Source organism: Nocardia sp. NBC_01377, from assembly GCF_045040005.1.
Taxonomy (GTDB): Bacteria; Actinomycetota; Actinomycetes; order Mycobacteriales; family Mycobacteriaceae; genus Nocardia; species Nocardia noduli.
In genome coordinates this window covers 2,130,036-2,187,706 of sequence record NZ_CP109566.1, presented here as the reverse complement: position 1 = coordinate 2,187,706, position 57,671 = coordinate 2,130,036, and the positions used below count along the sequence as shown (strand labels likewise).

Here is a 57,671-nt window from a genome sequence, read left to right as displayed (position 1 = left end):
CATCGATCACTACCTGACCGGCGTGATCTATCCGGAGAGCGCGCTGGGACTGGTGCGCGTGCTGGTCGCCATCTGCGTCGTCACGTCCTGGGCGGGATATCTGCTGCTGCGCCGTCGGCGCGCGACCGAGGCATTGCACCGGGGTTGCCGGGCCTGACCGGCCGACTCGGGCTCCACGCTTCGGGTGGGGAACTACTACTGTCGTGGTGGTGAACGATCACGCACGGCTGGTCCACGACTACGAAGCCGGCATCGGTGTCCCCACTTCCGCCATCACCCCGGTCCCGGACCCTGGCGGTAATCTCGCTGCGACACTGCCGGTTTGGTCGTTGGCGGCCGGATCGATCGCGGCGTTGACCGCGGCGTCGAACCGCATCCGTGACGCGCACGGCCTCGCCCCCATGGCGCACCGGATCGATCCCGTGCGCATCGCCGCGGCCTTCTCCAGCGACCGACTAGTCCGCGCGAACGGCAGGCAGCCCGCCATGTTCGCCGACCTGTCCGGTTTCTTCCCCACCTTCGACGGCTGGGTGCGCACCCACGCCAACTATCCGCACCACAGAACTCGCTTACTTGCCGCGCTCGGTCTCGCGGAGAACGCGCCCATAGATCTGGCGGTAGCCCAGCTCGCCATGAGCCGGGCAACCGATGTGGAGGAGACCGCCGCCGCCTACGGCGCGATCGCGGTCCGGGTCCGTACCGAAGAGGAATGGGCGGGCACGCCCGAAGCGGAGGCGGCGGCCCACGGCCCGCTGGTCGCGATCGAAGCGCGCCACGACCGGGCGAGCAGTATCGCGCGTTCGGATGCCACCCCGTTCCAGCCCCTCCGTGGCATTCGCGTGCTCGACATGACCCGGGTCGTCGCGGGCCCGGTGGCGACGCGAACCCTGGCGCTGCTCGGCGCCGAGGTGCTGCGGGTGGATCCGCCGTTCCTGCCGGAGATTCCGTGGCAGTACGTGGATACCTGCCAGGGCAAACTCTCGACCAGGCTCGATCTGCGCGACCCGGCTTTCTACGATCTGCTGGTCTCGGCGGACGTCCTGGTGACCGGCTATCGCCCCGGCTGTCTCGAACGCGCGGGCCTGACCCCCGCGCAGCGACCGGGTCTGATCCACGGCCGGGTCTCCGCGTGGGGTGAAGGCGGTCCGTGGGGCGGACGGCGCGGATTCGACAGCATCGTGCAGGCCGCGACCGGTATCTCCATCACCGAGGGCGCGCCGTCGGTGCCGGGTACCCTGCCCGCGCAGGCACTCGACCACGCGTCCGGATATCTGCTGGCGGCGGGCATCATCGACGCGCTGGCCGCGCGCACCTACGACGGTGTCGGCCGGGATGTGCGGGTGTCGTTGGCGCGCACCGCGTCCTGGCTGCTGACCGCGCCGGGACGCACGCTCAACCATCCCCCGGCGACACCGCCCAACCCGGACGCCGTGGTCAGGCACGGCAGTTTCACCACCGCGGCGCCCGCCCTCGTCGAATATCCGGACTACGCGTGGCCCGCCCCCGACTACGGCAGGAACTACCCGTCCTGGCCGGTGCGCACGCGCTGATCGGCCGGTAGAAAACCCTTTGCGAACGGTCGCCTTCCGGCGGTGCAATGGTGACTCGCCCGTCACCGTTCCCGGAAGGAGACAGCCTCGTGGATTCCGTCTCGCCCGTGCTCACCCCGGACGGGACGCTGCCGCGTGCCGGACGCACCGAATGGGTCGGGCTCACCGTGCTCGCACTGGCCTGTCTGGTCTACGCCATGGATATGACGGTCCTGCACCTGGCCGTGCCGATGATCAGCGCCGAGCTGCATCCGAGCAGCGCGCAACTGCTCTGGGTCATCGATATCTATGGGTTCATGGTGGCGGGCCTGCTGATCACCATGGGCACCCTCGGCGACCGGATCGGCAGGCGACGGATTCTGCTGTTCGGCGCGGCGCTGTTCGCGGTGGTTTCGGTGGTCGCCGCGTTCGCGACCAGCACCGAGGTCCTCATCGCCTGTCGCGCGCTGCTGGGTATCGCCGGTGCGACGGTCGCGCCGTCCACGCTGTCGCTGATCTTCAACATGTTCCGCGACGCCAGGCAGCGGTCGATCGCGGTCGGCGTGTGGGTCGGCGCGTATTCGACCGGCGGCGCGGTGGGGCCGATCTTCGGCGGCGTACTCCTCGAACACTTCTGGTGGGGCTCGGTCTTCCTGCTCGCGGTGCCGGTGATGGTGTTGTTGCTCGTCCTCGGCCCCAGGGTGCTGCCGGAATTCCGTGATCCGGGGGCCGGGCGGCTCGATCCGCTGAGCGCGGCACTGTGCGTGGCGACGATGATCGCCGTGGTTTTCGGTATGAAGGCGATCGCGCAGGACGGTCTCGGCCTCGGCCCGGCGCTCGCGCTGGCGGGCGGCGCGCTGCTCGCGGTGGTGTTCACCCGCAGACAGCTGCGCAGTTCCGATCCCATGCTCGACCTACGGTTGTTCCGGCTCCCCACGTTCCGAATCGCACTGGTGATCAATATGATCGGGGTCTTCGTCGCGTTCGGGTATTTCCTGTTCGTCGCCCAGTACTTCCAACTCGTCCTCGGCATGAGCCCACTGGCGACCGGCCTGGTGATGGCGCCCTCGGGCCTGGGCTTCCTGATCGGTTCGCAACTGACCCCGCGCGTGATGCCGCTGGTGCGCCCCGCCTATCTCATCGGTGGCGGACTGGCGCTGACCGGCGTCGGTCTGCTGATGATGACGCGACTGAGCGCGGGCGACGGATACGGCCTCGCGCTGGCGGCGTCGGTGGTCTGTTCGCTCGGACTGGCACCGGTTTTCGGCATCACCACCGAGATGATCGTGGGGTCGGCGCCGCCCGAACAGGCGGGCGCGGCGTCGGGCGTCTCGGAGACCGGGGCCGAACTCGGTGGCGCACTGGGAATCTCGATCCTCGGCAGCGTCAGCATCGCGATCTACCGCGGTGACCTCGCCACGACGCTGCCCGCCGGACTGTCCGAGGACGACGTCCACTCGGTCCGTGACACGCTCGGCGCGGCCGCGCGGGTCGCGTCGGAACTGCCGGGTGACCTCGGTGACGCGGTCCTCGGCGCGGCGCGCACGGCCTACCTGCACGGCGTCCACATCACCGCGGCCATCGCTGGTATCGCCTCGCTCGTCATCGCGGTGGTGGCCCTGCGGCAACTGTGGAATGTGCCGGTCCTCGATACCGGCGAGCAGGCCGGGGACCGCGACGATTAGGGCGTCGCGGTCCCGGCGACGGCGTGGAACGCCTCGACCAGTCGCCCGCCGCCGGGGACCGCGCCGCCGGGGTCGATGATCCACAGCACCGAGAATCCCTGTGTGATCGCGAAATACAGTTCCGCGACGGCGTCGGCCTGCGTGGCGTCGAGTTCGGGATGGGTTTCGCGAAGGGCGGTGGCGATATCGGCGTACGCGCCCGCCAGGTTGTCGGACATGAACGACTGTGGCCGGTCCGACCGCGCGACGCGCAGCAGGTTCTCCATACTCGCCAACATGCCCTCGCGATGTTCGGCGAAGATCGCGGGCAGACCGTCGACCATCGCCGCGAACGTCTCGGTCATCGGCAGGTCGGCGGTGGTGCGGATCAACGCGTCCATGGCGTCGCCGATGCCGGTGCCCAGCGCCTCGGCCAGTGCCTCGGTGATGAGCCGTTCCTTGGAGCCGAAGTGGTAGCCGATGGCGGCGAGGCTGACGCCCGCCGCCGCGGCGATATCGCGCGCGGTGGTCTTGGCGACGCCGCGTTCCATGATCGCCTTGCGCGCTCCCGCCAGCAGGTCTTCCCGGTTGCCCATCCCCACAGCCTACAACACGTCTTAGACATATGTACCAGACGTATGTCCTAACACTGGCGACGCCACCGGGCCGGGTTGTCCGGACGGTCGCTAGTCTCGTGCTGTGCGAGCGCGGATCATCCTGGACGTCGACACCGGCATCGACGACTCACTGGCCCTGCTGTACCTGCTGGCCTCCCCCGATGCCGAGATCGCCGGAATCGCCGCCACCGCGGGCAACGTTCCCGCCGACCGGGTGGCCGCGAACAATCTGGCGTGGCTGGACGTGTGCGGAGCCCCCGACATCGAAGTGGCGCTCGGCGCGCCGGAACCGCTGGCGATTCCGCTGCGAACCACCGAGGACACCCACGGTCCGCAGGGCATCGGCTACGCCGAACTTCCCGAATCGACGCGATCGCTCTCGGACCGCTCCGCCGCGCGGATGTGGGTCGAGCTCGCCAGGGCGCATCCGGGCGAGCTCATCGGACTGTGCACCGGCCCGTTGACCAATCTCGCGCTGGCGCTGCGGATCGAACCCGAACTCCCGACCCTGCTGCGACGACTCGTCGTGATGGGCGGCGCGTTCAACCATCCGGGCAACACCACGCCGACCAACGAATGGAATGTGCACGTCGACCCCGAGGCCGCCAAGGAGGTGTTCGACGCCTTCTCCTCGGCTCCCGCCGATCGCAGGCCCATCATCTGCGCCCTCGACATCACCGAAACCATCGAGATGTTCCCCGAGCATCTGCGCAGGCTCGCGGAGCGGGCGGGATGCCCTCCTGACCGACCCGTCTCGGCGCACGATCCGGACGGACTGCGCTCCACCTCGCCGAATCCGGTGGTGCGCCACATCGATGACGCGGTGCGGTTCTATTTCGAATTCCACCGTCATCACGACCAGGGGTACCTCGCGCACATGCACGATCCGTTCGCGGCCGCGGTGGCCATCGATCCCGCACTCGCGGTGCTGCGGCCCGCGACGGTGGACGTCGAACTGACCGGAACACTCACCAGGGCGACCACGGTCGCCGACTGGGCGGGGATGTGGGGCAGGCAACCCAACGCCGACATCGTGATCGGCACCGATCCGGTGGTCTTCTTCGATCGGCTGATCACCCGGGTCGGCGATTTCGCGCGGGCGGTGCATCCGCCCGCACGCCAGGAGGTGTCATGACCGGCCACGACGACAACGCCTATCTCGCCGATTTCCGCTCCCGGCTCGAGCTGCCCGGCATCATCGACGTCCACACCCATTTCATGCCCGAACAGGTACTGCGCAAGGTGTGGGCGTATTTCGACGCGGTGGGTCCGATGACGGGCAAGGACTGGCCTATCACCTATCGCGACGACGAACAGGTGCGCCTGAAGACCCTGCGCGACTTCGGCGTTCGCGCCTTCACCGCGCTGGTGTACCCGCACAAATCCGCGATGGCGGCGTGGCTCAACGAGTGGACCGCCGAATTCGCGCGACGGACACCGGACTGCCTGCACACCGCGACCTTCTATCCCGAGCCGGGCGCACCGGAATACGTGCGGACCGCGATCGACCGGGGCGCGCGGGTTTTCAAGGTGCACATCCAGGTCGGCGACTTCGCCCCGAACGATCCCCTGCTCGACCCGGTGTGGGGTCTGCTGGAGGACAGCGGAATTCCCGCGCTCGTGCACTGCGGTTCCGGCCCCGCTCCCGGCACCTACACCGGACCCGGACCCATCGCCGCGCTGTTGCGGCGCTTCCCGCGCCTGCGATTGATCGTCGCCCACATGGGCACCCCCGAATATTCCGAATTCCTGGACCTGGCACAGGAATACGTGGGCGTCCACCTCGACACCACGATGGTCTGGACCGACTTCAGCGAAGCGGACGCCCCCTACCCGGTCACCGAACGGGGACGGTTGCACGACCTGGGCGAGCGCATCCTCTTCGGCAGCGACTTCCCGAATATTCCGTATCCGTACGGACATTCGGTGTACGCGCTGGAACGGCTGGAGCTGGGCGAGGACTGGCTGCGGCAGGTCTGCTACCGGAACGCGGCGCGATTGTTCGACGTGGGCTGAGCACGCTTCACCCGGTGCCCGCCGGTTCCTGGACACCGCGTCGCGACAGCCCGCTGGCGCGCAGCACCCGGCGAGCGATGGCGGCGCGAATGGATTCGTCGGTGCCGATGACGCGCACGTGGCGCCGCGCCCTGGTGATCGCCGTATAGAGCAGTTCCCTGGTCAGCAGGGTGGATTCCGGTTCGGGCAGGACCACCGAGACCGTGTCGTACTGGCTGCCCTGGCTGCGATGGATGGTCATCGCGAATACCGTGACCACGGAGGGGAACTGGGTGGGATGCACCAGGTAGGGGGTGCTGCCGCGTTGCAGTGCCGCCCGCAGCGATCCGTCGGGCAGCCGCACGATGACACCGGTGTCGCCGTTGTAGATACGGGCCTCGTGGTCGTTGGCGGTGACCAGCAGCGGCTGGCCGGGATACCAGGGCGCGAGCGCGGATTCGGGACCCGCACCGCCCGCGGCGGCCCATTCCGCCGCCATCCGGTCCCACCGTTCGACGCCGAACGGTCCCTGCCGGTGCGCGCACAGCAGCCGATGCGATTCCAGCGCGGTCAGCGCGCCCGCCGCGTCGCCCTCGAGCGCCGCCGAGGTCACCGCGGCGGCCGCGGCGACGACGTCGGCGCGGACGGCCCTGGTCTGATCGGGAGCGCACAGCGACAGTTCGGGTCCGCCCGCGCGCAGTAGTTCCAGGGCGGTGTCGGCGTCGCCAGCCCGGACCGCGACGGCGAGTTCGGCGATCCTGCCGCCGAATCGGCGACCGCGCGTCAACCGGACGATGCCACCGCGCAATCGGGTCCGCTCCAGCGTCGACAGCGCCTCCGCGTCGCGATCACCGTCGGTCGCCTGGCCGCCCAGGATGCGGTCCAGGATCGGATTGGGTTCGCCGACAACCGGTCCCGCGACGAGATCGGCCAGGACCGCGCCCGCGTCCACCGAGGCCAGCTGATCGGGATCACCGACAAGCACCACCCTCGTGTCGGGGCGCAGCGCGGCGAGCAGACTCGCCATCATGGTCAGCGAGACCATCGAGGTCTCGTCCACCACGATCACGTCGTAGGGCAGCCGATTGAACTCGTGGTAGCGGAACCGGGCGGTGCGGCCACGCTGCCAGCCGAGCAGGCGGTGCAGGGTGGCCGCGGTGAGTTCGGGCAGACCGAGTTCGCCCGCCTGTTCACGCACCGCCTCCTGCAATCGGGCCGCGGCCTTACCCGTGGGCGCGGCCAGGGCGATGCGCAGTGCGGGGGCCTTCGGATCGGCCTTGCGGTGCGCGTCGAGCAAGGCCAGGATGCGCGCGATGGTGTGAGTCTTCCCGGTGCCGGGACCGCCCGCGACCACCGTGGTCCAGTGCGTGGCCGCCAATGCGGCGGCCAGCCGCTGACGATCGGTCGCGATGCCGTGCGGACCGTCGAAGAGCCGATCCAGTTCCGCGCGCACGATATCGGGATCGACGACCGGATGGTGGGCGGCCCGTTCGGTGAGCACCAGGCGGATCGTCTGCTCCTGCTGGAAATACCTGTCCAGATACAGCAGCGGTCCCGCGTCGGAACCGGCCTCGGCCGCGACGACCCGCAGCGGGGTGAGCGGCCCGCCCGAGCCGCCGACGACCAGCGGACTCACCCGCAACGCCGCGACCACCGCCTCGATATCGGGCCACGGCAACGCGGTCGGATCGATACCGGCCGTCTCGCGGTCCTCGTCGGCGTCGACACCGATATCGCGCATGCGGTAGAGCTCGAGGCATACCGATCCCGAGCGCACCGCCCGCACCGCCAGCGCGGCCGCGAAGAGCACCTCCTCGGACGATTCGCGCCCGAGCCTGCCCAACCGCAGCGCGACGTGCACGTCCGCCGCCGACAGCACGCCCGCCTCGTTGAATATTCGCAGCAGACCGGTGCCGCGCTGGGCCACCTGGATCGATGTCACCGGCGCACCGGAACCTTCCGTATCGCGGTGGTTCCGCCGGACTCCGACACCCGGATCCGCCGCAGCCGCACCTCGGCCACCGCGCTCACGAGATCTCCCCCGCGAGCAGATCCGACAGCGCCAGGATCAACGCGGGCGGGGGATCCCAGTCGAAGACGCCGCATCCGGGCGGGGTCGCCGGGCCGATCATGCCGCGCACGAACAGGTAGGCGCAGCCGCCCAGATGCCGCTCGGGATCGTAGCCGGGCAACCGCCAGCGCAGATACCGGTGCAGGGCCACCGAATACAGCAGCGCCTGGAGCGGATAGTGCGAGCGCAGCATCTCCGCCGCCATGCGTTCGCGCGTGTAATGATCGACGGTCAGGTCGCCGGTGCCGAGCCGGTTGGTCTTGTAGTCGACGACGACGAAACGAGGTGCCGCGCCGTCGGTGACACGCAGGACCGCGTCGATACTGCCGGTGAGATAGCCGCGCAGCGGGGTGTCCTCCAGGGTTTCCACCTGGTCGGCGTAGGTGTGGAAGATGTCGTCGGCGCCGAGATGCGCGCGCAGCAGATCCGCGATCCGGCGCAGCGTGGAAGGGCGCGTCGCGAGCACGTCGCCACCGGCCAGCGGCAGTTCGAAATCGAGTTCGGCGAGTCGGTCGCGACCGGCGAAATCGGCGAGCGCGCCGCATCCGAGCGGCGTGCGCAGCACCGCGACCAGCGCGGCGCCCAGCAGTTCCGGATCGAAATCGGCCATCGACTCCTCGACAGCGTCACGGCACCGGGCATGTACTTCGGCGTCGAGATCTGCGGCGTCGGTGTCGACACGTTCGAGGACCGAATGCACCAGGGTGCCGAATTCCGCGCCGTAGGGCAGCGCGTTCATCAGCGACGACGCCCCGGCGACCGGCTCGTCCTCGAGGATCGGCGCGTCGGCGGGTTCGTCGCCGGGTCCGCGTTCGTCCTCGGGCTCGCTGTCGGTCACGAATTCGTGGGCGCCCGCGGTCAACGCCGAGTAGGAGGTGCGCCGCCAATGCTGATCCAGGACGCGGTCGAACCGCGCCGCCGCCAGTTCACCGGTCGCGGCCTCGGTGCGCACCCGCCGGATCTCGACGGAGTCGGTGGCCCGCACCGCGGTCACCGACACGGCGTCGGCGGCCGTGGCCGCCCAGGCCGACAGTGTCTGCGCGGCCACGGCGTCGGCGGGTACCGTCGCCCGGTTCGGCACCGTGTCGCCGCCGTCGGGCCTGCCGAAGATCATGCGGTGCAGCGGGGCCGCCGCGGTGGTGGCCGCGGGCGCCCACCAGGCGACGACCTGACATTCGGCCCTGGTCAGCGCCACATACAGCAGACGCAGTTCCTCGCCCGCCTCCTCGGCCTCGGCACGTTGCCTGCGCTCGGCGTATCCGGCGGCGTCCGGTCCGCCGACGTCGAGTACCCGCGCGCCGTCCTCGTCGTGGAACAGCAGCGTGGCCGGATACGGATTCTTCGCGCTGTCCCACGCGAAAGGCAGGTAGACGAGCGGGAATTCGAGTCCCTTGCTGGCGTGCACCGTCGCGATCTGGACCGCGGCGGCGTCACGGTCGAGGCGACGGCTGCGGTCGGCGACGCTGCCGGAGGCCGGATCGCGCACCCGGTCGCCGAGCCACCGGGTCAGCGCGGTGAGCCCGAAGCCCTCGGTGAGCGCGACCTGGTCGAGCAGTTGCGCGATATGGCGCAGGTCGGTCAGTTGCCGTTCACCGTTCTCGACGGTCAGCAATCGGGACGCGAGATTCGCTTCCGCGGACAGTTTCTCGAAGACCGCCGCGAATCCGGCCCGGGCGAAGAGCCGGGACGCGTCGCGCAACTGGGCGCTCACGCGGCCGACCAGATCGGCTCCGCCGCTGTCGATTTCGACGGCGCTCACCCCGAGGATCGGGGTGCAGGCGGCCAGTCGGACACGGTCGGATCGGTGCGGTTGTTCCAGCGCACGCAACAGCCACAGCCAGTCGGTGGCGCTGGGGGTGGCGAAGACGCTGGTGCCGCCCGCAAGGACCGAGGCGACTCCGACGCGGTCCAAAGCCGCGCGCACGACGTCGATCTGGGAGCGGGTGCGAACCAGGACAGCGATATCGCCGGGGCCGATCGGGCGGCTCGCCGTCGCGGCGGTGTCGGGCGGAGTCGCCGCGGAATCGGTTGCGACGCCCGCGTCGATGCGCGATCCCGATTCGAGCACTTGGACGATATCGGCGGCCAGATCGTCGGCGACCCGAGCGCGCTGCCGACCGACCACGGGGAAACCGGATTTGTTCAGCGGACCCGCGCCCGTGCGCGGCAGGCATCGCACCCGCAGCGGGGTGAGGAGTTCGGCGGGACCTGTCAATCGAGTCCACGGCCGGGTCGCGGCGACCGGATACACCGAGATGTCGTGATGGCCCAGTGCCGCACCGCCGTAGAGGTGGTCGAGCGCGGCGAGCAGTCCGGCGTCGCTGCGCCAGTTGGTGGTGAGGCCGAGGCGGCTGTCGGCGTGGGCGACGGCGTCGAGATAACTCAGCACCTCCGCACCCCGGAAGGCGTAGATGGCCTGTTTCGGATCCCCGACCAGGACCATGGTGGTGTGGCCGTGGAAGGACCGGCGCAGGATGTCCCATTGCAGTGGATCGGTGTCCTGGAACTCGTCCACCAGGGCCACCCGGTAGCGGTCCCTGATCCGGGCACACGCACGTTCGCCGTGCGCCGGGTCGGCGAGCACGTCGTGCAGCAGTACGAGCAGATCGTCGAAATCGCGCAGTCCGGCCAACCGTTTGCGCCGCTCGGTCTCGGCGCGCACCGCGGCCACGAACGCGGCCCGCTCGCCGATCCGGCCCTCGTCCCTGGGGATCAGCGCGGCGTGGCGGTCACCCACGGCGGCGAGCGCGAGGGTGTGCGCGTCGGAGAGCGGGAACGGCGGTTCGGTCCGGGCGTACCGGTGCAGGTAGAGGTCGTCGGCGACGGTGCGGACGAGTTCGTCGACGGTGTCGACCAGTCGCGCGCCGGGATCGTGCTCACCCGCCAGGCCGAGTTCGTCGAGCATGCGCTGACAGAAGCTGTGGGTGGTCACGATGGTGCCCGCGTCGAACTCGGACAGGGCGACCAGCAGCCGGGCCCGCCTGCGCCACACCTGCTCGGCGTCGACCTGCGCCAGATGCCGAACGAGTCCGTCGTCGCAGGTACGGGCGGTCTCGGGATCGGCCAGTGCCGCCGCGACCGCGACGAACCGATCCCTGGCGCGTTCCCGCAGTTCCTGGGTCGCCGCGCGACTGAAGGTGACGAGCAGCAACTGCGAGATATCGATGCCGATCTCGGCGACGTAGCGCACCGCGAGTCCGACGATCGCGTGGGTTTTACCGGTACCCGCGCTCGCCTCCAGCACGGTGGTTCCGGTGGGCAACGGCCCGAAGGGATCGAACGATTCCGCCGACTTCACGGCCCCCGGCACCGGCAACGCGAGATCCGCGTCCTGCACCGTCATTCCGGATCCCTGCTTCCACCGTCTACCGACCGCCCCCGAACACTCCCCCGCGCCGCGCACAGCCTACTGCGCATGGGCCGCCACCCACGGGAACCTGCCCGCGCGTCGCGGCGCTCGATACCGGCGCCCGGCGGGGCCGTACCGCCGCGCGTGTCCGTTCGGCCCTGCCGTGTCGTGCCGTCGGGCCCGGTCACGGGCTGCCCTGGATCTCGGCGGCCAGCAACGGGGCCCACAGGCGGCGGGCGAGCGCGCCGAAGCGGGTGCTCTCGGCGGTTTCGCCCGCGGGGGCGGGGACGGCGGTCAGGTCGTCCAGGTGCGGGGCCGCGCCCCAGATGTAGCGCAGGTGGCGGTCGGTATGATCGCCGAATTTACCCGGACCGTTGGCACCGCCGTTGAATTCGCGTTCGGCGGCGGCGAACGACTCTTCGGTGCTCGCACCGCGGAAGCGACGTTCGGCGTACGCGGCGGTGGCTGTGGGCGCGATCGGCAGCGGTTCGGTCAGCCCGGCGTCGCGCAGTCTGACGATTTCCCGCAGGATCTCCACCGCGGCGGGCGCGGTCGGCGCGGTGAGCGCGGAACGCCATGCGGGACGGCTGAACTGGCCTCGTCCGGTGGTGATCGCCTGCCAGGTGCGGTCCTCGGTCGCGGCGAGCGCGAGCACCGAAACCCACGCGGTGATCCGATGTTTGGGGGCGAGGCGCGAATAGGTGGTGCGCACCAGGGTTTCCCCGCGCACCTCGGGCACCGTTCCGGTCAGCCTGCGTCCCTTGCCCAGATCGATCGCGATATCCACCGCCCGCGCGGGAACCTGGTAGTCGGCGGCCGACGCACGCACCAATTTGTCGACCGTGCGCTCGATCTCGTCGAGTACGGCCGCGCCGAGCGCGAACGGCGGGATGACCCCGCGCCGCCATTCCGCGGCCCGAAGACCGGCGGGATCGGCGCCGGTCAGCCGGGCGTTCAGCATACGTTCGCCCAGTTCCCATTTCGCCAGGCCGTCCAATTCGATCGGAAGGCGATCGGCGATGTCCTCCTGGTGTTCGGGTACCCGCAGGCCGAGCCGTTGCCACAGGAACGCGCGGATCGGGTGTTCGACGAACGACACCAGATCGGCCAGCGCCACGTCACCGAGCTCGGGGGTCGGCAACGGGTCGGGGAGAAATGCCGGGCGCGGGTGGGCGGGGCGGTCGGCCGCCCGCGCGCCCGCCAGCGCGACCGCGTCGAAACTGAACGGGCGGTCGGCGCGGAAGTTGCGGCGGTCGAAACTCTGGAGCGGATGGCGGATCGCGACCTCGGACAGGTCGCCGCCGAGATAGCCGCGCAGCACGTCCAGCAGTTCGGCCACCGGAATCGCCGGCGGCCGTGGCGCGCCGCTGACCGGATCGGCGCCGGTGTGCAACAGCAGCAACTTCTCCCGCGCCGCCGTGATCGCGTCGAGCAGTAGTTGCCGGTCCTCGCTGCGGGCATCCCGTTCCCCCGGCAGCGGGTCGCGGGCGAGGACATCGTCGCCGTCCACCCCGCCCGCACGCGGGAACACGTCGTCGTCCAGGCCGAGCAGCACCACCACCCGGTGCGGCACCGACCGCATCGGGACCATGGTGCAGACGGTGAGTTCGCCGGTGCGGAAATTCGCGCGGGTCGGCCGGGCCGCGAGCCGCCCGGCCAGCAGCACGCCGACATCGGGCAGCCGCAGCGACACGTCGCCCGCGTGTTCGGTGGCTGCGGCGAGTTCGCGCCTGGCCTCGGCCCGGACCCACGCCTGACTCTCCGGCACGTCGGTGAGCAGGTCGAGCGCGCGGCCCAGCGCCGCGGCCCATTCGTGCGCGGGCCTGGGCCCGCGCAGATCACGCAGACAGACCGCGAGCCGGTCGATGAATTCCGCGAAGCGGCCCGCCAGATCGACGTCGTTGCTGTCGACATCACCCAGCGGCAGGGCCAGATCCAGCCAGTCGTCGGTGCTCTCGTCGGCGGTGACGCCGAGCAGGATCCGGTCCACCGCGCCGTTGAGGGTGTTCTGCCCGAAATCCGCGAGACCGAACGCCTGGCGCTGTCGCTGCCCGATCCCCCACCTGGCACCGGATTCGGCCGCCCACTCGCGCAGCCGCTCGATCCCGTCGTCATCGAATCCGCAACGCCTGCGCACGGTTTCCGACGACGCCAGATCCAGCACCTGGGTGACCGTCACCCGCCCGTCGGCGAGTTCGAGCAGGACCGCGATCACCGAGAGCAGTGGATTGGTGACACCGCGCCCGCGATCGGCGAGCCGCACCCGCAGCAGCTGCGCCGGATGCGCGGCGTCGGGATCCCCCGACCCCGCCGACCGGGCCCCGAAGGCCGCCCTGACCAGTGGCGCGTAGACCTCCACCTCGGGGCACATGATCAGCACATCGCGCGGTTCGAGCGTCGGATCGGCGGCGAACAGTCCGAGCAACGCTTCCCGCAGCACCTCCACCTGCCGCGTCGGGCCGTGGCAGGCGTGGATGCGCAGGCTGTCGTCCGCGCTGTCGCGGACACTCGGCGGCCACCGGTCGTCACGGATATCGTCCTGCACCGCGGCCAGCAGGGTCGGCGCGGGCCGGGAAGGCTCTGCGGGCACCGCACCGCCGAGGTATTCGTCGGAGCCGGTGACGCCGGACAGGCGCTGCTGCAATTCGCGTACATCGCGACCGAGGGCCGAGAGCAACGGGTGACGCACCGAGGTCGCGGAGGTGTCGGCGGCGCGTGTGGTGGCGACGGGCGACCCGTCGAGAGCCGACCACATGGCCCGGCTCGGGTGCGCGAGCCACACGTGCACGTCCCGCACGGCCGCGACGGCGTCGAGTACCGCGAGCTGGTCGGCGGGCAATCGGGTCACCCCGAACAGCGAGATCCGTTGCGGCAGTTCGACCAGACCGGGTTCCGCGCGCAGCCGGTCGCACGCGGGGGCGAGCCGTTCGGCCGGACTCGGCGCACCGGACTCGGCCCGCAACCGCCGCCACAGCTCGGGCTGCCACAGCAGATCCGACGGCACCGGCCTGCCCGCGCCGTCGGTGTCCGATCCCGCCGCCCATTCGGCGATCATGGCCGGACGCTGGGCGGCGTAACTCTCGAAGAGCCCGCACAGATGGGCGGCGGTGGAGTAGCGCCTGCCCGCGCGATGGTCGGCGCCCGCCGGGTCGGCGACACCGAGGTGACGCGACAGGACCGCGGCCCACGGCTCGGACACGGCCGCGTCGATCACCCGCAGCATCGCCCACACCAGGCGCTCGCGCGCCCACGGATCGTCCTCGGGACGGATACCGCCCGCGGCCGCGAGCGCCGAGGTCACCAGCGTCGACGGCGAGGGGAAAGCGATATTCGCGGCGACACCGTCGCGGGCGGCACCGCCCGGGGTGACCCCGAGCACCGCCGACAGACGTTGCGTCAGCCACCGTTCCACGCCTTTGGCGGGCACCGCGACCACCTCGGCGGCGAACGGATCCGCGAGCGGCGTCGCCAGCAGCGCGGCGAGCCCGTCCGCCAGGGCGTCGGCGCGCTCGGCCCGGTGGATGTGCAGCGGCATTGGTCGTTTATACGCCAGCGACCATCGCGCAACCGAGGCGCCCCGTCCGGCGCGAAGTGACATGAGCCACAGGTGAACGCGCCACTCGGCCGTGTCGCACGAAGCCCGTCGACCCGTATGCGACAGTGCTGCCCCGGGGAGGAACGGCAGAGCTGGATCGAAAGGCTGGTTTCGCGTTTCATGGAGACGAGGGTGATTCCCTTGGTGCCCCGAGGTGGTTTCACGGTGCGCCGGATCGGTGACCGGTGGGAACTGGTCAACTCGGGTTTCTACGGCCGCGGCGTCGTCGTGAACAGTTGGCCGCGCGAGCGCCACGCGGAGGCCTTCGCGCACTGCTACCGTCTCAACGGTCGCACCGTCGAGGAATTGCTCGCCGCGTTCCGGTGAACCCGCCGCCGCGAAACCGCGGCGGCGAAAACCACTGCGGTGCAATGCGCGACGATCTCCGGTAGCACAGCGGGCGAACTAGCTCAAGACGTGCGTCCGGAGCGCCGATGTGCCATTGTGAACCCTCGTGCGTTACCCCTCGACCGTCACCCGGACACCGTCCCGCGTGGCCGCATCCGCCTGTGTCCTCGCCACCGCCGCGATCCTGCTGTCGAGCGCGCCCGCGCTGATTCCCGCTTCGGGACTATCCAGAGCCCAGGCGGCGCCGCTCACCCCCGTGCGCGGCTGCCTGGCGGGATTCGACTGCGATATGAGTTCACGGATCGACGCGGCGGACAACTACCTGCGCACCCGGCCCGGTGTCACCGGATACGTGCTGCGCGATCGGGTCAGCGGCGGGGTGTACGCGAACGAGAGCGCCGAGAACGCCGTCTGGACCGCGTCGACGATCAAATTGGCCATCGCGGTCGATCTGCTCAATCGTGCCAGGGTCGGCGCGATCACACTGGGCCCCGACGATCGCGGCCTGATGGAATCCATGCTCGCGACCTCGAACGACCGGGCCACCGATGTGCTGTGGAACAAGTACGCCGGTCTGGACCGGATGGCGTTCAACAACGCGTTCCGCGCCAACGGCATGTCCTCGCTGGTCCCGCAACCGACCAATACCGCGCTGTTCCCGGACTGGTCGTTCCAGAAATGTACGGCGGCCGATCTGGACCGGCTGATGGACTACGTGCTCAACCGCATGCACCCCGACGACAAGAACTACCTGCTCGACCGCATGCGCGCGGTGGACTACAACCAGCACTGGGGTGTCTGGGGCGCGGGCGCGCGGATGCGTCCCGGCCTCAAGAACGGCTGGTCGGCCGAACAGGGCGGCTGGGTGGTCAACTCGGTCGGGTTCGCCGGACCCGGTGAGCGCTACACCCTCGCCATCATGAGTTCGCTCGGCGGCGACGGCGGCTACACCGAGGGCGCCGACACCGACACCAAGGTCGCGGAGTTGCTGCTCTCGGGCCGCTGACTCCTCCCGGAACCGGGGTTTCCGCCTGAATTCGGGCCGTGCGCGCGTCCTCGCCACGCGCGGCCCGATTCGTGAGGTCAGCCGGGCGCGCGGTTCACCGTGGACGCCCGCCGCCGGTGAGTTCGGCCCGAAACCGAAGATCACGAACCGGGTGCTCGTCGTGCCGGTCGGATTCGAGCCGACTACCGTTGGTCGGGTCAAGGAATACGTCCGCCGGGGAAGAGCCCCAGGTCTGTCTAGGAGCACGACGATGAGCACACAGGATGTCGAGACCCGACGTCACCGGGTGGTGGTGATCGGATCGGGATTCGGTGGCCTGTTCGGCACCAAACATCTCAAGCGCGCCGACGTCGACGTCACCCTGATTTCCAAGACTTCCACTCATCTGTTCCAGCCGTTGCTCTACCAGGTCGCCACCGGCATCCTGTCCGTCGGTGAGATCGCGCCCGCGACGCGGCTGGTGCTGCGCAAGCAGAAGAACTCGCGCGTGCTGCTCGGTGACGTGATCGATATCGATCTCGAATCCAGGACAGTCACGTCGCGGATGCTGAACCAGAACACCGTCACCCCCTTCGACAGCTTGATCGTCGCCACCGGCGCGCAGCAGTCGTATTTCGGCAACGACCGCTTCGCCACCTACGCCCCCGGCATGAAGACCATCGATGACGCGCTCGAACTGCGCGCGCGCATTCTCGGCGCGTTCGAGGGCGCCGAACTGGCCACCACGCAGGAGATGCGCGACCGCCTGCTCACCTTCGTGGTGATCGGCGCGGGCCCGACCGGCGTGGAATTGGCCGGGCAGATCGCCGAACTGTCCGACCGCACGCTGGAGGGCACTTTCCACAATATCGATCCGCGTGACGCGCGGGTCGTCCTCATCGAGGGCGCGGGCGCGGTACTCGGTCCGATGGGACCGAAACTCGGCGGCAAGGCGCAGCGGCGACTGGAGAAGATGGGCGTCGAGATCCAACTCAACGCCATGGTCACCGATATCGACGCGCACGGCGTCACGGTGAAGGACGCCGACGGCACGATCCGCCGCATCGAATCCTCGTGCAAGGTGTGGTCGGCGGGTGTGCAGGGCAGTCCGCTCGGCAAGATGCTCGCCGAGCGCTCCGACGGCACCGCGACCGATCGCGCCGGACGCGTCATCGTGGAGCCCGACCTCACCATCAAGGGCCATCCGAACGTCTTCGTGGTCGGTGACCTGATGTCGGTGCCGGATGTGCCGGGCCAGGCCCAGGGCGCGATCCAGGGCGCCACCTACGCGGCCAAGCAGATCAAGGCGGGCCTGAAAGGCCAAGCGCCGCAGGATCGTAAGCCGTTCAAGTACTTCAACAAGGGCAGTATGGCGACGGTGTCGCGTTTCAGCGCCGTCTGCCAGATCGGCAAGCTCGAATTCGGCGGGTTCATCGCGTGGCTGGCGTGGCTGGCGCTACACCTGTACTACCTGGTCGGATACCGCAGCCGCATCGTGACCGTCATCCAGTGGTTCGTGACGTTCCTCGGCCGCAGCAGGGGCCAGATGGCCGCCACCGAGCAGTGGGTTTTCGCCCGGCTCGCGGTCGAAGCGGTCCAGGCCGATCAGGAGGACGCCGACGAACTCGCGGCGGCACTGGGTGCGCCGCCCGCCGAGAACGGGCGTCTCGCGACCGAGAAGGCCGCCGACCGCCGAGCGGGCTGACGGTCACAGGTACCGAACAGGGTGGGCGTCGGCGAGTATGCCGGATCCCACCCTGTGCTCGTTCGGCGACGCACCCGCCGGTCGCGGCAGCGACCTGGGCGCGCGAACGGCGCCCGAACTGCCGCGCGGCCCCGCTCCGAGCCCCACGAGCGAACCGGTCACACCTCCAGTTCCTCCTCGATGCCCTTGAGACGGTGGCGCGCCAGCGCGAGGTTCGCCCGGCTGCGGTCGAGTGCGAGGTAGAGGAACAGACCCTTGGATTTGCGGCCGGTCATCGGCCGGATGATGTGGTACTGGGCGGACAGCGTGATCAGCATGTCCTCGATGTCCTCGTTGAGCCCGAGCTGTTCTATGGTGCGCATCTTCGCCCGCACCACCTCGGTGTTGCCCGCACTGGCGACCTGGAGGTCGAGGGCCTTGGAGCTGCCCAGCGTGCCGAGCGCCATACCGCTGTTGTAGTCGACGACCGCGGCGCCGAGCGCACCGTCGATCACCATCATGTTCTTCAATGACAGATCCATATTGGACATGCCGATTCCTTTCTCATACTTCGGTATTCGTTACCTGAACTTTTCGGGAATCGTTGGACGCGGCCGCCAGATGGTCCGCGATCGTGCGCGCGACGGGGCGCGACTCGAGGTGAAGCCTGCCGACATTGGCATCCGGTCCGGCGAGCACGGTCAGTGAGGTCCAACCGGCCGCGTAGACGACGACGTGGCCTTCGGTGCCGCGCACCACGACCTCGTGGAATCCACCGCCGTGCGCGGTGGTCGCCAGCCGGTAGGACAGGGCGAGCTGGGACGCGGACAGCGCGGCCATCCCATTGGGTTCGATATTCTCGGGCAGGTCGTGCGCGATCAACAGACCGTCGCTCGACGCGACCAGCGCGCCGGTCAATTGCGGTACCCGCTCGCGCAATGCCTTCAGTTCTCCCAGCACCACCGAATTCGGATCGGGTTCGGGCACCGCCACCTTGGTCAACCTTCCCATCAGATCGCCGAGCAGTCTTCTCCGCGCGGTCACGCAAGCTCCTCCAACGCCGCGAGAATGCGGGTCAGCACGTCGCGGTCGACCGGTTCCCACCGGTCGCGAACGGATTCCGGCACCGCGGAGCGCACACGGCGCCGCGGCAGCGGAGTGGTCATGACACCCCCCGGGGCGACCGCCACCTGGCCCGCGATCACCCGCTCGGTGTTCCAGCGCGTCTCGTCGGTCGGCGCGGCGTCGGTGAGCGCGGTATCGGGCGGCGCAGCGTCTGTCAGCGCCTCTTCGATCGGCGCAGCGTCGGGGAGCACGGCGCCGGGACGCACGTCGGCGGCTCGTAAGCCGTCTGCGAACTCGACCGCCCGATGCGGCACCGGCGCTTCGATCAGGCCCGCCGCGGTCAGATCCCGTACCGCTACCAGACATCCGTAGGTGGTGCGGCCGAGCGCACGGGCGATACCGGCGACACTGCGACGGGAATCCGCGGCGGCGAGTACCTCGGCCTGACCGCACGGGAGGGCCCGACGACGTCGACGGCCCGCGCGGACCGGCACCACCGGTGCTCGATCCACCAGATCCGCGGGCCACGGCCCGGATTCCTGATCGCCGCGGCGCGCGCATTCGCGAACGAGTTCCCGCGGCGGAATCCGGCAGACCGGGGCCAACCAGTGCGCGGGCGCGGGCCGGAATTCGGGCACCGAGGGCGAGGCGAGCAGGAAGTACGCGGCGTCGTACACCGACAGCATCGCCAGTGCCTCCAGCCGTGGCCGACCGACGAGTTTGCCCGCGTCACCCGCGCCCGCGCGGTGCCAATCCTCGGCCGAGACCACCCCCGAGTCGACGACCAGGCGATCCAAACCCGTTGTGCGCCTGCAATCGACGAACGCGATCGCTCCGCCCGCGAGGTGGAACGTGCCGTCGCCCGCGCGCAGCGTTCCGGTCCGCTCCTCTCGTTCCAACCGGCGCAACTCGCCCGCGAGTTCAACGCCCATGACCGACCTCGGCGAAATCGGCGAGGATGCCGCGCAGCTGGAAACGCGCCATGGCCAGGTTCCCGGTATCGCCGTCGAAGACGACGTGGACGAAGAGCCGCCCGTCGAAATCCCCCGGCACCGGATTCAATAGGTGGTAGCCGAGTGTGCCGCAGACGATCAGTTCGGTGATGTCGTCACCTTCGCGAGCCGTCGTCAACGCCGGACATCCGACCACCGCTCGAATCACGTCCGTGGTCGCCGCCGCGTCCTCGTGTTGGTCAACCAATTCGTGCCTACCCGCCGCCGCGATCGCGAGACCGCTCGCACCGTCCACCAGCGTCACGCTGCTCGCCCCCGGGATCTCCATGATGCGTTGCAGGCAGCCGTCTATTCCGATCACCGCGCTCCGGCCCTGTCCTGTAAAGGGTTTCAGGGTTCGAGACGCTACACAATGCGCGCGACGCATGTAAAGGAATCGGCAAAGAATTCTCGGTACCCAAAGCATTTTCCCAGCAACCGCCGTAAGAAAACCCTCCGGTATCAACATTTTTCGACGCCGTAGAACGGCGCGATTCCGAATACCGAACGGTATGAATACCTTTCGGTCTCGGATGTGCGCGACACAATGCGACGGAGCCGCCCTCGGGCGACGAGACGGCCGACGGGAGGCGCCGCCGACCCGCCGCAGCCGCTCCGCTATCCTCCGCCCCGACGCGCCGGTCGGGATTTCCGTCCACATCGACGCGACCGGGCAAACGTCGACCCGCCGTCCCGCGACGGGCAACGGGCGCAACGACTTCGGCTACGGCGGCGCACACGCCGCCCATAGCCCGCAACAGAACTCGACGGAATCCGGGGTCGTGGCCTCGCGGTTCACACATCACGACCGACCCGCGCCGACCACCGTCGGCAAAGAACGCACAATTGCGATCGCCCGATCGGCACCTCGTCCGGCACCGCGTATCAGTTACCGACGGCCCGAACTCCACGTACCCGAATCAACCGAGGCCGCGGCCCGCTCCCGATCGCATCGACACCGCGCTGGCCAGCGCGTATCGGCCATATCGCCGATCTTGGTCCGAATCCTCGAAACCACATGCCCATTTATCGGAACGAAATAGGAATCGGGGCCGTGAAACCTATTGTTACGCTCTCGTCGTCGAGATTCCGCAAATAACTTCGTACAAATAAATTGCGCGGCGCGAGCGGATTACGAAAACCCGTGACGAACCATATTCGGCCACATGTTTCGACTGTGGACCGTGCACGATTCCGAACACGCGCACCGCGCGTCGACCCCGTCGTCGACCTCGTCGGTGTGGACTGCGAACCGCGGGCGAACCGAGCGTCAGCACGGCACGACGGCGGCGGGACGCGGTTCGCCGAGAGGACCTGTCGGCCCCCGCCCTGACCGATTCTCGGTGAGAACCCGGCCAACCCTGGTGAACAGCGTGCCGCCCGCGGCCAACGGCAGCCGGGAGGTGACCAGACCGTCGGTGAACGCGGGGCGGTCGTCAGGGTAGACGAGTTCGCTGTCGAGCGCGCGCGGTGCGGCGATCCCGTCCTCGCACGCGCTGTCGGCGCCCAGTTCGAGACGATGACGCAGCAGCGGCACGGCGCCGACATCGGCGATCACATCGCCGATCCAGCCCCCCGATTCCTCGCCCGAGCGCCCGATCTGGACGCGCTCGCGCACCCGGATCCCGGCGTCGGGCGCGATCAGTACCGTGGTGCGGGCGTGGTGCCGGGCACCACCAGCGACGATCATCGGTTCGGGATCGATATCGAGGCTGCCACCCTCGGCGACCTCGTAGCGCCAGTGCGAACGGGAGAACGTCGTCGCGGGTGACGGCAGGGCAATCGTCGCCGCCACCGAGCGCACCACGAGACTCGCACCCGGACCGACCACGATCGTGATGTCGAGTTCGTCGCCACCGAGCGGCGTGGCCGCGGTGCCGATCAGATGGACCGTGTCGCGCCCGGTCCTGCGGGCGGCGAGGCCGCCGTAGGCATGGATCTCCGGCAGCGTGCCCAGGGCGGCGACGATGCGTAACTCAGTGCGCAACAGCGGATTCGGGTTGTTCGTTCACCAGACGCAACTGCTCGCGGACCCAGGCGAGCACTGGTGTCGCCGCCGGATCGGCCGTCAGGGAGATCAGCGCGGTCGGCCTGCCGTCGCGCACCTTCGCCGCGTCGCGTTCCATGACCCCGAGGTCGGCCCCGACCAGCGGCGCGAGATCGGTCTTGTTGACCACGAGCAGATCCGAGAAGGTCACACCCGGCCCGCCCTTGCGCGGCACCTTGTCACCACCGGCGACGTCGATGACGAAGATCTGCACGTCGATCAGGCCGGAGGAGAAGGTCGCGGTGAGGTTGTCACCGCCCGATTCGACCAGGATCAGATCCAGCGGCGGATTCGCGGCGATCAGATCCTCGATGGCGTCGAGGTTGGCTGTGATGTCGTCGCGGATTGCGGTGTGCGGGCAGCCACCGGTCTGCACGGCGGTGATGCGCTCGTCCGGCAGCACCGCGTGCTTGCGCAGGAAATCGGCGTCCTCGGTGGTGTAGATGTCGTTGGTCAACACCGCCAGCGACAATTCCTCGCGCAATTGCCTGCACAGCGCGGCCACCAACGCGGTCTTTCCCGATCCGACCGGACCGCCGATGCCGATGCGCAGCGCCTCGCCGGGAGTGCGCTCCCGTTTCGGCCGATCGTGTGAATGATCGTGCGGTTCACCGTCGATCAGGTGCGGAGGCATGTGGCGGTTCCCTTTCTCGATGAGGTCAGCTGGCGAAGAGCGGCATATCGCGGTGGGTGTGCCGCTCGGTCAGTACATCTTGCAGCGGGTCGGACAATGCGGCGAGTCCGGTGACGGCCTCGGCGGCCGTGCGGTCACACAGCTCCGCCAAACGCACCGTGCAGGCCGCGATGGCGGCGGGATCCAGGGCGAGCAGCCGCTGCGCGGCGGTGGCCGCACCCGTCAACGTGGTGTAGACGACGACGCCCGCGATCTCCGTCGGCGTGACCTCACAGGCTGTACCCACCACGCCGAAAACCGTCGACAGATGCGGACGTGGACCGAATGCGGCCCAATCACTGTGCGGCCACAGCTGTTTGGCCAGCCGCAGCAATCCCCTGCCCTGCGCCCGCGACGCCGCCCGCGCCGCCGGTGACGGCGTGCGCGCGTCGGCCTCGGCTTCGGCCACGGTCGCGGTCAGTTCGCCCGAACACACCGCCGCGGCGAGCGAGGCCGCGATCAGGCCCGACGTGCGCACGCGCCGCCGCAGATACAGTTCGACGGTCGTGACATCGCGAACCACACCGCTGGACACGGCCTCCTCGATCCCACCGGAATGCACGTGCCCGCCGATCGGCAGTCGCGAATCGGCGAGGGCGAACAGCATCGCCCGACTCGTCACTTCGCTCTCCCGCACCGCACGATCCTAAGCCTCGGCGTGTCGCCACGGCGCGCCAGATGGATGGACGCGGAATCGCGCGACAGCGACGGACGGACCCCGCCCGCCGCCGGAGAACGAGTATTTCTACCCGACGCGTCGGAGTAGTACGACGGTTTTCGGCACGCGACGATCCGCGCGAAGATGGACCGATGTCGACACAGGGGGGCTCTTCCGACCCCACTTCTCCGGGGCAGTGGATCGCGCGCGCCATCGCGGTCGTGATCCTCATACCGCTGCGGTTGGTCTGGGAGGGCCTGAAACTGCTCGGCCGCGTTTTCGTCGCGGTGCTCGTGTTCTTCCTCGAATATCTGCTCGCGCCGTTGTGCGGGTTCGTGTGGCACTGGGTGATCCGTCCCGCCTGGTATTTCCTGAAGAACATCCTCTGGGATCTGGTGCTGCACCAGGTGCTGTGGGGACTCGTCCTGACCCCGCTGTTCGCGCTGATTCTCGATTTCGTCCTGCGGCCACTGCGACGCGCGGTCGAGGAATGGCTGTGGCGGCGGGTACTTCGTCCCGCCGCGAGCTGGTTGTGGCGGCGGGTGTTGCGCCCGGTGGCGAAATTCGTCGCCGGGGTCTGCTGGCTGATCTTCGACTACCTCGTCTATCGCCCGCTGCGCGCGCTGTGGCGCTGGATACTGCTTCCGCTGTGGCGCGCACTGCGCGCGACCCTGCGCTTCGGCTGGCGGATCGCGACCATCGTGGTCGGTGTTCTGGTGGTCGCGCCGTGCGGGTTCGTCTACCGCATGATCCTGCGGCCGGTCTTCGGTGCGCTGGCCATCGTGTGGGACGTGCTGGTCACCCGGCCGGTCCGCTGGACCTACCGCACGATCGTGGCGCCGATGAACCGGTGGGCCGCCGATATCGTCTCGACGGTGTTCGGGCGCTGACCGGCCGGGGCGGTGCGCGCCGTCAGTGCGCCGACGCGGTCGCCGGGCGGTCGTGCTTGCCGGTCGCCACCAATGCGACGGCCGCCATCGCCACGAGCAGGAGCGCGCCGACCGTCGTGGCGACATGCATTCCGCTCACGAAGGATTCGCGCGCCGACTCGATCACCGCCGGATCACCGGAATGCTGGATCGTCTCCCCGAGCGTCGGGGAGTAGTCGCCACCCGAACGGAACACCAGTGCCGCGAGGGAGCCGAGCAGCGCGAGGCCGAGGGCATTGCCGAGTTCGAAACTGGTCTCCGAGATGCCGACCGCCGACCCCGCGCGCTCGGGCGGGACCGACGACACCGCCACATCCGAGACCACGGTGAACGCCAGGCCGTATCCGACGCCCGCGATGGTCGAGCCGACGAGATACCAGGCGATGCCGCCGTCGACGCCGACACCGAGCAGCATCAGATTGCCGAGCGCGCTCGCCAGTAGCGCCGCCGCGAAGGTCGCGCGAGTCCCGACGCGGTGCGCGACGCGCGCACCGCTCATCGAGAAGACGAAAACCGCCGCCGCCATCGGGATGCCGAGCAGCGCGGCCTGCAACGGATCGCGCCCGGTCACCGATTGCAGATAGACGCTGGTGAGGTAGCTCAGCGCCGCCAGCGACATCATGCCGACCAGGCTGGAACCGATCGCGACCGAGAACTGCGCGCGCCGGAACAGCCGCAGGTCCAGCAGCGGTTCGGCCAGGTGGCGCTGCCGCCGCACGAACAGCGTGAGCAGGACGACACCGATCACCAGGATGACCGCGCCCTCGACATCGACGCCGTCGGCCGCCGCGTGCTTGATCGCGTAGACCAGCGGCAGGATGCCGCCGATCGACAGCGCGACGCTCGGCAGATCGAGCGGACCGAGCGCGCCCTGCCGTTGTTCGGGCAGCAGGAACGGGCCGAAGGCCAGCAGGATGAGCAGCACCGGGATGTTGATGAGGAAGACCGCGCCCCACCAGAAATGGTGCAGCAGCAGCCCGCCGATGATGGGCCCGACCGCCGAACCGCCCGCGAAGAAGGCCGTCCACACCCCGATGGCCGCGGCACGTTCGCGCGCGTCGGGGAACAGACCGGAGATGAGCGACAGACTCGACGGCAGCAGGGTCGCGCCGCCGACGCCCATCAGCGCGCGGGCGACGATCAGCACACCGGCGCTGGGCGCGAACGCCGCGAGGACCGAGGCGATACCGAATACCGTCGCGCCCGCGAGCAGGATATTGCGCCGCCCGACCCGGTCACCGAGATTGCCCATGGTGATGAGCAGGCCCGCGATCAGGAAGCCGTAGATATCGAGGATCCAGAGCTGCTGCGCCGCGGACGGGTCCAGATCCAGGGTCAGGGTCGGCATGGCGAGGAACAGGACCGAGATATCCATCGACACCAGCAGCACCGGCAGCAACAGCACCGCGAGACCGAGCCGGGCGTGGCGGGTTCCGGAACCCGTGGGCTCCTTCGGCCGCACTGCCTCCACCTGTGTCATCGCGTCATCCTCTCCCGTGTCGCGTACAGCGTACGCATCCGACGAGTACAGTGTACGCATGCGGACCGAGAAGCGAAAGCGAGTCATGGGATGACCGAGCACAAGCTCACCCGAGACGCGATCGTCGACACCGCCATCGCGCTCGCCGACACCGAGGGGATCGACGCGCTGTCCATGCGTCGCATCGCCGACCGCCTGGGTGTCGGCGCGATGTCGCTGTACCGGCATGTCGCGAACAAGGACGAACTCCTCGCCGCGATGACCGACGAGGTGTCGCGGCTCAACCCCTACCCCGATCCCACCGGCCGGGACTGGACGTGGCGCGATCGGGTGCGTATCGCCGCGGAGATCGACTGGGCGCTGTACCAGCACCACCCGTGGGTGATCCTCGCCTTCGCGACGCCCCGCTACAGCTTCGGACCCGCCGGACTCGCCTGCCTGGCGTGGCTGGTCGAGGGATTCAGAGAACTCGACGTCACCCCGCGCGAGGCGATGCAGATGTCGTTCTCGGTCTGGAACTACATCTCCGGCGCGACCCTCCCCCAGATCAGCCAGGCGCTGATGACCCGCAAGGGCATCGAGCCGGACACCAACAACGGGCTACGCGCGCTGCTCGACGGCAGTCCGATGTGGACTCCGCCACCCGCGCTCGCCGATCTGGAGGGGGCGGGGGTCAGCGAACTCACCTCCGAAGAACTGCTCTATGCCGGATTGACCACTCTCTGTGACGGTTTCGAGGCTCGCGTGCGGGCGCGGGCCCCCCTGTTCACACCGGACACCCCGGCTTGACCCCAACCTCGGTTCAGGTTGCACAGTGGGGTTCATGTACGCGATCAGGCTCCACGCCTTCGGGCCCGCCGACAACCTCCGCTACGAGACCGTCCCCGATCCGGCGCCCGGCCCAGGCCAGGTGCGAATCTCGGTGGCGGCGGCCGGGGTTCACGTTGTCGATACCGCTCTGCGCCGGGGTCTGCCCGGCCCCTTTCCGGTACCGGAACTGCCCACGATTCCCGGGCGCGAAGTGGCCGGGATCGTCGATCGCGTGGGCGCGGACGTCGACGCGGCCCTGCTCGGCCGATCGGTCGTGACCCATCTCGGCGGCGCACCGGGCGGCTATGCCGCACTGGCGGTCGCCGATGTCGCACGGCTGCACGATATTCCGGACGATCTCGAGGCGGCCGAGGCCGTCGCGATGATCGGCACCGGCCGAACCACCGTGGGGATCCTGCAATTCGCCGACCTCGGCCCGGGGAGCGTCGTGGCGGTGACCGCCGCGGCCGGCGGAATCGGGACACTGCTGGTGCAGTACGCGAAGAATGCCGGGGCGACCGTCGTCGGACTCGCGGGCGGACCGGACAAAGTCGAGCGCGTGGCCGCCAACGGCGCGGATGTGGCCGTCGACTATCTGCTGCCGGACTGGCCGGATCAGGTCAGGGCCCGATTGGACGGTCGCGGACTCACCGAGGTCTTCGACGCCGTCGGCGGCCCGACCGCACGCGCCGCCATCGATCTGCTCGACAAGGGCGGTCTCCATCTGATCTACGGATACGCCGGACAGGGGCCGAACGACATCGTCTTCACCGAGGACGAACTCGCCGAGCGGGGGATCACCTCGCAGACGGTGCTCGGGCCACCCATGTTGCAACGCGTCGGCGGCGATATCCGCGTGCTGGAGGAACGGGCACTGGCGGAGGCCGAGGCGGGACGGCTGCGTCCGGCCGTGCAACGGTTCCCGCTCTCCGACGCGGCGGCCGCGCACCGGGCGCTCGAAACCCGCGCCACGATGGGGAAAGTCGTACTCGTTCCCTGAACGCGTTCGCGAGGTGCGTGATTCGACGATCCGCCTGCCGGATCGGTCGGCGTGATGGTCGACTTCGTCACCGAGGGGTCGCGCCGACACGGTCGGGTCGGCGCGACGCCGGTGAATCGCTACTCGTCGCCGACCACGGCGTAGGCGAAGCCGTCCCATCCCTTCGACCCCACGGTCTGCACGACCGTCGCGTCCAATCGCGGTTCCGCAGCGAGGTATTCGACCAGTTCGCGGCTCGCGCGGACCGCCGGGTCGGCCGACTCGGCTTCCGCCAGCTTGCCGCCGCGCACCACGTTGTCGACGATGATCACCGAACCCGGACGCGTCAACCGCAGCGCCCAGCGCACGTAGTTCGCGTTGTTCACCTTGTCGGCATCGATGAAGACCAGGTCGAACGGTTCCGGCTTCTCCTCCGCCAGAACGGGGAGGTTGTCCAGCGCCGCGCCGACCCGGATATCGACCCGGTCACCGACACCCGCCTTCTCCAGATTCTCCCGCGCGACCTCCGCGTGCAGCGACTCGTACTCGAAGGTGACCACCCGGCCCGACTCCCCCACCGCCCTGGCCAGCCAGATGGTGCTGAATCCGCCGAGTGTGCCGATTTCGAGCACCCGTCGCGCTCCCGTCGACCGCGCGAGCAGATGCAAGAACTTGCCCTGCGCCGCCGAGACATCGATCGCGGGCAGTCCGGCTTCGGCGTTCGCCACCAGGACCGCCTCGGTGTCCGGATCCCGCACCACGCTGTTCACGATGTAGCCGTCTACGTCCGCCCAGTCAGGTGTTGTCATATTCGCAGTCTGCCACCGCGGCGGGCGTCGGCGTTGCGACAGAATCAGTGGGCGCGCAACCATGGCGGACTGTCGCGTGTCCCGTTCGGGTCGGGCTCCCGGGTGGTGCGATTCGCAGGTGTCGAGAAGCTTGCACGGCTCGGGGGTGACGTCCTCTGCCGGTTGGTCATACGTGACGTCGTAGGTCGGCAGGGTGAACTTTCTCACGTGCACACATGTTTCAATGCGCATATCTACATAGGGCGATGTTGAGGTATCGGTAGCTCAGACCTGTCCGACAACAGTTCGGGTTAGCGCACGTCGACGCCGACCGTGAGCGTGAGCACGACATTCTCGCGCCACCGTTCGATCCAGATACAGCCGACCCGCCTTGGCCTTCTTCCGCCAAGTACTGCCATCTGCTCTTGTCGTCACTCACTGCCACGAGCAACCCGTGAGCGTGAGACCAGACTCCCCTATCCAGGCCGTCACAGATTTCGTGTCGCCGGTGTCTTGTGCTCGAACCCCTTCGTCAGGAGAAACACATGAACATCGCCCTGTGGATTTGCACCGGACTGCTGGCCGCGGTCGCCCTGGTCGGCGGCATCACCAAAACCTTCGTGCCGAAGGAGAAGTTGGCCGCGACGCCGGGCGGGGCCTGGACCGGCGAGGCCACCGCCGGATTCGTGAAGACGCTGGGAGTCCTCGAAATCCTGGCCGCGGCAGGGTTGATCCTGCCCGCCGTGCTCGACATCGCACCGGTGATGGTGCCGGTGACGGCCGCGTGCTGGACGGCCTTGATGATCGGCGCGATCATCACCCACCTCCGCCACGGCGAATACGCGGTGATCGTGCTCAATCTGATCTACCTCGCACTGGCGGTTTTCGTGCTGTGGGGCCGCACGGTCGCCGAGCCCTTCGGCGGCTGAGGATCTCGGCCCCGCAACAGTCCCGCGCGCTCGGCCCATGACACGACCGAACCCCACGATCCGGCCGAGCGAGTCCACCGAACCCCCTCCCCCGAGCGCCCCGCGGCGGTAGCGTACGAATAAGAGGAACTATTTGGTTTCACTTTCAACGACGACTCACGGAGCACGACCCATGAAGACGAACCGCAGGCGCATCGGCACACTCACCGCGGGCTTGCTGATGCTGGTCGCCGCGCTCGCGACCCCCGCCGCCTCCGCCGACAACGGCGGCGCCGAATACGTCGCCCTCGGTGACTCGGGCGCGGCGACCACCGGCGTGCAGCATTTCGATACCGGCGCACCCCTGCAATGCGCGCAGTCCACGGTGAACACGCCGAAACTGGTGGCCGCGGACCTCGGACTCCGCGTCGACGACCGCAGTTGCAGTTCCGCCAAGATCAAGGACCTCACCGGTTACCAAGCGGCGGGCATCGCACCGCAATTCGACGCGCTCGGCCCAGCGACCCGCCTGGTGACCGTCCATATCGGCGCCAACGACACCGAGATGACCAGGTATGTGCTCGGCTGCCACCTCGCGGGCATACGCGGAGGCAGCTGCGCCGACCCGTCGTGGGATCCGTCCATCGACGCCATCGCGCCCGCGTACTCCGCCGCACTGCGACGCATCACCGAACTCGCGCCGAACGCGAGAATTTTCGTCGACGGCTGGCCCCTCTATGTTCGCGACGGTGGATGCCCGGAACTCGTCGGTCTGCGCCCCTCCGACGCCTCGACCATCCAGCGCGCGTTCGATCGGTTGAACACCGTCGTCGCCCGCGCCGCCGCCGAACAGGGCGCGACCTACATCGATACCAAGCCCGCCTCGCTCGGGCACGATATGTGCGCCCCGGTCGGCGTGCGTTGGTTCGACCCGGTCGTCGCCAGCGAGACGCTGACGCCCTATCACCCGACGGTGCAGGGTATGCGCGGTGTCGCGGACGTCGTCACCGCCGCCATCCGCGCGGCGTCCTAGCGTCAGCGGTAGCTGGGGTCGTGCTCTTCACGGTGACTCGTCACCGTGAAGCGGACGACACGCTCCAGATCGATCTGCAATCCCATCCGGTCGACCGGCACCGCTTGCAAGGTGGCGCCGTTGCGGACCAGATAACGCCCGTCCGGATAGTCCATCACGTGGAATCCGCGCGACGGCGCGGGCCGGTTGTCCCACGCGGGCCCCGCATAGGCCGCGACGTGTACGACCAGGTCACGCGGGCGTTCGAAGAATCGCTTCGCTCGCACGAGCGAGGATCGTGCGGCACCGTCGTGGTCGAGCCGGTACACGCCGCCGTCCTCGGCCTCGAGATCGAAGCGGGAGATCTCCAGTCCGGGACCGCGCCCGCGCGGCGCGTTCGGCAACAACGTCACGATGCGGTGCGACAGTCGGCGGGCATCGAATATCGTCATCCGCACGGTGCCGCCTCGATACGGCGACCCGGTCGGTTCCTGCTCCAGCAGCACCGCGTGCTGGTAGTGCAGCGCCGCGTGCACCCGCAGCCGGTCACCGTTCACCGCACCCGCGACCTCGACCCTGGCCTCCGGCTCGGCCAGCACCCGCAGTGCTCCGTACAGTTCCTCGTCGAGAATTCGGTGCAGACCGTTGGCTTCCGTTTTCCAGGCCTCGTCATGCTCCGCGACCGTCTCGAAAGTCGAGCGATATTGCAGCGGATAGGGCAGAACATCCCTGTCCGCGGCACGCCACAATACTTTGAAGGCCAACGGGGAGAAGACCCATTCCCGTGGTCTCATTCGCCGATCACCGGCGGCACCGTTCTCGCGCGGCTCGCCTCATCCAATCCCGTCAGTTCCTCACCGTTCTGCTGATTGACCAAATAATCCTTCGCCCGGCGCTCTTTGTCATCCTCGCCCTTACCGCGCGGCGACATACCGCCCATCCCCGGCGTCCCCGTCGTTCCCGAACGACCGGTGGCGGAGCGCCCACCATTGTTGGCCGAAGACGCGGTCCCCGCTACCCCCGGAGTGCCGGAAGCACCGCGTCCCGGCGCGGCGGTGTTCGGTGAGCCCGACCCGGCCGGTGTGCCCGAGATTCCCGGACCCGGCGACGCCGAATTCCCGCGTGACCCGTCGCCCGTTCGCGTCGGATTCTGATCCGTGGACGACGCGGGCGCGGCCGATGCCGGATCAGTGGACGCCGGGGTGGTCCCGGACGGATCCGTCGCCGTCCGGTCCCCGGCGGTCTGCTGTTCTCCGTTCGCGGGCACAGAGGAATTCGGAGTGCCCTCTCCAGTATTCGCGCCATCGGCCGGAGTGTTCTCGGCCGCTCGTCCTCCGGTACCCCGGGACGGCTGCCGTACGGGCTGCTCGCTCGTCGGGCGCGACGAGATCGGCTGGTCGGGCGACTCGTGGATCGGGTTGTACGGTTTCGGAACCAGGGGGACCTGGGTATCGGCCTCGCGGACGGCGGGATAGAAGACGTTCCGTACGACGTTCACATTGGCGTCATGGAACTGTTCCGAACGATGCTGGTTCAGTTTCCACGTCGGCCCAGGAACCCAGCTCGCGACGTTGCTACTCCACGTCGTGTCCGGAGCCTGTTGAACCGCGGCCTTCGTGATATCCACGGCGGATCGGACGAGCTTGACCTTCTCCGAGACCAACTGAACCGAACCAACGAGATCAGCCGACCTGTCGACATACTTGGTGATCCCCTCAGCGGCTTTATCGCCCGTCGAACCCTGCCACTTTTCCGCGACCGCCGCCAGAATCTCGTTCTTGAACGTCGGAAGGCTCGAATCGAGCTTGTTCCGGATGTTTTCCCAGCGATCGAGGAGCGCCGCGAGTTGCTCGGGTCTCATTTCCTGGACGCGATCGTACAGATCTCCCAGACCGTCCGGATCACGGTAGGCGCTCTCGGGAACCTTGGGCCCTTGATACTCGACTCCGTCGGCGGTCTGCATGACTTCTCGAATCCGGTTGCGCGCCTGAGTCGCTTCCACACTCTCGTCTCTGAAAACATCGGGCGGACCCGACTTTCCCTCTTCGAGTAGCACCGCGGCAATCGCCACCATGAACGGCAAGCCCATCTGTCCCCCCGATCAGTTCAGCAACTTGTCTTGGCCTGCTGCGGCCGCCTGCTGCTGCGCCTCGTATCGCTCGACCGAAATCTGGATCGTATCGCGAATCAGACCGAGCACCTCGATATGCTCGATCAACGCGGTATGCACATCGCCATCACCACTGATCGCCTTCTGCCCGAACATCTTCGCCAGTTCGTCGGAACAGTCGAATCTTCCGAATCCGCTGACGGTACTCATGATCTGTAGATCTTTGAGCAGATCCTCGTATATCCCGATCTGCTCGTTGCATGCGTCGCGACAACTCTTGGCCACCGACTCGTCGAGATACAGGCGGCCTTCCTTGGCCTCCCCCGACAGATACCGCCACAGTGGGACTTCGTCTTCGACCGCCATCAGAAAATCCTCCCGATCAGCCCGGGAACACCGGCAGCAGCGTCGCTGCGGCAGCGTCGGCGCGGACACATGGATCGACCTTGTTCTTGGATGAGACACGATTGGAGACCATGACGCTCACCGTGCCTTGCTCTACCGGGAACACGAGATCGCAGATGTAGCCGCCTTTATCGGATGACCGGTGGTATCGGACCCCGCTTCGTTCACCGACCCTTATGTCCGCGAAGTCGACATTCCCGCTCTTACTCGTGAATTCATCGACATCGATTCCCGTGGAGAAGACCGCGAGATTGAAATCGGAGTTGTCCCAGGAACATATCTTCCAACCCGGCTCTTCCACACCCGCGGCGCCCGATTCCTTCGATGACGGATCCACACCGACCTTCAGCAACACCGAGTCCGGGATCGCGGTGCACGGATCCCACAGTGCGGCAGTACCGGCCGACGTATCGGTCGATGTGCTCGGCGTCGCCTTTCCCGCACTGTCCGTACCGCACCCGGCGACCAGCAACATCCCGCCCAGTACCGCCATCGCTGCCGTCGTCCGTCGTCCCATCGATGCCTCCCGTCCGGGCCCAACAGTTGCCCCACAGTGTAGGACGCGACTCGGGGCCGACCCGTTCCCTCGGCCGGGTGACGATCGACCGCACTGCTGCTCGGGGGGCGGAACGGTGCGCGTAGGCTCGTTAGGTGAAGCAACTATCCGTCGGTGTCGTAGCAACATCCCGCAAGGACGACGAGCACCGGCTGGCGATCCACCCGGCGCACCTGGACCGGATCGACCCGGGGCTTCGCGAGCGCATCTACCTCGAGCACGGCTACGGCGATCGGTTCGATTATTCCGACGAGCGTCTCGCGCCGCTGGTCGCGGGGCATCGCACCCGCGAACAGCTGTTCGCCGAGTGCGACATCGTGCTGTTGCCCAAACCGCTGGCCGAAGACCTGGAGAACCTCCGCCCGGGGCAGGTGGTCTGGGGGTGGCCGCATTGCGTGCAGGACGAGCGGATGACGCAGCTGGCCGTCGACCGCGGTCTGACCCTGATCGCCTGGGAGGCGATGAATCACTGGACGAAGGAAGGTAATTTCAGCGTCCACGTCTTCCACAAGAACAACGAGCTCGCCGGGTATTGCTCGGTTCTGCACGCCCTCCAACTGCGGGGGTCCAGTGGAGACTACGGGCGGCGGATGCGCGCGGCGGTCATCAGTTTCGGCGCCACCGCCCGCGGCGCGGTGCGTGCGCTCTCGGCGCTCGGCATCAGTGACGTGACGGTTCTGACGCAACGCAGTGTCTCGGCGGTGGCCTCACCGTTCGCGTCGGTGCGGATGCAGCATTTCGTACGCGACCCGGCCAATCCGACTCGGATTCTGGCGTTGAAGGAACCGGAACCGGGGCCGCTGGCGGAGATGCTCGCGAACTACGACGTCGTCGTGAACTGCATCCTCCAGGACACCGAGGAGCCGTTGATGTTCGTGATGAACGAGGATCTGCACCTGTTTCCGCGCGGGACGTTGTTCATCGATGTCTCCTGTGACAGCGGCATGGGCTTCGAATGGGCGCGTCCGACCTCGTTCGCGGAACCGATGTTCGACGTCGGCGAGGGTCTGCACTACTACGGCGTCGATCACAGTCCGTCGTACCTGTGGAATTCCGCCACCTGGGAGAATTCCGAGGCGCTGCTGGAATTCCTGCCGATCGTCATGGCGGGCCCCGATGCCTGGGACGGCAACGAAACCGTGCGTCGCGCGATCGAGATCCGCGAGGGCCGGGTCCAGAACCTTCGGATCCTGTCATTCCAGGGCCGTGCGGCGGCGCACCCGTACGCGATCGTCTGACCGAGCGGTTCGGCGGCGCGGCCCGACGCCGCCGAACCGGTCGTTCAGAACAGGAAGTAGCGCTGTGCCATCGGCAGTTCGGTGGCGGGCTGTTCGGTCCAGACCTCACCGTCGATACGCACGGTGAAGGTGTCGGGGTCGACCTCGATGCTGGGCATGGCATCGTTGCGGGGCATATCCGTTTTGGTGACGGCGCGAACGTTCTTGACCGGCACCAGTTTCCGGCGCACGTCGAGACGGTCGGCGAGCCCGTCGGCGATCGCCTGTTCGGAGACGAAATGCAGCGAGGTCGCGGCGGCGGCGGCGGGCGCGGCGCCGAACATGGGGCGCGGCAGGACGGGTTGCGGGGTGGGGATGGAGGCGTTGGCGTCGCCCATCGCGGCCCAGGCGATCATGCCGCCCTTGAGCACCGCGTGCGGGCGGACGCCGAAGAAGGCCGGTTCCCACAGCACCAGGTCGGCGAGTTTGCCGACTTCGACGGAGCCGATCTCGTGATCGAGACCGTGCGCGACGGCCGGACAGATGGTGTATTTCGCGACGTAGCGCTGTGCCCGGGCGTTGTCGGCCGCACCGTCGCCCGGCAGCGCGCCACGACGACGTTTCATGACGTGCGCGGTCTGCCAGGTGCGCATGACGACCTCGCCGATTCGGCCCATGGCCTGGGAGTCGCTGCCGATCATGGAGATCGCGCCCAGATCGTGCAGCAGATCCTCGGCGGCGATGGTGGAGGGGCGGATTCGGCTCTCGGCGAAGGCCAGGTCCTCCGGGATGGACGCGCTGAGGTGGTGGCACACCATCAACATGTCAAGGTGTTCGTCGAGGGTGTTGACCGTGTGCGGGCGGGTCGGGTTGGTCGAACTCGGCAGGACGTTGAGATGTGAGGCGACGGTGATGATGTCGGGTGCGTGGCCGCCGCCCGCGCCTTCGGTGTGATAGGCGTGGATGCCGCGGTTCGCGATCGCGGCGAGGGTGTCCTCGACGAATCCGGCCTCGTTGAGGGTGTCCGAATGCAGGGCCACCTGCACGCCGGACGCCTCAGCCACGCGCAGGCAGGCGTCGATGGCGGCGGGGGTGGATCCCCAGTCCTCGTGCAGTTTGAAACCCGATGCGCCGGCGCGCAATTGCTCCCACATGGCTTCTTCGCTGACCGTGTTGCCCTTGCCGAGCAGCACGATGTTCAGCGGCCAGTGGTCGGTGGCCTCCAGCATGCGGGCCAGATGCCAGGCGCCGGGGGTCACGGTGGTCGCCTTGGAACCCTCGGCCGGGCCGGTGCCGCCGCCGATGAGGGTGGTGATGCCGCCGCCGAGTGCCTCGTCCATGAGTTGCGGGCAGATGAAGTGGACGTGGCAGTCGATCGCGCCAGCGGTGACGATGCGGCCGTTGCCAGCGATGATCTCGGTGGAGGGGCCGACGACCAGATCCGGGTGCACACCCGACATGGTATCGGGGTTGCCCGCCTTGCCGATGCCGCAGATGCGCCCGTCGCGAATTCCGAGGTCGGCCTTGATGATTCCCCAGTGATCGAGGATCACGACGCCGGTGATGACCGTGTCCGCCGCGCCGTCGGCACGGGTCGCGCGGGACTGGCCCATGGATTCGCGCAGGACCTTGCCACCACCGAAGACGGCTTCGTCACCGGCGAGTCCCGGTCCGCCGCTGCGATCTTCGGTGATCTCGATCAACAGATCGGTATCCGCCAGCCGGATCCGGTCTCCGGTAGTCGGCCCGAACAGCTCGGCGTACCGAGCCCGACTCAGCTCACTCATGCCCTGCCTTCCGAGATGCCGTGCCGCACAGAGACGACCGGAGTGGTTCCGTCGCGGCCACCGCCGTGGCGGGTACGCGCGCTAGGCATCGAGGCGGCCGGGCGGCGTAGGACCGATGCCGTGGACCTCACGCAGGCCGCCGAGGGGTACCAGGCGGATCCGCTGCGCCAGGCCGGGTTCGAATCGCACGGCGGTGCCCGCCGGGATATCGAGGCGAAGGCCGTGCGCGGCGTCGCGGTCGAAGGCCAGCGCGGCGTTGGCCTGCGGGAAATGCACGTGGCTGCCGACCTGCACCGGCCGGTCACCGGTGTTGACGACATCGAGTTCCACGCGAGGCGCGCCCGCGTTCAGCTCGATACTGCCCTCGGCGCAGAGGTATTCGCCCGGAATCATGCTCGCCCCTAGCCGATCGGATGGTGCACGGTGACGAGTTTGGTGCCGTCGGGGAAGGTCGCCTCGACCTGCACGTCGTGGATCATCTCGGGGACGCCTTCCATGACGTCCGCGCGGGCGAGCACCGTGCGGCCCGACGACATCAGTTCCGCGACCGAACGCCCGTCGCGCGCGCCCTCGAGTACATGATCGGTGATCAACGCGATCGCCTCGGGATGGTTCAGTTTGAGCCCGCGCGCCTGCCTGCGCCGTGCCAGCTCGGCCGCGTAGCTCAACAGCAGCCGTTCCTGCTCGTGCGGCGACAGTCGCATCCGGGCTCCTCACCGGTTCGGACGAAAGGGGTGGACGGTCATTTTGGCACGCCCGTTCCCAGGATGCGTACCGAGCGTCAGTCCGTCTTCGCCAGGTTCTGGAGTCGCACCTGGCCGCGTGCGACCACGCGCGACTGTTCATCGGTGATGACGACCTGCCAGAGTTGCTGGGTGCGTCCGCGATGCACGGGGGTGGCCTCGCCGTAGAGCGTGCCCTCGCGGACCGCGCGCAGGAAGTCGGTGTTGTTGTTCACCCCGACGACGGTGCCGCGCTCGCCGAACCACACCCCGCCCGCGATACTGGCCAAGGTCTCGATGACGGTGCAGTACACGCCGCCGTTCACGATCCCCGCGGGCTGGTGCAGATGCGGTTTCACGATCCACTCGCCGCGCACCTTGTCGGGGCCGATCTCGGTGTAGCGGAGTCCGACCACGTCGGCGAAACTGCCTTCGCTGGCCTTGGTCATGAACTCGGGCGTGACATCCGCGAGGGAGCTGATGCCCTGGTACTCCTGTTGCGTCATATATCCACCTTGGCATCCCCCGGCGAACCGCCCGCACACCGGGCTCGTCCGTGATAGGGCCTCCGGGAACAGAGCGGCGGGCCTCCACCGAAGTACAGGCCCGCCGCGGCAGTTGGATCGGGGGTCACCGCAGCCCTCGGGACTCTCGCTCGATCCTTACGCCGAACTCAGCATAGGTCAGGCTTACCTAACTAAGCAAGTGCCTCGCCGAATCGGTAGTCCCCGATCCTCCAGCGCGGTCATCAGCCCCTGTCCGCGCCGCGCGCCCGCCACCGAATCGGTGCGCGCCAGATCCGGCACGTAGGTCGCCGCGCCGACGATGGATTCGCCGACCAGCGACCAGAACCGACGGGCATTGAGACCCGAACACCGGGCGAGCCCGTGTTGGACCAGCGACAGCGACGCGACACAGCGATGCGCCAGCCACACCGACATCGCCTGCTCGCAGGGCAGTACGACGACTCCAGGCTCACCGGCCCTGCGGTCACCGTCGATCACCCGAATCGTCGTGTCCGACAGACCCGCCCAATCGATGCCCCCGTCGTTGTCGTTGTGCACCCACAGGTTCTCCAGTCCCGGGTCCCATGCCGCGCCCTCGGCGACCAACAGCGCCGCGACCCGACCGACGATCGCGTGGATCAGCGCGGTGGCGACCACGTCGGCCGCGGTGTCGGCGCTGATCATCTCGGCGGCGTGACGCCGGAACATCAGATCGATCCGGCCCTCCTGCAATCCGTCCGACAATTTCCACCACCGGCGCTTGCCCTGCTCCGCCATCGCCGCGACGGCATAGACACGGGGGTGCTCGGGCTGGAGAGCTCGCAGCCGATTACAGGAGTGCCCGAATACCTGCTGGGTACGGCGGGCAGTGCAGGCAGTCAAGGGCTCGATCATCGAACCTCCTCGGGGTCGGCCACATCATGGAGTCGTTTCAAAAGATAGGTTAGGCTTACCAGACCTAGCAACCCCGGGATCACCTTCGAGGCAGGATAAGTTTGTCGCCGTGACACCCATTGGCACCATGAGGCGGCGTCGCCTGATCGGACTCCTGGCACTCGCGGCGCTGCTGCTGCTCGCGACCGTGGCGAGCGTCGCCATCGGCACGCGACTGCTGCCGCCGTCGACCGCGTTCGACGCCGTGCGCGACGGATTGACCTGCTCCGGTGGACCTTTCCACTGCCCCGCGGGCTCGACCGAGGCGGAAATCGTCCGCGGCCTCCGACTCCCGCGCACCGCGCTCGCGCTGGTCTGCGGACTCGCACTCGGCATCACCGGCGCGCTGATCCAGGGCTACACCCGCAATCCGCTCTCCGACGCGGGTCTGCTCGGATTGAACTCCGGCGCCGCGTTTCTCGCGGCGTTGAGCATGCATCTGTTCGCGTTCACTGCCCCCGAGCAGTACATCTGGTTCGCCTTCGCCGGGGCGCTGATCGCGGGCGTCGTGGTGTTCTCCGCGGCCTCCATCGGCGGCGGCAAGGCCAGTCCGCTGAGTCTGGTGCTGGCGGGCGCCGCGGTGGCCGCGTTCCTCCAAGCCATGACCAACGCGGTGGTGCTCATGGACGCGACAGCCCTCGACACCTTCCGCTTCTGGGTGGTCGGCAGCGTCGCGGGCCGCGATGCCGAGGTGTTCTGGCAGGTACTGCCGTTCCTCGTGGTCGGGGTTCTGCTCGCCGTCGCGGCGGGGCCCGGTCTGAACCTGCTCAGCCTCGGCGACGACGTGGCACGCGGACTCGGGGTCGACATCGGCCGCAGCCGTGCCCTCGGACTGGCCGCGATCGTCCTGCTGTGTGGCGCCGCGACGGCCGCGATCGGTCCGATCGCCTTTCTGGGCCTGGTGGTACCGCATCTGGCACGTGGAATCAGCGGACCCGACTATCGATGGCTGATTCCGTACTCGGGTCTGTTCGGCGCGCTTCTGTTGTTGAGCGCCGATATCGTCGGACGTGTCGTCGCACGGCCGGGCGAACTCGAGGTCGGCATCATGCTCGCGGTGGTGGGCGCTCCGTTCTTCATCGCCTTCGTCCGCCGCCGGAAGCTGGCGAGCCTGTGATCATGATCGAACTCACAGCGACCGCGCGGAGCGAGAGGGGGGTGCGTTCGTGACAACCACCGTAGGAACAGAGGCCGCGCCGTTGCGCAAGGCCAGACCGGCGCTGCGGATCGGACCGATATCGCTGGTGCTGCGCCCGACCATGGTCCTCATCACCGTCGCGCTCGCCGTACTGGTCTTCGTACTCTTCTGTGTCGACATCACCACGGGTGACTCGCATATCCCGTTCGGACGCGTACTCGACGTATTGTCCGGCGGCGGCACCCGCTCGCAACGCTTCATCATCCTCGAGTCGCGGATGCCGCGCGCCATGACCGCGGTGGTGGTCGGCGCCGCCCTCGGTCTGGCGGGCGCGATCACCCAGTCGATACTGCACAACCCGCTCGCCAGTCCCGACATGCTCGGTATCACCTCGGGCGCGAGCCTGGGCGCGGTCGCCATCATCGGCACCGGCGGAGTGTCGGGGTTCGCCGCGAGTGTCGGCGTATCGCTGGCCGCGCTGCTGGGCGGATTGCTCACGGCACTGGCGATCTACGTATTGGCGTGGGGACGTTCGGCTTCCGGTGAATCCGGTGCCACCGGACTGCGCCTGGTCCTGATCGGCATCGGCGTCAACGCGCTCCTCGTCGCCGGGATCAACTGGGTGATCACCCGGGCTTCGCTCACCGACGCGTCACGAGCGCAGATGTGGCTCAACGGTTCCCTGAACAGCGCCGACCGCGACGGTCTGATCCCGGCGGCCATCGCGCTCGTGGTCGTCCTCACGGTGGCGACGATGTCGGCGCGCACCCTGGCCGCACTGCGGCTCGGCCCGGAGACCACCCGGGTGCTCGGCGTGCGGATCCAGGCCCAGCAGGCCCTGCTGCTCGGCGCGTCCGTGGTCGCGGCCTCGACGGCCACCGCGGCGGCGGGTCCGATCGTGTTCGTCGCGCTGGCGGCGCCGCAGATCGCGCGCCGGGTGCTGCATACGCCCGGCGAACCGATGATCGGTTCGGCGCTGTTCGGCGCTCTTCTCGTGGTCGGTTCGGATATCGCCTCGCGCACGGTGTTCCCGGTGGATGTTCCGGTGGGTATCGTCACCGCCGCCGTCGGCGGTCCGTTCCTGCTCTACCTGCTCGTGCGTATGAATCGGAAGGCGACCCTGTCATGACCACCGCACCCGAATCGGACGCGTCCAGGCTCGTCGCCGACGACATCACCCTCGGCTACGGCGACCGCGTCATCATCGACGGGCTGACCCTGGAAATCGCCTCCGGCGTCGTCACCACCGTGATCGGACCGAACGGCTGCGGCAAATCGACCCTGCTGCGCTCGCTCGGCCGACTGCTCCGGCCCCGCGAGGGCCGGGTGGTACTCGACGGCAAGGCCATCTCCACGATGAAGACCAAGGACGTGGCACAGGTGATCGGCATGCTGCCGCAGACACCGGTCGCGCCGGAGGGTCTGACGGTCGCCGATCTGGTCGCGCGCGGCAGACATCCGCATCAGACCTGGTTCCGGCAGTGGTCCTCGGGCGACGAGACCGAGGTGATGACCGCGCTCGAGCAGACCGGGATCGCCGATCTCGCCGATCGCCCCCTCGACGAGCTCTCCGGCGGTCAGCGTCAGCGCGCCTGGATTTCGATGGCGCTGGCGCAGGGCACCGATATCCTGCTGCTCGACGAGCCGACGACCTACCTGGATCTCGCGCACTCGCTGGAAGTGCTGGATCTGGTCGATCAATTGCACGACGATATGGGCCGCACCGTCGTGATGGTGCTGCACGACCTGAATCTGGCGATCCGCTACAGCGACCGGTTGGTCGTCATGCACGCCGGACGGGTGGTCGCCCAGGGTGCGCCCTCGGAGATCATCGACGCCGAGCTGCTTCTCGAGGTCTTCGGATTGCGCGCGTCGGTGCTCGAGGATCCGGTCTCGGGTAGACCCATGATCGTTCCGATCGGAGCCAGGCATGTGCTGGAGTCGGGCCGTCCTTTCTGACCGTTCCTCCCCGAACTATGACCAATACCACACAGCTACCGGACAGTTACGACAAGGTGTAGTACGCAATTGCGTCGTTGGGTCCGTAAACTCAGGGGATGGCAGGTCTTGGTGAACTCGAGAAGGCGGTCATGGACCAGTTGTGGTCCAGCGACGAACCGCAGACGGTCCGGCAGGTACACGAGGCCTTGGCCGCACGTCGTGAGCTCGCCTACACCACGGTGATGACGGTGTTGCAGCGACTCGCGAAGAAGAATCTGGTGGTGCAGCGGCGTGACGATCGCGCGCACCGCTACGCACCCGTGCACACCCGCGACGAATTGGTGGCGAGTCTCATGGTCGACGCGTTGCAGCAGGCCGACGCGGCGGGCAGTCGTGCCGCCGCGCTGGTGCATTTCGTGGAACAGGTCGGCCCGGACGAGGCGGACGCGTTGCGCGAGGCACTCGCTAAGCTCGAAGCTACCGAAGGTTCCTGATACCGTCGGCGCGACGTTCACAACGCCGTGAACGTTCTGGCCCCACAACGCAGTGAGCTGAGTCGATGAACGCAACCGCGCCGGTTTTCGCCGGTCTCGCTTTGCTTCTCGCGGGGCCTGCTCCAGCGCTGCTCAGCCGAGCGAAGTGGCCGTACCGGACACCACGTGCGGCTCTGGTTCTGTGGCAGGCCATCGCGCTCGCCGCCGTGCTCAGCGCCTTCGGCTCCGGCCTGGCGATCGCGGCGGAACTTCTCGTCCCCGGCCCCGACGGCCGACCGACCACGTCACCGACGCGCGAGATCGACGCGCTCGGACTCCCCCTGTGGCTCGCCTATGTCTTCGTCTTCGCCCTCACCCTGCTGGTCGGCGCGCGGCTGATCTTCTCGGTCGTCCGGGTCGGCGTCCACACCCGCCGCAGACGCGCCCATCACCGCATGCTGGTCGACCTGCTGGATCAGAGCGGACCGTATCGCCGCGCGGCCGATATCCGCGTGCTGGCCGCAACCGAACCCATCGCCTACTGCCTGCCCGGCCTGCGCCAGCGCGTCGTCCTCAGCGAGGGCACGCTCACGAATCTCGACGACGCCGAAGTCACCGCGATCGTGAGCCACGAACGTTCCCATCTGCGAGCAAGGCACGATCTCGTGCTGGAGGCGTTCACCGCGGTGCACGAGGCGTTTCCCGTCGTCGTGCGTAGCCGGGCGGCGCTCGGCTCGGTGAAACTACTCATAGAACTGCTCGCCGACGATTCGGCGGTCAAGGTCACCGGACCGGCGCCGCTGGCCCGTGCTCTGGTCGCCTGCGCCAAGTCGACCGCACCGCAGGGCGCGCTCGCGGCGGGCGGTCCGACCACCCTCATCCGCATCCAGCGACTCGGGGGCCGAATCGGCGATCTGCGCATCGCCGCGGCCGCGTATCTGGGGTCGGTGGCCATCCTGGTGGTTCCCACTCAGGCTGTCGCGGTACCCTGGTTGGTCGAACTCAGTCGGCTTTTCCACGGCTGACTTCGCGGCCGGGTCGTCCGGCCGAACATTTTCGCGACACGAGTGCCCACAGTGGCGCACCGTGCGGTGGGCACGGCGTCCACCACTCCGGACCCAGCGCCGACTATCGCGCTGCTCACGAAAGGCACCCGTTGACCTCCTCTCCCCCTGCCGCCTCGGCATCCGCCGTGACCTTCGCGGACTTGGGCCTCCCCGCCGTGCTCGTGCAGGCACTGCACCGCAGCGGCATCGAGGCCCCGTTCCCGATCCAGGCCGCGACCGTGCCCGATGCGCTCGCGGGCAAGGACGTCCTCGGACGCGGTCCGACCGGCTCCGGCAAGACCCTGGCTTTCGGGCTCCCGATGCTGACCACGCTGGCGGGCGGATCCAGCGCCCCGCGTCGTCCGCGCGGCCTGGTCCTGGTGCCGACACGTGAACTCGCCGCCCAGATCGAGAAGGCGCTGGACGAACCGGCGCTCGCACTCGGGCTACGGGTGGCCTCCGTCGTCGGCGGCGCGCCGATCAAACGCCAGGCCGACCGCCTCGCGCGCGGCGTCGATCTGTTGATCGCGACCCCGGGCCGACTGGAGGATCTGATCGCCCAGCGGTGCGCGGATCTGTCGGACGTGCGGATCACGGCACTCGACGAAGCCGACCACATGGCCGACATGGGCTTCCTGCCCCAGGTCACCAAACTGCTCGACCGGACGCCCAAAGACGGTCAGCGCCTGCTGTTCTCGGCCACGCTCGACGGCGAGGTCGACAAACTGGTCAAGCGCTACCTGCGTTCGCCGGTCACCCATTCCACCGCGCCGGCGTCGGCGTCGGTGTCGACCATGTCGCACCACCTGCTGTACGTGCGCGACAAATTCGACAAGCGCGCCGTCGTCGCGGAGATCGCCGCGCGCGAGGGCCTGACGATCATGTTCGTCCGCACCAAACACGGCGCGGACCGGTTGGCCAAGCAGTTGCGCGGTGTCGGAATCGCCACGGGCGCACTGCACGGCGGCAAGGCCCAGAACAACCGCACCAGGACCCTGGCCGCCTTCGCCGACGGCAGCACCCCCGTGCTCGTCACCACCGATGTGGCCGCGCGCGGCATCCACGTCGACGGTATCTCGCTGGTCGTGCATGTCGATCCGCCCGCCGAATCGAAGGCGTACCTGCATCGCGCCGGCCGTACCGCCCGTGCCGGTGAGGACGGTGTCGTCGTCACGCTGGTCTCGGCCGAGGAGCGCGCCGAGGTCGAGAAGATGACCAGGAAGGCGGGCGTCGACATCGTCGGTGTCGACGTGAGACCGGGCGATCGGACACTGGCGCAGATCACCGGGGCGCGCACGCCCTCCGGTATCGCGCTGGTCGCGCCCGCTCCCCCGCAGCAGCCCGCCCGTCAGGGCGCCACCACCAAGCGGCGCTCGTCCGGAACCGGTCGGCGCGGCGGCTCCGCTGGCGCCGATATCGATGATCCGAGCGGCGGCTGGTCGCCCGAGGGCACACCGGACGCTTCCGGCCGTGGCGGGCGACGTCCGTCCTCGGGACGATCGGGCGCTCGCGGCGCGGGCGCGGCTTCGCGGCGCGGCGGCGACGGTTCGGCACGGACGGGCGGACGTGACTCCGGTTCGGCCCAGCGCTCGACCGGTCACGCCGACGCACGCGCCACCCGATCCAACGGTGTGCGCGGCGAGGGCGCGGCACCCTCGTCGAGTCGGGCCGCCGCCACGGCAACCGCCGGGCGGGGCTCGGGCGCGGCATCCGGACATACCGCGGGCGCGGCCCACACGGCCCGCCCGACCCGCTCCGACACGCCGGGCCAGGGACGCCGACGCGCCGGACGTCCGCAGGGGTCCGCCGCGCAGGGCAATCGACGGGCGAACTAACACGCGAGGAGAACCACCGGTGCGGCACCGACCTCGGTGTGCTCACGCCGTGGTCCGATGTCCGGATCGACCGCGTACCTGTGGGTGAGGATTCGCGGCGCGTCCGACGGGGACGACGCGCCGCGAGACGCCTTCTGCCAACGATCGCCGTCGACCGGGCACACTGAGCGGCGTGTCACATCATCCGCTCGGAGCCGTCGTCTGTGCGTTGGTCGCCGCCGCGCTGTTCGCGGTGGCGGCCGTGGCGCAGCAACGCGCGGCGGCCGCTGTTCCCGAAGGATCGAGCCTGATCCGGGCGCTGATGCGCAATCCGCGGTGGTGGGCCGCGATCGTCGGGGATGTGGGCGGATACGCGATGCAGGTCGTCGCGTTGGCGTTGGGCTCGGTCCTGTTGGTGCAGCCGTTGCTGGTCAGCATGCTCGTCTTCGCCCTGCCGCTGTCGGCCCGGTTGAACGGACGCCGGATCACCGGGCGCACCTGGGCCACCGCACTGGCGTTGACGGTGGCGCTCGCGGTCTTCCTGCTCGTCGGTGATCCGACCGAGGGCAATTCCACGGCACCGCTGCGTGATTGGAGTGTCACGCTGATCGTGGTGCTCTGCGCGATCGGCGGCGCCGTCGCGATCGGCACGGGAAGTTCCGATCCGGGGCGGCGCGCGATGCTCCTCGGGGCGGCGGGTGGAGCGCTGTTCGGTGTGGCCGCCGCGCTGACCACCGGTGTCACCGATCTCGCCGATGACGGCCTCGGTCCGATGCTGTCGAGTTGGCAGCTGTGGGCGCTGGTCGCGGCCGGGACCGCGGGCATCTACCTCCAGCAGCGCGCGTATCAGGTGGGACCGCTCGCGGCGTCCCTGCCCGCGGTCACCATCGCCGAACCGATGGTCGCCGCGCTCATCGGCGCGACGGTGCTCGATGAACGTCTCCGTACCAACACCTTCGGGCTCGTCGTCGTGGCCGTGTCGGTAGTCGTCATGTGCGCCACCACGATTCGGCTCTCCCGCGTGCAGGCCGAGGTTTGAACGCCACCCGGGTGTGATCTATCTCCCGAATCGAATGCTGAAGAATTGCACGTCGGCATCGGCGGCCGGTTAGTATCGTTCAAGTGCAGTTTCTCCCCGGGCATCAGCCGCCGTACGACCTGACCTACGACGACATCTTCCTGGTTCCGAATCGGACCGATGTCGCGTCCCGGTTCGATGTGGATCTGTCGACCACCGACGGGTCGGGCACCACCATCCCGATCGTCGTGGCCAATATGACGGCGGTCGCCGGTCGCAGGATGGCGGAGACCGTCGCCCGCCGTGGCGGCATCGTCGTACTTCCGCAGGATCTGCCGATCAGCGCCGCGTCGGACACCATCACCTTCGTGAAGAGCCGCTCGCTCACCGCCGACACCCCGGTCACACTCGATCCGGAACGTTCGGTGTCCGAGGCCGTCGCGCTCATGCACAAGCGCGCGCACGGCGCGGTGGTCGTCGTCGAGGCGGGTAAGCCGGTCGGCGTCGTCACCGAGAGTTCGTGCGCCGATGTGGACCGCTTCGCGCGGTTGCGCGATGTCGCCGTCACCGATTTCGTCCAGGCACCGGCGTCGCTCTCGCCGCGCGAGATCTTCGACCTGCTCGACGCCGCGCACGCCGACCTCGCGGTGCTCACCGGCGCGGACGGCACGCTGACCGGCGTCATGACCCGTACCGGGGCCATTCGCGCCGGGATCTACCAGCCCAATATCGATGAGCGTGAGCAGTTGCGGATCGCCGCCGCGGTCGGCATCAACGGCGATATCGCGGCCAAATCGAAATCCCTGGTCGACGCAGGCGCCGACCTGCTCGTCATCGATACCGCGCACGGTCACCAAGCCAAGATGCTCGAGGCGTTGCGGGCCGTCTCCGATCTGGGTCTCGGCGTACCGCTGGCGGCGGGCAACGTGGTGTCGGCGCGGGGCACCCGCGATCTGGCCGAGGCGGGCGCGACCATCATCAAGGTCGGCGTCGGCCCCGGCGCCATGTGCACCACCCGCATGATGACCGGCGTCGGCCGCCCGCAGTTCTCCGCGGTCGCCGAATGCGCGAGCGCGGCGAAGGAACTCGGCGTGAGCATCTGGGCCGACGGCGGCGTGCGCCATCCGCGCGACGTGGCCTTGGCCCTGGCCGCGGGCGCGGCCAACGTGATGATCGGCTCCTGGTTCGCGGGGACCTACGAATCACCGGGCGACCTGCGTGTCGACCGCGACGGCAACGCCTACAAGGAGAGTTTCGGGATGGCGTCCAAACGCGCCGTCGCCGCACGCACCGCGACCGACAGCGGCTTCGACCGCGCGCGCAAGGCGCTGTTCGAGGAGGGCATCTCCAGTTCCAGGATGCGGCTCGATCCCGAGCGCCCCGGTGTCGAAGATCTCATCGACCACATCTGCTCCGGAGTGCGCAGCGCCTGCACCTACGCGGGCGCGCGCAGCCTCGAGGAATTGCACGACAAGGCTGTGCTCGGCGTGCAGTCGGCGGCCGGTTTCGCGGAGGGACGCCCGCTGCCGAGCGGTTGGTAGAGCGACACGCGGCAGTGGACACACAACACCGGCCCACACGTCACGACGAGTGGGCCGGTAACATGGTGCCGGTAACATGATGATTGCCGGTCTCTCCGGCAACGGAACTCCCGCATGCCGAAAGGAACAAGTTGTCACCCGCGTCCGAGGGCGCCGCACAGGAGGGCTCCTCTACCGAGCCGGGTGACGAACCCGGCGCTCTCCTTCCCGCAGCAGTCCACGCAATCCCCCCTGTATCAGCCCCCAGCAGAGCGCTCTGTCCGCTCGACGAGCGGTGTTGATCGTGGCCGTCGTACTCACCGTTCTCAGCCTGCTCGGGTTCATCGCCCTCACCGCGGGCACCGCGCTGTTCGTCGCGGCCGAGTTCTCCCTCACCGCCCTGGAACGCAGCACCGTCGAGTCGCACGCCCGCGACGGGGACGCGCCGGCGCGCATGGTCCGCCGAGCGCATCGCACACTGTCGTTCCAATTGTCCGGCGCTCAGCTCGGCATCACGATCACCACGCTCATCACCGGCTTTATCGCCGAACCCGTGCTGGCCGAACTGCTGTCGCCGCTGCTGGGCGCGACCGGTATGAGCGAAGGGGCTCAGAACGGGATCTCACTCGCCCTGGCGTTGGTCCTGGCCACCTCGCTATCGATGATCTATGGCGAATTGGTGCCGAAGAACATCGCCATCGCCAAACCGCTCGCGACCGCGCGGATGACCGCCGGGCCGATGATCGCCTTCTCGACGGTGTTCAAGTGGATGATCCATTTTCTGAACAATTCCGCGAACTGGGTGGTGCGTCATCTCGGCGTCGAACCCGCCGAGGAATTGCGTTCGGCCCGTTCACCCCAGGAACTGGGTTCGCTGGTACGCACCTCCGCGCTGCGCGGCGCGCTCGACCAGCGCACCGCCCAGGTGATGGACCGTTCGCTGCAATTCGGTGAGCGCAGCGCCGAGGAACTGATGACGCCGCGCGTGAAAATCGAATCGCTGGACAAATCCGACACCATCGCCGACCTCATCGCCGCGGCGAGCCGCACCGGCTACTCGCGATTCCCGGTGATCGACGGCGATCTCGACAACACACTCGGGGTGGTGCACGTCAAGCAGGCGTTCACCCATCCGGCGAGCGAGCGTCGCAGCATCGCGTTGCAGACCCTGGCGCGTCCGGTGCCGATCGTGCCGGCCAGCCTCGACGGTGACGAAGTGCTCGAGCGGGTACGCGCCGACGGCATGCAGATCGCGCTCGTGGTCGACGAATACGGCGGTACCGCGGGTTTCGTCACCATGGAGGATCTGATCGAGGAGATCCTCGGTGACGTGCGCGACGAGCACGACGAGGAGGAACGCGACGTCCGGCGCGTCGGCGACGGCTGGGACTGTTCCGGACTGCTCCGCATCGATGAGGTCTCGCGGGCCACCGGATACGACGCACCGGAGGGCGAGTACGAAACCCTCGGCGGCCTGGTGCTGACCCGCCTGGGCCGCATCCCGGAAACCGGCGACGAGGTGGTGCTGCCGAATTCGCCCGCGCACAACCGGCATCCGTACGAAACCGACCACGGCGGCTGGATCGCCAGGGTGGAACGGATGGACGGCAGACGTATCGACCGGGTGCGCCTGATCCCGGTCACCGCGGACGTGTTGCGTGCGAGCAACGCGATCCCGGACGACGAGCGGTCCGACACGGCCGATATCGCGACACACACCATCCCCGACCACGTGAACGACACGGAGCACAGCAATGGGTGATCTGCTCGCCGTCCTGCTCACGGTCGTACTGCTCGCCAGTAACGCGTTCTTCGTCGCCGCCGAGTTCGCGTTGATCTCGGCACGCCGCGATCGCCTGGAAGCGCTCGCCGCACAGGGCAAACGCAATGCCGACACGGTCATCCGCGCGGGTGAGAACCTGTCGATGATGCTGGCGGCCGCTCAGCTCGGCATCACCATCTGCTCGATTCTGCTCGGCCGCGTCGGCGAACCGGCCGTCGCGCACCTGCTCGAAGTGCCGTTCGAGGTCGTCGGACTGCCCGATCAGCTCCTGCATCCGGTCTCCTTCGCGCTGGCGCTGACCATCGTGGTCATCCTGCACATCCTGTTCGGCGAGATGATCCCGAAGAACATCGCGCTCGCCGGGCCCGAACGCAGCGCGCTGCTGTTGGTTCCGGTCCACCTGATGTGGTTGCGGCTGGCCCGCCCGCTGATCGCCTTCTACAACCTGGCGGCGAATCTGAGTCTTCGACTGCTGCGCATCGAGCCCAAGGACGAGCTGGACGCGACCGTGTCCAGCGTGGAACTCGCCGAGATGATCGGCGAATCCCGGTCGGAGGGACTGCTCGACGAAGAGGAGCACCGCAGGCTCACCCAGGCCCTCGGCACCTCCGACCGCACCGTCGCCGATGTGATGGTTCCGCTCGGCTCCACGCGATCGGTGCCGCTGCGCGGCGGTGGGACCACGCTCGGGGATATCGAGTCGGCGGTGGGCGAGACCGGCTTCTCCCGCTTCCCGGTGCAGACCACCGACGGCTCGCTCGTCGGCTACCTCCATGTCAAGGATGTGCTGGACAAGGTCGCCGACGAGAGCGCGGGCCCGAGCACCCCCATCCCGCGCACCGATATTCGTCCGCTGCCGACCGTCAGCACCGGCACCACCCTCTACGAGGCGCTGGCCAGGCTGCGCCGTACCAACAGCCATCTGGGACGGGTGGTCGACAGCCGGGGCAATACCGTCGGCATCGTCGCGCTGGAGGATCTGGTGGAGGAGTTCGTCGGCACCGTGCGGGACGTGACGCACCGGGGCGCGGAATGATTCCGGATCCGGGCCTCGCGTCGGCGATGCGACGGTTCGCGCCGGTCGCCGCCGTGCCGATCGCGCACGGCGACCGGCGAGTTCGCCGCGGTCGGTGAGCGCGGTGCGGGTACTGGATCGATCCGAGTGGCGGGCGCACGCGCAGGCGCACGCCGCCGCGGTCGACGAACTCGTCGGGCCCTATGTTCGCCGCCGGGCAGCGGGCTCGACCCATCCGGTGATCGATTTCCTGTTCACCTACTACGGACACAAACCGGCCCAACTACGCCGGTGGCACCCGGGGTTCGGTGTCGCGCTCGCCGACGCGAAGGAATACGACGGCGCCCGCGGGTACGTCCGTCTCGATCGCGACGAGTCGGCGGAGTTCCCGTCGGCACACCCGGGCGCGCACACCGCCGATCCCGCGTATCTCGAGCGGCGGGCCGACACCGTCGACTTCGTCGCGAACCTGTTGCGCGCCACCGCTTCCCGCCCGGCACAGCTGTCCTGTTTCGGTCTGCACGAGTGGGCGATGGTGTACCGCACCGACGACGTCCGCCATCAGCAGGTGCCGCTGCGTCTGGGACACAAGGGAACCGACGCGGCCGTCGAATCGATGTCGTTGCGCTGCACCCATTTCGACGCGTTCCGCTTCTTCACACCGGAAGCCGTGCCCCGCAACGCGATCCCGCTCACCCGCGAGGACCAGGTGGCCCGCGAACAACCCGGCTGCCTGCACGCGAATATGGATCTGTACAAATGGGGTTTCAAGCTGGTGCCGCTGATCCCCTCGGATCTGTTGCTCGAATGTTTCCAGCTCGCCTGCGCGGCGCGCGAACTCGATATGCGGGCCAGCCCCTACGACCTCACGGAATTCGGATACGAACCGGTTCGGATCGAGACTCCGGCCGGACGCGCGGAATACGCTCGCGCGCAGGCGGTATTGGCCGAGCGTGCCGCCGAACTGCGCGAATCCCTGCTCGCGTGCTGCGAATCCCTGCTCGCGAGGCGACTGCGGACCGTGGACAACGTCTGACCTTCGCCGAACCGCACCGAAAACCCTCCGCTGCCCGATTTCGCCGAAATCGGCCCCGAAGTTACCGGCTGTTACTACCATTCAGTTCCTGGAGCAACTGTCCCAGTCAGATGCCTCCGGAAGTGCCGACGACGACATCGGAGGAGCCGCGATGATGCGCTCACTGACCACCATGGGCCGGGTCAGACCCCTCGCCCTGCTCGTCGCGGGCGTCCTCGCCGCGATGATGCTGCCCGGTAGCGTCTCCGCGAATCCGCAATTCATCGGCGGCGACGCCGTGCGGGAATTCCTCGACGTGGGCCGCACCGCGGTTCCCCGCGCGGAGTGCGGGCCGGGGTCCATGCCGGAATCCGGTCTCCAGGGCGACGTTCCGGCCGCCGATCGTGACAGCGGTCGCAGTACCCAGGGCTACCGCTGCAATATGTCGATGGTCGGTAACTACACCGGCCGGGGCGCGGGCATCACCTCCACGAGTTTCGAGCACTGCGCCTACATGGGATCGTTCTTCCCCGGGAATTTGTTCGCCGAGGGACGCGGTGTCCAGGTACTCGATGTCTCCGATCCCGCGAATCCCCGCCCCACCGTGACACTCACCGAACCCGCGATGCTCGGCAGCACGTGGGAGAGCCTCAAAGTCCATGCCGATCGCAAACTGCTGGTCGGCACCGGGGTTCCCGCGGGCGTCGGTGTCGGTTACCTGTCCGTTTACGACATCTCCGACTGCGCGTACCCGCGACTGCTGAATCCCGGAGCGGGAACGAATCTGCTGATGCCGCTGCCGATCACGACCCACGAGGCGGGATTCTCCCCGGACGGCACGACCTATTGGGCTTCGGGCCTCACGCCTGGTTTCGTGAGCGCCGTCGACATCTCCGATCCGGTGCACCCCCGGGTCATCTGGCAGGGGCTCACCGGAATCGAATCGCACGGAATGGGTTTCAGCCCGGACGGCACCCGCATGTACATCTCGGCGCTGAGCGGTTTCACCGTGCTCGACGTCGGCGCGATCCAGCGTCGCGAACCGGCGCCGCAGGTGCGGCATCTGGGACGGATCTTCTGGACCGACGGCCAGGCGACCCAGCACAGCATCGCGGTCACCTACGACGGCCGACCCTATCTCTACACGGTGGACGAGGGCGGTTCCGGCGGGGTCAAACTCATCGATGTCTCCGACGACACCGCGCCGAAGGTGACGACGAAGATCAAACTCGAGATCAACCTGCCGCAGAATCAGGATGCGGCGATCGGATCGTCCATGGGCGGCGGTGCGTTCGCCTACGAATCGCACTACTGCGCGGCCGACCGCCCCGACGATCCGACGGCGCTGGCCTGCGGATGGATCTCCTCCGGTATCAGGGTTTTCGATGTGCGCGATCCGGGCGATATCCACGAGATCGCCTACTTCAATCCACCGGCCCGCACCGGGCGCTTCGCCGATCTGTGGAATTCGCCGCACGCGCTGGCGTCGGTCATCGGATTCCCGGCCCTCGGCGTGATACCGGCCGTACGAGCCGTCCTCGAGGGCGATTTCGATCCGTCGACGGCATTGACTTCGCGCACCGACAACATCTTCGGCGACCTGTCGACCGACTGGTGTATGTCGCCGCCGGAATGGCGCGGCGACCAACTCTACGTCGCGTGCGCCGACAACGGTTTCATGGTGCTGCAACTGCACAACGACGTCTACAGTCCGCCCGCGAACCAACAGTCCACCGTCGGATCCTGATATGTCCCACCGGTTCCCGCCGTTCCGGGTAGCCGCCGCTGTCGCCGTCGCCTTCACCCTGGTGGTGCTCGGCGCGGCGCTGCGGCCGGTCGCGCTGCCCGAACGGCACACCGACACACCGATTCTCACCGCGGTGGAAATCGGCTTCGCCCAGGATATGACCGCCCACCACGAGCAGGCCCTGCGGATGACCCAACGGCTCGATCCCGATATCGACCCGAATATCCGCAGGCTCGCCGATCAACTCGCCGACGCGCAGCGGACCGAGATCGGGACCATGCTCGGCTGGCTCAGACTCGCCGACGCGAGTCCGCTGTCACCGCAGCCGATGCTGTGGATGCACACCGAATCCACAGGGCACGACCACGCGGCGCGTACCGAGTCGGACCCCTCGACCGGCATGCCAGGGATGGCGAACACAGCCGAACTCGACGCGCTGGCCGCCGCGCGCGGACAGGAGGCCGAAATACTGTTCCTGCGGTTGATGATTCGCCACCATCGGGGCGGCGTGCGGATGGCCGTCGCGGCGGACGCCCTACTCACCCACGGCGCGGTGAAGGAGGCCGCGCGGGCGACATTGCAGTCGCAGAGTCAAGAGATCGGGATCATGGGCGTCATGCTCGTCCAACTCGGCGGACAGGTTCCCGCCTGATCGGAAAGCCAGCGCCCTCAGCTTGAGATTTAACCTCTGAGCTGGGGTAGGTCGCCCCGGTTGATCATGGGTGAAGCCCTTGGTTGATGATTCATCTTGCTACAGAACGAATCTCATGAACCAAGGGCTTCGATGAACAGTGTGCACGATCCTGGTCGCGAGGGTGCGGCCGGGGAGTTGTCGGCGTTTCGGCAGGAGTTGTACCGGTGTGCGAGCGCGCGAGCGGATGCGTTGTTCGAGCTGTGTGAGGCGGTGTTGTGCGCGGACGGGCCGGTGACCACGCTGGTCGGGTTGTCTCTGGTGGCCGAGCATCGCCGTGGTCATGGCGGTATGTACGACGCGCTGGCGGCGGGCCGGCTCGATGTCACCAGGCTGCGGCGGGCGGTGACCGGATTGCCGGTCCCGTGTGAGCGCGGCGGCCGGATCAGGCTGGCGGTGGATGTGTCACCGTGGCTGCGGCCCGACGCTATGACCAGTGCCGACCGTTGTTTCTGTCATACCTATGGGCGCGGCAAGGGCAACGCGCAGCTGATCCCGGGCTGGCCGTACTCGTTCGTCGCCGCGCTCGAGTCCGGGGCGTCGAGCTGGTGCGCGCTGCTGGACGCGCAGCGTATCGGCCGTGACGAGGACCTCACCGCGGTGACCGCCGCCCAGGTCCGCGACGTGGTTGCCCGGCTGCGCGCGGCCGGGCATCATCGGCCCGGGGATCGCGACATCGTGATCGTGTTCGACGCCGGCTACGATATCTGCCGCTTGGCGTGGCTGTTGGCGGATCTGCCGGTTGAGCTGGTAGGTAGGGTGCGGTCGGATCGGGTGTTCTGCTTCCCCGCCGCCGCGCGGGCCCGCACGGGCCGCCCGCCGCGCCACGGCCCGGTGTTCACCCTCGCCGACCCGGCGACCCATCCCGAGCCCGCGGTCACGACCAGCACCGACACCCTTCGCTACGGCACCGCCCGCACCACTGCCTGGCACCGGTTGCATCCCCGGCTCACCCACCGCGGCCCCTGGGCCGACCTCGACGGTCCGCCACCGATCATCGAGGGCGCCCTGATCCGGTTGACCGTGGATCGGCTACCCGGCGACCGAAACCCGAAACCGGTGTGGCTGTGGACATCCCGTGCCGAAAGCGCCGCAGCGGACGTGGACCGCTACTGGCAGGCGTTCCTGCGCCGCTTCGACATCGAGCACACCTTCCGGTTCCTGAAACAAACCCTCGGCTGGACCCGGCCCCGGGTCCGTACCGCCGCCCAGGGCGACCGCTGGACCTGGCTGATCCTCACCGCCCACACCCAGCTGCGGCTCGCACGCGGCCTCACCACCGACCTGCGCCGCCCCTGGGAGAAACCCGTCACCGACCCGCACCGGCTCACCCCCGCCCGCGTCCGTCGCGGGTTTCGCCACCTCCGCCGGAAAACCCCCAATCCGGCCAGCGCGCCGAAACCCTCACGCCCCGGCCCCGGCCGCCCGAAAGGCAGCAAGAACCGGCACATCGCGCCACATCCAGAGGTCGGCAAAACCCGTGTGGCCCCGGCTACGCCGGGGCCACAACCTTAAATCTCAAGCTCAGGAATTGTCGACGAAGCGGTACCACGGAATACGGTAGGGCTCGTAGCCGATGCCGCGCTCGGCGGGCGGGCCGATATACGGCGGCGGGCTGTCGGGGAAATATCCGAACCCCTCGGAATTCTTCTCGTCCCCTTCGAAATAGAAGAGGCAGCCGCCGTCGCGGCGGTCGATATAGCGGATGCTGTACACCCCGAGCCGGGTGCGCTCACCGGGATTGAAGCAGTCGACGGCCTGATCCTCCAGAATGCCGTGCGACAGCTGCCACGCGCCCTTCTGCGGAATCTCGTACCAGACCGCCGCCGCCAGCAGACCGATGAGCAACGGGGCGGTCAGACTCAGCACGACCACGCGATAGCGAAACAGTCCGACGAGGGCGGACAGGGCCGCGATCCCCGCCGCGACAGCCAGCAGGGCCGACAGCACCACCTTGCTCGTCTGCGTTCCCTCGATGGCGATCACCCATACCGACACCAGGCACAGCACCAACACGACGCCGATGACCAGAACCATCCACCAGACGAACCAGAACGGGACACGTACACGGGTCCGTTCACCGACGCTCATACACAGAAGATAACGGCGTCGTGGCCACCGCGCTCGACATAGCCCCGACCCGACGAAAAACCCCCGGCCACGATCCCGAAGGGCGGACGGGGGTTTCCGGTTCGATCGGCACTCTCAGAGCGGGGGGAATCCCGCCGATCCGGTCGCGATCCAATTCCAGAAGGACGCGGCGCGGTTGGTGACCAGAGCGACAATGTCGAGAACAACGCTTCCCATACTTACCCAATCTCCGACGATCTCCAGTGTCGCGACCAGGGTAACGGATAGGTATCGGTATCTGTGCAGCCGGTGAACACGCGATCCCCGGCCGGATCGTCCGGCCGGGGATCGCCCGGTGTCACATCAGGTGGACCAGCGGTTTCACAGGCAGTTCAGTGCCTTGGCCTCGCGGCGTCGCCGGTGCAGGATGGGCTCGGTGTAGCCGTTGGGCTGCTTGGTGCCTTCCAGCACCAATTCCTTGGCCGCCTGGAAGGCGACGCTGCCCGCGAAATCCGCCGCGAGCGGCCGGTAGTTCGGGTCGCCAGCGTTCTGCTTGTCGACCACGGGGGCCATCCGCTCCAGGCTGGCGGTCACCTCGTCGGCGGTGACGATGCCGTGGCGCAGCCAGTTGGCCATGAGCTGGCTCGAGATGCGCAGGGTGGCGCGGTCTTCCATCAGGCCGACATCGCGGATGTCGGGCACCTTGGAACAGCCGACGCCCTGGTCGATCCAGCGCACCACGTAGCCGAGGATGCTCTGGGAGTTGTTGTCCAGTTCCTGCTGCTTGTCCTGCGCCGACCAGTTCGGGTCGGCGGCGAGCGGGATCTCCAGGATCTGATCGACGGTGGCGCGGGCGCCGCCCTTGGCGATCTCGCTCTGCCGCTTGAACACGTCGACCAGGTGGTAGTGGGTCGCGTGCAGGGTGGCGGCGGTGGGCGAGGGCACCCAGGCGGTGTTCGCGCCCGCCTTCGGGTGGCCGATCTTCTGCACCAGCATGTCGGCCATCAGGTCCGGCATGGCCCACATGCCCTTGCCGATCTGCGCCTTGCCGGGCAGGCCGGTGACCAGGCCGGTGTCGACGTTCCAGTCCTCGTAGGAGGTGATCCACCGCTGGGATTTCATCTCGGCCTTGCGGACCATCGGCCCGGCCTCCATGGAGGTGTGGATCTCGTCCCCGGTGCGATCGAGGAAGCCGGTGTTGATGAACACGACCCGCTCGGCGGCGGCCTGGATGCAGGCCTTCAGGTTCACCGTGGTGCGGCGCTCCTCGTCCATGATGCCGACCTTGAGGGTGTTGCGGGGCAGGCCGAGCACATCCTCGACGCGTCCGAACAGCTCGTTGGTGAAGGCGACCTCGTCGGGACCGTGCATCTTGGGCTTGACGATGTAGACCGAGCCGGTGCGGCTGTTCTTCAGCTCGGTGTTCGCGTCGAGCGAGTGGACGGCGACCAGCGAGGTGATCAGGCCGTCGAGGATGCCCTCGGGCACCTCGTTGCCGTCCTTGTCGATGATGGCGTCGGAGGTCATCAGATGACCGACGTTGCGCACGAACAGCAGCGAACGGCCGTGCAGCACCAGGTCACTGCCGTCGAGTGCGGTGTAGACCCGATCCGGGTTCATGGTCCGGGTGAAGGTCTTGTCGCCCTTGACGACCTTCTCGCTGAGATCGCCCTTCATCAGGCCGAGCCAGTTGTGGTAGCAGAGGACCTTGTCCTCGGCGTCGACCGCGGCGACCGAATCCTCGAAATCCATGATCGTGGTGACCGCGGATTCCAGCACGACATCCTTGATGCCCGCGCTGTCGGTGCTGCCGATCGGCGATTCGGGATCGATCTGGATCTCGATGTGCAAACCGTTGTGCTTCAACAGGATCGAGGTCGGGGATGCCGGATCGCCGAGGTAGCCGACCAGCTGCGACGCGTCGGCGAGGCCGATGCTCGTGCCGTCCTCGAGGCCGACCTCCAGTTCGCCGTCCACGATCGTGTA

General features: G+C 68.3%; 53 protein-coding genes and 1 pseudogene (2 of these 54 cut by a window edge). 30 read left to right on the top strand and 24 right to left on the bottom strand.

Annotation, left to right across the window (positions count from 1 at the left end):
• The 3 genes in view from OG225_RS09910 to OG225_RS09900 are tightly spaced (at most 52 nt apart) and all read left to right on the top strand, a layout consistent with a single transcriptional unit that may run on beyond the window.
• On the top strand, nt 1–157 hold the final stretch of the coding sequence (locus OG225_RS09910; protein ID WP_216906783.1) for a DUF2784 domain-containing protein. It extends 233 nt beyond the left edge of the window; only the last 157 of its 390 coding nucleotides appear in the window; its start codon lies off the left edge, out of view; its stop codon occupies nt 155–157.
• 52 nt (nt 158–209) lie between these two features.
• A complete protein-coding gene (locus OG225_RS09905; RefSeq protein ID WP_405181386.1) occupies nt 210–1,550 on the top strand; it encodes a CoA transferase in 1,341 nt (446 codons plus the stop codon).
• Between the two features lie 47 nt (nt 1,551–1,597).
• Nucleotides 1,598–3,214, top strand: a complete 1,617-nt coding sequence (locus OG225_RS09900) for an MFS transporter (RefSeq protein ID WP_216906779.1) — start codon at nt 1,598–1,600, stop codon at nt 3,212–3,214.
• Here OG225_RS09900 and OG225_RS09895 read toward each other — a convergent pair.
• Nucleotides 3,211–3,789: a TetR/AcrR family transcriptional regulator gene (locus tag OG225_RS09895; RefSeq protein ID WP_405181385.1), complete on the bottom strand. Its 579-nt coding sequence runs from the start codon at nt 3,787–3,789 to the stop codon at nt 3,211–3,213. The genes OG225_RS09900 and OG225_RS09895 overlap by 4 nt on opposite strands.
• Before the next feature lie 103 nt (nt 3,790–3,892).
• Here OG225_RS09895 and OG225_RS09890 point away from each other — a divergent pair, with 103 nt between their 5' ends.
• Together OG225_RS09890 and OG225_RS09885 are read left to right on the top strand one after the other, a co-directional pair.
• Nucleotides 3,893–4,945, top strand: a complete 1,053-nt coding sequence (locus OG225_RS09890; RefSeq protein ID WP_216906774.1) for a nucleoside hydrolase — start codon at nt 3,893–3,895, stop codon at nt 4,943–4,945.
• Nucleotides 4,942–5,826, top strand: a complete 885-nt coding sequence (locus tag OG225_RS09885; RefSeq protein ID WP_405181384.1) for an amidohydrolase family protein — start codon at nt 4,942–4,944, stop codon at nt 5,824–5,826. Before OG225_RS09890 ends, OG225_RS09885 begins: the two co-directional genes overlap by 4 nt.
• Nucleotides 5,827–5,833: 7 nt before the next feature.
• On the opposite strand, the gene recD is transcribed toward OG225_RS09885, so the two are convergent.
• The 3 genes from recD to recC form a co-directional block, all read right to left on the bottom strand.
• Entirely contained in the window at nt 5,834–7,747 is a 1,914-nt protein-coding gene (gene recD, locus OG225_RS09880) for an exodeoxyribonuclease V subunit alpha (RefSeq protein ID WP_405181383.1), read from the bottom strand.
• Between the two features lie 85 nt (nt 7,748–7,832).
• Complete coding sequence (locus OG225_RS09875; protein WP_405181382.1) at nt 7,833–11,219, bottom strand: UvrD-helicase domain-containing protein; 3,387 nt, start codon at nt 11,217–11,219, stop codon at nt 7,833–7,835.
• A gap of 190 nt (nt 11,220–11,409) precedes the next feature.
• A complete protein-coding gene (recC, locus tag OG225_RS09870; RefSeq protein ID WP_405181381.1) occupies nt 11,410–14,760 on the bottom strand; it encodes an exodeoxyribonuclease V subunit gamma in 3,351 nt (1,116 codons plus the stop codon).
• 192 nt (nt 14,761–14,952) lie between these two features.
• On the opposite strand from recC, the gene OG225_RS09865 reads away from it, so the two are divergent.
• The 3 genes from OG225_RS09865 (at nt 14,953) to OG225_RS09855 (ending at nt 17,858) form a co-directional block, all read left to right on the top strand.
• Nucleotides 14,953–15,147: a hypothetical protein gene (locus tag OG225_RS09865; RefSeq protein ID WP_355084179.1), complete on the top strand. Its 195-nt coding sequence runs from the start codon at nt 14,953–14,955 to the stop codon at nt 15,145–15,147.
• Between the two features lie 166 nt (nt 15,148–15,313).
• Complete coding sequence (locus OG225_RS09860; protein WP_405181380.1) at nt 15,314–16,174, top strand: tat pathway signal sequence; 861 nt, start codon at nt 15,314–15,316, stop codon at nt 16,172–16,174.
• 250 nt (nt 16,175–16,424) lie between these two features.
• Entirely contained in the window at nt 16,425–17,858 is a 1,434-nt protein-coding gene (locus OG225_RS09855) for an NAD(P)/FAD-dependent oxidoreductase (protein WP_405181379.1), read from the top strand.
• A gap of 158 nt (nt 17,859–18,016) precedes the next feature.
• Here the strand turns inward: OG225_RS09855 and OG225_RS09850 are convergent, their stop codons facing one another.
• The 7 genes from OG225_RS09850 to OG225_RS09820 form a co-directional block, all read right to left on the bottom strand.
• Entirely contained in the window at nt 18,017–18,388 is a 372-nt protein-coding gene (locus OG225_RS09850) for a hypothetical protein (RefSeq protein ID WP_196148605.1), read from the bottom strand.
• Between the two features lie 13 nt (nt 18,389–18,401).
• Nucleotides 18,402–18,881 (bottom strand): roadblock/LC7 domain-containing protein, encoded by a 480-nt coding sequence (locus tag OG225_RS09845; RefSeq protein ID WP_308165125.1) that lies wholly within the window; start codon nt 18,879–18,881, stop codon nt 18,402–18,404.
• Nucleotides 18,878–19,834, bottom strand: a complete 957-nt coding sequence (locus OG225_RS09840; RefSeq protein WP_405181378.1) for a hypothetical protein — start codon at nt 19,832–19,834, stop codon at nt 18,878–18,880. The genes OG225_RS09845 and OG225_RS09840 overlap by 4 nt, the downstream gene beginning before the upstream one ends.
• On the bottom strand, nt 19,824–20,216 hold the full coding sequence (locus OG225_RS09835; RefSeq protein ID WP_109524321.1) for a hypothetical protein: 393 nt from the start codon (nt 20,214–20,216) through the stop codon (nt 19,824–19,826). The genes OG225_RS09840 and OG225_RS09835 overlap by 11 nt, the downstream gene beginning before the upstream one ends.
• A 948-nt stretch (nt 20,217–21,164) precedes the next feature.
• Nucleotides 21,165–21,881, bottom strand: coding sequence for an urease accessory protein UreD (locus OG225_RS09830; RefSeq protein ID WP_405181377.1), 717 nt, complete (start codon nt 21,879–21,881; stop codon nt 21,165–21,167).
• On the bottom strand, nt 21,871–22,575 hold the full coding sequence (gene ureG, locus OG225_RS09825; RefSeq protein WP_405181376.1) for an urease accessory protein UreG: 705 nt from the start codon (nt 22,573–22,575) through the stop codon (nt 21,871–21,873). The genes OG225_RS09830 and ureG overlap by 11 nt, the downstream gene beginning before the upstream one ends.
• 25 nt (nt 22,576–22,600) lie before the next feature.
• The gene (locus tag OG225_RS09820) at nt 22,601–23,221 is read right to left on the bottom strand and encodes an urease accessory protein UreF (protein ID WP_405183231.1); all 621 of its coding nucleotides are present in this window, start codon (nt 23,219–23,221) and stop codon (nt 22,601–22,603) included.
• Between the two features lie 203 nt (nt 23,222–23,424).
• On the opposite strand from OG225_RS09820, the gene OG225_RS09815 reads away from it, so the two are divergent.
• The gene (locus OG225_RS09815) at nt 23,425–24,162 is read left to right on the top strand and encodes a hypothetical protein (protein ID WP_405181375.1); all 738 of its coding nucleotides are present in this window, start codon (nt 23,425–23,427) and stop codon (nt 24,160–24,162) included.
• 22 nt (nt 24,163–24,184) lie between these two features.
• Here OG225_RS09815 and OG225_RS09810 read toward each other — a convergent pair whose 3' ends face one another.
• Nucleotides 24,185–25,681 (bottom strand): MFS transporter, encoded by a 1,497-nt coding sequence (locus tag OG225_RS09810; protein ID WP_405181374.1) that lies wholly within the window; start codon nt 25,679–25,681, stop codon nt 24,185–24,187.
• A gap of 90 nt (nt 25,682–25,771) precedes the next feature.
• Here OG225_RS09810 and OG225_RS09805 point away from each other — a divergent pair, with 90 nt between their 5' ends.
• Both OG225_RS09805 and OG225_RS09800 read left to right on the top strand, forming a co-directional pair.
• On the top strand, nt 25,772–26,470 hold the full coding sequence (locus OG225_RS09805; protein ID WP_109524316.1) for a TetR/AcrR family transcriptional regulator: 699 nt from the start codon (nt 25,772–25,774) through the stop codon (nt 26,468–26,470).
• A 34-nt stretch (nt 26,471–26,504) separates the two neighbouring features.
• On the top strand, nt 26,505–27,491 hold the full coding sequence (locus tag OG225_RS09800; RefSeq protein WP_405181373.1) for a zinc-binding dehydrogenase: 987 nt from the start codon (nt 26,505–26,507) through the stop codon (nt 27,489–27,491).
• Between the two features lie 119 nt (nt 27,492–27,610).
• On the opposite strand, the gene OG225_RS09795 is transcribed toward OG225_RS09800, so the two are convergent.
• On the bottom strand, nt 27,611–28,279 hold the full coding sequence (locus OG225_RS09795) for an O-methyltransferase (RefSeq protein WP_405181372.1): 669 nt from the start codon (nt 28,277–28,279) through the stop codon (nt 27,611–27,613).
• Between the two features lie 524 nt (nt 28,280–28,803).
• Between OG225_RS09795 and OG225_RS09790 the strand changes: the two genes are divergently transcribed.
• Both OG225_RS09790 and OG225_RS09785 read left to right on the top strand, forming a co-directional pair.
• Nucleotides 28,804–29,187, top strand: a complete 384-nt coding sequence (locus tag OG225_RS09790; RefSeq protein ID WP_405181371.1) for a DoxX family protein — start codon at nt 28,804–28,806, stop codon at nt 29,185–29,187.
• A gap of 172 nt (nt 29,188–29,359) precedes the next feature.
• Nucleotides 29,360–30,199, top strand: coding sequence for an SGNH/GDSL hydrolase family protein (locus OG225_RS09785; RefSeq protein ID WP_405181370.1), 840 nt, complete (start codon nt 29,360–29,362; stop codon nt 30,197–30,199).
• 2 nt (nt 30,200–30,201) lie between these two features.
• Here the strand turns inward: OG225_RS09785 and OG225_RS09780 are convergent, their stop codons facing one another.
• Entirely contained in the window at nt 30,202–30,972 is a 771-nt protein-coding gene (locus OG225_RS09780; protein ID WP_405181369.1) for an ESX secretion-associated protein EspG, read from the bottom strand.
• Complete coding sequence (locus tag OG225_RS09775) at nt 30,969–31,118, bottom strand: hypothetical protein (RefSeq protein ID WP_405181368.1); 150 nt, start codon at nt 31,116–31,118, stop codon at nt 30,969–30,971. The genes OG225_RS09780 and OG225_RS09775 overlap by 4 nt, the downstream gene beginning before the upstream one ends.
• Nucleotides 31,119–31,170: 52 nt before the next feature.
• On the opposite strand from OG225_RS09775, the gene OG225_RS09770 reads away from it, so the two are divergent.
• Nucleotides 31,171–31,332, top strand: a complete 162-nt coding sequence (locus OG225_RS09770) for a hypothetical protein (RefSeq protein ID WP_405181367.1) — start codon at nt 31,171–31,173, stop codon at nt 31,330–31,332.
• Nucleotides 31,333–31,685: 353 nt separating this feature from the next.
• Complete coding sequence (locus OG225_RS09765) at nt 31,686–32,231, top strand: hypothetical protein (RefSeq protein WP_405181366.1); 546 nt, start codon at nt 31,686–31,688, stop codon at nt 32,229–32,231.
• A 48-nt stretch (nt 32,232–32,279) separates the two neighbouring features.
• Here the strand turns inward: OG225_RS09765 and OG225_RS09760 are convergent, their stop codons facing one another.
• Nucleotides 32,280–32,654, bottom strand: coding sequence for a hypothetical protein (locus OG225_RS09760; RefSeq protein ID WP_405181365.1), 375 nt, complete (start codon nt 32,652–32,654; stop codon nt 32,280–32,282).
• Between the two features lie 16 nt (nt 32,655–32,670).
• Entirely contained in the window at nt 32,671–33,210 is a 540-nt protein-coding gene (locus OG225_RS09755; protein ID WP_405181364.1) for a DUF3558 domain-containing protein, read from the bottom strand.
• A gap of 134 nt (nt 33,211–33,344) precedes the next feature.
• Between OG225_RS09755 and OG225_RS09750 the strand changes: the two genes are divergently transcribed.
• A complete protein-coding gene (locus OG225_RS09750) occupies nt 33,345–34,487 on the top strand; it encodes a N(5)-(carboxyethyl)ornithine synthase (protein WP_405181363.1) in 1,143 nt (380 codons plus the stop codon).
• 44 nt (nt 34,488–34,531) lie between these two features.
• On the opposite strand, the gene OG225_RS09745 is transcribed toward OG225_RS09750, so the two are convergent.
• From OG225_RS09745 to OG225_RS09725, 5 genes are all read right to left on the bottom strand, one after another.
• The gene (locus OG225_RS09745; protein WP_405181362.1) at nt 34,532–36,253 is read right to left on the bottom strand and encodes an urease subunit alpha; all 1,722 of its coding nucleotides are present in this window, start codon (nt 36,251–36,253) and stop codon (nt 34,532–34,534) included.
• Between the two features lie 81 nt (nt 36,254–36,334).
• Nucleotides 36,335–36,646 carry an urease subunit beta gene (locus tag OG225_RS09740; protein WP_216906731.1) on the bottom strand — a complete coding sequence of 104 codons (312 nt, stop codon included), beginning with the start codon at nt 36,644–36,646 and terminating at the stop codon, nt 36,335–36,337.
• Between the two features lie 8 nt (nt 36,647–36,654).
• Complete coding sequence (locus tag OG225_RS09735; protein ID WP_328400170.1) at nt 36,655–36,957, bottom strand: urease subunit gamma; 303 nt, start codon at nt 36,955–36,957, stop codon at nt 36,655–36,657.
• Nucleotides 36,958–37,034: 77 nt separating this feature from the next.
• Nucleotides 37,035–37,424: a PaaI family thioesterase gene (locus OG225_RS09730; protein WP_232839646.1), complete on the bottom strand. Its 390-nt coding sequence runs from the start codon at nt 37,422–37,424 to the stop codon at nt 37,035–37,037.
• A gap of 240 nt (nt 37,425–37,664) precedes the next feature.
• Nucleotides 37,665–38,375, bottom strand: coding sequence for a hypothetical protein (locus tag OG225_RS09725; RefSeq protein ID WP_216906726.1), 711 nt, complete (start codon nt 38,373–38,375; stop codon nt 37,665–37,667).
• 109 nt (nt 38,376–38,484) lie between these two features.
• On the opposite strand from OG225_RS09725, the gene OG225_RS09720 reads away from it, so the two are divergent.
• From OG225_RS09720 to OG225_RS09655, 14 genes and pseudogenes are all read left to right on the top strand, one after another.
• The gene (locus OG225_RS09720; protein WP_405181361.1) at nt 38,485–39,531 is read left to right on the top strand and encodes a FecCD family ABC transporter permease; all 1,047 of its coding nucleotides are present in this window, start codon (nt 38,485–38,487) and stop codon (nt 39,529–39,531) included.
• Between the two features lie 49 nt (nt 39,532–39,580).
• The gene (locus OG225_RS09715) at nt 39,581–40,681 is read left to right on the top strand and encodes a FecCD family ABC transporter permease (RefSeq protein WP_405181360.1); all 1,101 of its coding nucleotides are present in this window, start codon (nt 39,581–39,583) and stop codon (nt 40,679–40,681) included.
• The gene (locus OG225_RS09710; protein ID WP_405181359.1) at nt 40,678–41,511 is read left to right on the top strand and encodes an ABC transporter ATP-binding protein; all 834 of its coding nucleotides are present in this window, start codon (nt 40,678–40,680) and stop codon (nt 41,509–41,511) included. The genes OG225_RS09715 and OG225_RS09710 overlap by 4 nt, the downstream gene beginning before the upstream one ends.
• A gap of 98 nt (nt 41,512–41,609) precedes the next feature.
• Entirely contained in the window at nt 41,610–41,987 is a 378-nt protein-coding gene (locus tag OG225_RS09705) for a BlaI/MecI/CopY family transcriptional regulator (protein WP_109524300.1), read from the top strand.
• Between the two features lie 65 nt (nt 41,988–42,052).
• Nucleotides 42,053–42,991, top strand: coding sequence for a M56 family metallopeptidase (locus OG225_RS09700; RefSeq protein WP_405181358.1), 939 nt, complete (start codon nt 42,053–42,055; stop codon nt 42,989–42,991).
• 167 nt (nt 42,992–43,158) lie between these two features.
• Nucleotides 43,159–44,595, top strand: a pseudogene (locus OG225_RS09695) (DEAD/DEAH box helicase); the annotation flags it as partial.
• Nucleotides 44,596–45,019: 424 nt separating this feature from the next.
• Nucleotides 45,020–45,865 carry a DMT family transporter gene (locus OG225_RS09690; protein ID WP_405181357.1) on the top strand — a complete coding sequence of 282 codons (846 nt, stop codon included), beginning with the start codon at nt 45,020–45,022 and terminating at the stop codon, nt 45,863–45,865.
• Nucleotides 45,866–45,948: 83 nt separating this feature from the next.
• Complete coding sequence (locus OG225_RS09685) at nt 45,949–47,385, top strand: GuaB1 family IMP dehydrogenase-related protein (RefSeq protein WP_405181356.1); 1,437 nt, start codon at nt 45,949–45,951, stop codon at nt 47,383–47,385.
• 283 nt (nt 47,386–47,668) lie between these two features.
• Complete coding sequence (locus tag OG225_RS09680) at nt 47,669–49,126, top strand: hemolysin family protein (protein WP_405181355.1); 1,458 nt, start codon at nt 47,669–47,671, stop codon at nt 49,124–49,126.
• Nucleotides 49,119–50,183, top strand: a complete 1,065-nt coding sequence (locus OG225_RS09675) for a hemolysin family protein (RefSeq protein WP_405181354.1) — start codon at nt 49,119–49,121, stop codon at nt 50,181–50,183. Before OG225_RS09680 ends, OG225_RS09675 begins: the two co-directional genes overlap by 8 nt.
• Before the next feature lie 103 nt (nt 50,184–50,286).
• Nucleotides 50,287–51,198 (top strand): 3-methyladenine DNA glycosylase, encoded by a 912-nt coding sequence (locus OG225_RS09670; RefSeq protein WP_405183230.1) that lies wholly within the window; start codon nt 50,287–50,289, stop codon nt 51,196–51,198.
• Nucleotides 51,199–51,352: 154 nt separating this feature from the next.
• Entirely contained in the window at nt 51,353–52,924 is a 1,572-nt protein-coding gene (locus OG225_RS09665; RefSeq protein WP_405183229.1) for an LVIVD repeat-containing protein, read from the top strand.
• A 1-nt stretch (nt 52,925) separates the two neighbouring features.
• Nucleotides 52,926–53,576 (top strand): DUF305 domain-containing protein, encoded by a 651-nt coding sequence (locus OG225_RS09660; RefSeq protein ID WP_405181353.1) that lies wholly within the window; start codon nt 52,926–52,928, stop codon nt 53,574–53,576.
• Between the two features lie 132 nt (nt 53,577–53,708).
• A complete protein-coding gene (locus OG225_RS09655; protein WP_331758060.1) occupies nt 53,709–55,130 on the top strand; it encodes an NF041680 family putative transposase in 1,422 nt (473 codons plus the stop codon).
• Nucleotides 55,131–55,139: 9 nt separating this feature from the next.
• Here the strand turns inward: OG225_RS09655 and OG225_RS09650 are convergent, their stop codons facing one another.
• Together OG225_RS09650 and OG225_RS09645 are read right to left on the bottom strand one after the other, a co-directional pair.
• Nucleotides 55,140–55,706 carry a hypothetical protein gene (locus OG225_RS09650; protein WP_405181352.1) on the bottom strand — a complete coding sequence of 189 codons (567 nt, stop codon included), beginning with the start codon at nt 55,704–55,706 and terminating at the stop codon, nt 55,140–55,142.
• 360 nt (nt 55,707–56,066) lie between these two features.
• On the bottom strand, nt 56,067–57,671 hold the 3' portion of the coding sequence (locus tag OG225_RS09645) for a malate synthase G (protein WP_405181351.1). 576 nt of this gene lie beyond the right edge of the window; only the last 1,605 of its 2,181 coding nucleotides appear in the window; the start codon falls outside the window, past its right edge; the stop codon is at nt 56,067–56,069.

Excerpts from the sequence above, each read along its gene's own strand:
- OG225_RS09730 (WP_232839646.1), bottom strand. The coding sequence starts at position 37,424 with ATGACCAAGGCCAGCGAAGGCAGTTTCGCCGACGTGGTCGGACTCCGC.
- OG225_RS09765 (WP_405181366.1), top strand. The coding sequence starts at position 31,686 with ATGGAACTGTTCCGAACGATGCTGGTTCAGTTTCCACGTCGGCCCAGG.
- OG225_RS09820 (WP_405183231.1), bottom strand. The coding sequence starts at position 23,221 with ATGCTGTTCGCCCTCGCCGATTCGCGACTGCCGATCGGCGGGCACGTG.
- OG225_RS09790 (WP_405181371.1), top strand. The coding sequence starts at position 28,804 with ATGAACATCGCCCTGTGGATTTGCACCGGACTGCTGGCCGCGGTCGCC.
- OG225_RS09655 (WP_331758060.1), top strand. The coding sequence starts at position 53,709 with ATGAACAGTGTGCACGATCCTGGTCGCGAGGGTGCGGCCGGGGAGTTG.
- OG225_RS09675 (WP_405181354.1), top strand. The coding sequence starts at position 49,119 with ATGGGTGATCTGCTCGCCGTCCTGCTCACGGTCGTACTGCTCGCCAGT.
- OG225_RS09700 (WP_405181358.1), top strand. The coding sequence starts at position 42,053 with ATGAACGCAACCGCGCCGGTTTTCGCCGGTCTCGCTTTGCTTCTCGCG.
- OG225_RS09805 (WP_109524316.1), top strand. The coding sequence starts at position 25,772 with ATGACCGAGCACAAGCTCACCCGAGACGCGATCGTCGACACCGCCATC.
- OG225_RS09895 (WP_405181385.1), bottom strand. The coding sequence starts at position 3,789 with ATGGGCAACCGGGAAGACCTGCTGGCGGGAGCGCGCAAGGCGATCATG.
- OG225_RS09795 (WP_405181372.1), bottom strand. The coding sequence starts at position 28,279 with ATGACAACACCTGACTGGGCGGACGTAGACGGCTACATCGTGAACAGC.
- OG225_RS09705 (WP_109524300.1), top strand. The coding sequence starts at position 41,610 with ATGGCAGGTCTTGGTGAACTCGAGAAGGCGGTCATGGACCAGTTGTGG.
- OG225_RS09800 (WP_405181373.1), top strand. The coding sequence starts at position 26,505 with ATGTACGCGATCAGGCTCCACGCCTTCGGGCCCGCCGACAACCTCCGC.
- OG225_RS09855 (WP_405181379.1), top strand. The coding sequence starts at position 16,425 with ATGAGCACACAGGATGTCGAGACCCGACGTCACCGGGTGGTGGTGATC.
- OG225_RS09850 (WP_196148605.1), bottom strand. The coding sequence starts at position 18,388 with ATGTCCAATATGGATCTGTCATTGAAGAACATGATGGTGATCGACGGT.
- OG225_RS09785 (WP_405181370.1), top strand. The coding sequence starts at position 29,360 with ATGAAGACGAACCGCAGGCGCATCGGCACACTCACCGCGGGCTTGCTG.
- OG225_RS09900 (WP_216906779.1), top strand. The coding sequence starts at position 1,598 with ATGGTGACTCGCCCGTCACCGTTCCCGGAAGGAGACAGCCTCGTGGAT.
- OG225_RS09810 (WP_405181374.1), bottom strand. The coding sequence starts at position 25,681 with ATGACACAGGTGGAGGCAGTGCGGCCGAAGGAGCCCACGGGTTCCGGA.
- OG225_RS09815 (WP_405181375.1), top strand. The coding sequence starts at position 23,425 with ATGTCGACACAGGGGGGCTCTTCCGACCCCACTTCTCCGGGGCAGTGG.
- ureG (WP_405181376.1), bottom strand. The coding sequence starts at position 22,575 with ATGCCTCCGCACCTGATCGACGGTGAACCGCACGATCATTCACACGAT.
- OG225_RS09875 (WP_405181382.1), bottom strand. The coding sequence starts at position 11,219 with ATGACGGTGCAGGACGCGGATCTCGCGTTGCCGGTGCCGGGGGCCGTG.
- recC (WP_405181381.1), bottom strand. The coding sequence starts at position 14,760 with ATGCCGCTGCACATCCACCGGGCCGAGCGCGCCGACGCCCTGGCGGAC.
- OG225_RS09840 (WP_405181378.1), bottom strand. The coding sequence starts at position 19,834 with ATGGGCGTTGAACTCGCGGGCGAGTTGCGCCGGTTGGAACGAGAGGAG.
- OG225_RS09780 (WP_405181369.1), bottom strand. The coding sequence starts at position 30,972 with ATGAGACCACGGGAATGGGTCTTCTCCCCGTTGGCCTTCAAAGTATTG.
- OG225_RS09725 (WP_216906726.1), bottom strand. The coding sequence starts at position 38,375 with ATGATCGAGCCCTTGACTGCCTGCACTGCCCGCCGTACCCAGCAGGTA.
- OG225_RS09755 (WP_405181364.1), bottom strand. The coding sequence starts at position 33,210 with ATGGGACGACGGACGACGGCAGCGATGGCGGTACTGGGCGGGATGTTG.
- OG225_RS09710 (WP_405181359.1), top strand. The coding sequence starts at position 40,678 with ATGACCACCGCACCCGAATCGGACGCGTCCAGGCTCGTCGCCGACGAC.
- OG225_RS09665 (WP_405183229.1), top strand. The coding sequence starts at position 51,353 with ATGCGCTCACTGACCACCATGGGCCGGGTCAGACCCCTCGCCCTGCTC.
- OG225_RS09745 (WP_405181362.1), bottom strand. The coding sequence starts at position 36,253 with ATGAGTGAGCTGAGTCGGGCTCGGTACGCCGAGCTGTTCGGGCCGACT.
- OG225_RS09660 (WP_405181353.1), top strand. The coding sequence starts at position 52,926 with ATGTCCCACCGGTTCCCGCCGTTCCGGGTAGCCGCCGCTGTCGCCGTC.
- OG225_RS09885 (WP_405181384.1), top strand. The coding sequence starts at position 4,942 with ATGACCGGCCACGACGACAACGCCTATCTCGCCGATTTCCGCTCCCGG.
- OG225_RS09760 (WP_405181365.1), bottom strand. The coding sequence starts at position 32,654 with ATGGCGGTCGAAGACGAAGTCCCACTGTGGCGGTATCTGTCGGGGGAG.
- OG225_RS09775 (WP_405181368.1), bottom strand. The coding sequence starts at position 31,118 with ATGGGCGGTATGTCGCCGCGCGGTAAGGGCGAGGATGACAAAGAGCGC.
- OG225_RS09735 (WP_328400170.1), bottom strand. The coding sequence starts at position 36,957 with ATGCGACTGTCGCCGCACGAGCAGGAACGGCTGCTGTTGAGCTACGCG.
- OG225_RS09740 (WP_216906731.1), bottom strand. The coding sequence starts at position 36,646 with ATGATTCCGGGCGAATACCTCTGCGCCGAGGGCAGTATCGAGCTGAAC.
- OG225_RS09650 (WP_405181352.1), bottom strand. The coding sequence starts at position 55,706 with ATGAGCGTCGGTGAACGGACCCGTGTACGTGTCCCGTTCTGGTTCGTC.